This is a genomic window from Brevibacillus sp. AY1 (assembly GCF_029870785.1).
GTDB classification, from domain to species: Bacteria; Bacillota; Bacilli; order Brevibacillales; family Brevibacillaceae; genus Brevibacillus; species Brevibacillus invocatus.
The window spans coordinates 55,827-113,497 of record NZ_JAFLPN010000012.1; the positions used below are offsets into that span (position 1 = coordinate 55,827).

Genomic DNA, 57,671 nt, shown 5'->3' on the forward strand with positions numbered 1-57,671 from the left:
AAGAGGAACACCTGAAATGAAGGAGATTACGGCGGTCCTGTGGGAAGGCAAATTTGAGTCGCAGGAGCAACTGAGCCGTTTCTATGAAATCATGGCCCCTCTGTACGCGGTCACGCACAATGCACAGGCGTCTGAAATCGAGAAGCAGCAATCCCGAGATGCAAAAGCGCGTTCCAATCGTTCGTTCCAGGCATTGAATGAAGGCTTTGGCGGCTTTTTGCAAAACTTTGATGTGCGCGATCAGTTGAAGAACATCAACGCGCCTACCCTGGTGATGGGAGCTCGCCATGACTGGATTACAGCCGTCGATGAATCCCTGGAGATTGCAAAGCGGATTCCTGGCAGCGAGCTGGTCATCTTTGAAAACAGCAGTCACAGCGTGATCAAGGACGAATACGAGTATTACCTGTCTACGGTTATCAGCTTCATCAAACGAAGAGTCTTGCCTACATTCTAAATATAGAGGGGGAGGGGATCAAAGGTGGGGAATCTACTAGAGATCCCCTCTTCTTTGGATTGACACTGCATTCCAAGTAAATCTAAACTAAACAAATGATCGAAACTTGACTGATGCGAACAAGAAATTGAATTTTTCAATTATAGATGGCGCCAGCTGGTAGGGATGTGGAGGTGTACGAACAGATGCTGAGAGGAGAAACGGCTGAATCGATGGATCAAGGCAAGCAGAAGCTGGTTCTGATTGCTGTCCTGCTGGGGATTTTCGTCTCTCATTTTACGGCGGGTGTCATGAATGTCGCCTTGCCAGAGCTGATGAATGTTTTCCAAGTGAGCCTGGGCAGCGTCCAGTGGGTCACGGTCGGCTATCTGCTGGTGATTGCCACGTTTCTGCCGTTGATGGGCAAGCTGGGAGATCGGTTCGGGCTTCGCACCATTCACAATCTGGGATACCTCACCTTTTTGCTCAGCTCGTTCCTGCTAGCCCTGTCACCGGATTTTGCTGTCTTACTCCTGCTGCGCGTGGTACAAGCGATCGGTGCTGCGATGTATCAGGCCACCAATGTCGCCTTGATCGCGGTGCATTTTCCTAAAAATCGAATAGGACGAGCGCTGGGGACTGTCAGTACGGCGGTGGCGGTGGGCGCGATGTCGGGGCCAGTCATCGGGGGGATGGTAGCCGAATGGTTGGGCTGGCGCTGGCTGTTTTTAATTCATGTACCGGTTTCGATTGTGGCGACGGTATTGGCATATGTGACCATACCAAAGGAAAAAACCGTGAAAACCAAAGAACATTTTCCACTAGTCAGCATTATGCTGTTCATGCTGATGATCGGCTCCCTGATCTACGGCATGTCCAACGGCAACCAGTACGGCTGGCTCTCAGCACCGACCACTGCGGTTTTGGCCATGAGTATCGCAAGTCTGCTGATGCTGATGCTGTGGGAAAGACGTCAAAAGACTCCGTTTTTACCCCTGCATACCTGTAAAAATCCGATGGTGGCGAGCGGCATGGTGGTGACCTTCGCCTCTTATGCAGCAGCAAACACGACACTTGCAGTGACGCCCTTTTACCTGACTGGTTTTCTGGAAATGCCAACGGCTCTGGCTGGTTATCTGATGATTGCCTACCCGATGGTGCTGGCGCTGGCAGGGCCGATTGCAGGCCGGCTATCGGATCGATACGGCCCCAAGCGCTTGACGATAATCGGCTTGGGATTGATGGGGATCGGCACACTGCTGTTCGCACTGTTCTATGAGCACACTTCCGTTCTATTCATTGCCATCATGATTGGCATGGTCGGAGCGGGTATGGGACTCACGGCTACTCCCAACCTGAGTCTGATCATGAAGGACGTACCTGCCCACGAGTCGGCGAGTATTAGCGGAATGGTTGGAATGATCCGCAATGTCGGCATGGTATTCGGAGCAGCGATGGGACTGGGCATGCTGAATGGAGCCGGGGCTGGGCAGCGGATCTCCGATTACAGCGGGGGCTTTGGACTGAGTGCCTTGGTTTGTCTGATCAGCGTCATGATTTTTCTGTACGGTGAGCGCCTCGCAAGACGGGAGAAGCCGATTTCGATCGAGCGAGAGTCGGCCTAGCGAAAAAGGCGAAAAAATGATGCAAGTATACCAAACTGTTGTCCAAGCATCCCTCGTGCTCTTGCATACTGTGAAAGTATCAAGAGATAAAGGAGGGGGTTCATTTGAGAAAAGGAAGATCCCGTGTAAGAATCCGTCATGGAAATGGCAACGGCAATGGCAACAGAAATAGAAATGGAAATGGAAATAATAGAACGCTTCGCATTACGCTTAACCCTGGCGATACGTTGATTGTTAGAGTCCGTAATAACTAACGTATAACAGCATACAGCGATGTCTCGAATGAAGGAGCCATGATCCCCTCGGATTGTGGCTCCTCTCTTTTGTATCTCACATGGATGTAGCATTTCTTTTATTTTCTCCTATCCTGGCAAGTACGACGATTTGTCCTGTTGTTCTGCCAGCGTTACCTGCTATACTAAAAACAAGAGAATGATAATCGTTATCAAGAGGAGAAGGGCGATGAAAATAGATCGAATCGACCAAGGGCGGAATGGGCGCCGGCTAGAAAATTTGCTTGATCCCGGAAGCTGCTTCGTACGGCTGCGGGATGCGGGGATCTCTGAGGGGGCCAGCAGACTGAAGCTGGAGCAGCAGCTCAGCCTCTCTTACACAGTCATTGTTCCGCTCGGTGGCAGTGGAACACTGGAGCTGGGCGATCAGAGCATGGTGATGAAGAAGGATCATGCGTATTTCTGCCCGCCTGAGTGCACCTTTGGCTGGAGCGGAGATGGGAGCGGCGAGCTGTCTGCGATGATCCTTCGTTTGGACATCTATGAGGAGAGAGACGGACAGGTGGAGGCCATTAGTCCAGAGCGAATGAGTTCGGCCATCCCGATGGGCAAGGGAATACCTGTCACGCCTGCGGGTCGACTGGAAAAGCTGTGCCGTGCGATTCAGGTCAATGTCAACAGCCGGGACAGACTGAAAGTATGGCGCGCTCACCTGGATTGCTATGAACTCCTCTTCGCGGCAGCAGCGGCAACGTCCGAACGGACCACTGATACGCGAGAGGCCCTCGAACGCTCCAAAGCGTATATGGAAGAGCGATTTGTCGAGGAGATTACAATCAACCAGCTGGCAGCTATGGCAGAGCTGAGCCCGAAATACTATGTCGATCTGTTCAAGAAGACCTACGGGGTAAGCGCACTGGATCATTTGACGAAGCTGAGAATGGATAAGGCCAAGCACCTCATGACTCACTCCGAACGCCTCTTGAAGGATATAGCCTGCGAGGTCGGCTACACGGACCCCTTCTATTTCAGCCGCAAATTCAAGCAAACGTTCGGATTGTCTCCTTCCCAGTACATGAAGCAACGCAGCAGGCGGCTGGCGGTGTACGGCAGGTCAGCAATCGTGGGCTATCTGCTCGCCATGAAGGTGATTCCACATGCTGCTCCCTTGCACCCGATGTGGTCCAAGCTCTATTACACGCAATACGGGAGTGACATCCCCTTTCACCTCAACGCCGTTCGGCAAAACTATCACCGGAGCCAGAACCTGGAGCTGATTGCTCAGTCCAAGCCCGAGCTGATTATTACTCACCAGGATTTGGAGCAGTGGGAAAGGGAGAGGCTGACTGCGATAGCACCCATCGTAGAGCTCCAGGATGAGGAGAGGGGATGGAAGGAGGGCTTGCTCGCTCTTGCAGAAGTTTTGGGAGAGAGATCCGAAGCACATCGCTGGATCGAGGGATTTGAACGCAAGTTGGAGCACAGCAGGCAAAAGCTTTCCCCAGTCGGAGATCGACCGCGTGTGTTGACGCTCAAGCGATTGCGGAACCAGTTTTTCTTGTTTAGCAATCGAGGTATGCATGATGTTCTCTATGACGGATTGGGCGTGAGGGCTGCTTATGAGCATCCAGACCCGAATTACAGTATACCGATCAGTCTGGAGGAAATCGATCAAATAGAGGCAGATACGGTCCTGCTACTGATCTGCCGGGATTCAGAGACCTTGGAGGAATGGAAGGCATTGCAGCAATCAACTGCCTGGTTGACGATGCGCATGGTTCGCGACAACAAGCTTCACCAGATCCCCTCCCAGCCATGGAGAGAATATTCGCCACTCGCCTTGGAGCAGATGATCGATGAGGCGATGCAGATTTTCTATGGAAATTGTCCATGATTATTCTGGATATTGTACATGGTCGGGAAAGGGAGCAGGGACTATAATCGCTAATGAGACTCATTATCATTTGTAGCGGAGATAGGAAAGGAGCAGTTGAACGAGGATGAAGAGGACCTTTATCTTGGCACTGACACTGACACTGACGCTGAGTGCTTGCGGAGGTGGTAATAGCCAAACGACGAGCAGCCAGCCAGCGGGAGAAAGCGGATCAACACAAGCGACGGTGGCCAATGCCACTGAGCAAAAAACGAGTGAAGCATCGCCAGCATCGAAGTCCATTACTTATTTGGATAAGGAATATACATTACCTGCTGCGACGGAGCGAATCGTCATCGCAGGTGCTGTGGAAGCGATGGAGGATGCGATCGTACTGGGAGTGAATCCAGTCGGGGCGATTTCCTTCGCTGGTAAATTCCCACCCATGTTCGAGTCCATTACAAAAAATGCCGTATCGATTGGCGAAAAAACAGAGCCTAACTTCGAGGCCATTCTGGGGCTAAAGCCGGATGTTATCTTGGGTACCACGAAGTTCAAGCCTGAAGTATCCGAAAAGTTAGAATCGATTGCTCCGACGATTCTGTACTCTCACGTATCCACTAATTGGGAGTCCAACCTCCTGCTGCTCGGAGAATTGAGCGGCAAGAAAAAAGAGGCTGAGGACGTCATTGCGAAGTATAAAACGGATCTGGAAGAAGCCAAAGTGAAGCTGGCTGACAAGCTGAAAGACAAAAAAGTTGTTGTGATTCGCGTGCGTGCAGGAGAAATGAATATTTATCCGGAGACCGTATTTTTCAATCCGATTCTTTATCAGGAAATTGGACTACAGGTTCCGGCCGAAGTCCAGGCAGCCAAAGCGCAAGAGATGCTGCCAATCGAGAAGTTTGCGGAAATGAACCCGGACTACGTGTTCTTCCAATTTTCAGTTGAAGAAAATGCAGAAGCTCCGAAAGCGATGGAGGAGCTGCAGAACAACCCGATACTCAAGAGTACCAACGCATTTAAGAATGGCCATGCGTACTTCAATATTGTCGATCCGTTGGCACAGGGCGGAACGGCCTACAGCAAGGTGGCGTTCCTGAAGGCTGCTGTGGAGCAATTGTCCAAGTAGCGGACACTTCTTCGCAGAATAGATATCGATAAGGCGTGTTGCATGTATGCGATTCCAACGTATCCTGCCGGCTGTCATCTTGCTGATGGCGCCGGTAGCAGCTGTTTGTCTCCTTTTTTTATCAGTCATGTACGGTTCCAAGAGTATTTCTCAGGAGACGGTATGGCAAGCCTTCTTTTCCTTTGATGCGGAGAATGTAGATCATCAAATTGTGATGGTATCTCGATTGCCCAGAGCAGTCGGGGCATTGCTCATCGGGGCTTTTCTGGCGATATCCGGAGCATTGATGCAGGGTATGACCCGCAATTATCTCGCTTCCCCGTCGATCATGGGTGTTTCAGACGGCTCGATCTTTCTCGTGACGCTTGCCATGATCTTCTTGCCCAGTTCGAATTCCATCAGCCTCATCGTCGTCTCAATGATCGGTTCTGCGATCGGGGCAGCTATTGTATTCGGTCTCGGCTGGTTGATCCCAGGCGGGTTAATACCCGTGAGGCTGGCGATACTCGGCACCATCATCGGCACTTTTCTGAGTGGGCTTTCCGCTGCGGCAGCTAGTTATTTTCAACTGTCGCAAGGAGTCAGCTTCTGGTACAACGCCAAGCTGCATGCGATGGACCCGACATTGATCAAGCTGTCGATACCATTTGCGATCGCAGGCTTGGGATTGGCGCTTCTTTTATCGAGATCGGTCACCGTGATGTCGCTCGGAGACGATGTGGCGGCAGGTCTTGGTCAACGAACTGCGCTGGTGCGCGTCTTGATCCTACTGACCGTCGTCATCTTGACTGGTGTTTCGGTAGCGCTTGCGGGCAAGATTGCCTTCATTGGCCTGATCGTGCCGCACATCGCCCGGTTTTTCTGCGGTGAGGACTACCAGCGCATCATTCCCGTCTCGGGTGTGCTCGGGGGACTGTTTCTTGCCTTTTGCGACATTCTGGCCCGTTTTATCAACTATCCGTTTGAGACTCCGATCGGTGTGGTAACGGCGATGTTTGGTGTCCCGTTTTTCCTCTATCTGATCAAGACGAGAGGAGGGGGCAAGCATGCCTGATCCTTTAGCGTCCAGAGGATGGTCGGTATCGGCTGTCATCCTCGCCGTACTGGCAGGAGGCGCCTATCTGAGCTTGACTAGTGGAATGTTTGATTTGACCTTTGCCGAGATGGTGAAGACGCTGCTGCGCATCGATCCTGTAAAAGAGCATGATCTCGTCGTATTCGACTTTCGGCTGCCTCGTATCGTCTTGAGTGCTTTGGTAGGAGCGGCGCTTGGTATGGCAGGCACCGTCATTCAGGGAGTGACGCGCAATGGACTGGCTGATCCCGGCATATTGGGCATCAATGCAGGCGCTGGTTTGGCAGTTGTCTTGTTCATGTTCTTTTTCCAAGGAAGCATGCAGATCAAAGGCTGGATGGCTGTCATGATAATGCCGATGTTTGGGCTGGTCGGCGGCTTCATGGCTGTATTGCTGATCTACCTGTTTTCCCAGCAAAATGGCAGACTGGACCCGCAAAGATTGATCCTGGTCGGTATCGCGATTGCTTCCGGGTTCGGAGCAGCGACTCTTTATGTATCCTTGAAAATGAATCCAAACGACTTCGAGATGGCAGCGGTGTGGCTAGCCGGGAGCATTTACAACGCCAATTGGAAATATGTGCTGACTATGCTTCCGTGGCTGATCATCTTGCCGCCGATTCTCTGGTGGAAGTCACGAAGCCTGGATTTGATCCAGCTGGGAGAGGATAGCGCTATCAGCCTGGGTGTGAAGGTGGAAAGAGACAAGCATATCTTGCTTTTATGCAGCATCGGGCTCGTAGCCGCCAGCGTGGCTGTGTCCGGCAGCATCGGCTTTGTTGGCTTGATCGCCCCGCATATGGCAAGAAGGCTGGTCGGGCTCAATCACACCAATATCCTGCCTGTCAGTGGGCTGATCGGAGCAGCGATGGTGGTATGGGGGGATTATGTCGGCAAGACGATCTTCGCGCCCGCCGAGCTTGCTGCAGGAATTGTCATCTCCATCATTGGTGTCCCATACTTTGTTTTTTTACTGTTGAAAATGAAGCGCTAGCCGACCAGCCGTGGGCGGCAGATAGGAGAAATAATGAAGCGTATCCACAGTGTCCAGGTATCAGGCAGAGAGCTGATCGTGTTTCTTCCGCAATCCTATCTGACATCTGATCAACACTATCCAGTGGCTTATGTACAGGATGACGGTGATTTGTTTTCGAGCTGCTACAATTATCTCGATCATCTGGTTGCGACGGGCCAGCTGAAGGAAATCATCCTGGTAGGGATTTCTTCGCATGAGCGCAATCACGAATATACGCCTTGGCCAGCAGAATCATTGGCCCCAGGGATGCCGACGTTTGACGGGAGAGGTCGGGAGTATGTCTATGAGTTGGCTGACGTGATCAAGCCTGCTATCGACAGCCAGTATCGTACCCTGCCTGAAGCGGCGCATACAGCGATTATGGGAGGTTCATTTGGTGGACTCATTTCCCTGTTTGCTGGCTATTGGCGTCCGGAGGTCTTCGGCAGACTTGGGCTTTTGTCTACCTCATTCTGGTATGAAGGGGTCATGTCTTTTCTTCGTGAACAGCCCGCACCATCCAGTGCTCAGCGGATTTACATGTCCGTCGGTGATTGTGAAGGGATCTACAAGACAAACATTCAGAAGAACATGGTGGCAAGTACGAAGGAAGTGTATGCACTCTGGCTGGAAAAAGGGTTTCCAGAGCAGCAGCAGCGATTTTCGCTGACCGAGGGCGGAACCCATGATTTGCTGTTTATGGCGCAGCAGTTTCCGCAGGCCCTGCAATGGTTGTTCGGGAAAGTAGAGAAGTCGAGCAATGGCCAGCATGAGGAGGAAGCAATGGTTCCGTACAGTCGCATCACGAGCGGCTTCGAAATACCGAACACCTATCATCACAGCATGCGGGCCAAACGCTCAGGACGCGAATATCGGATCTCTATTTCTGTCCCTCCAGATCCGCCTCCTGCAAATGGATATCCTGTGCTGTACGTGCTGGATGGAAATGCCGTATTTGGCTCGATGGCGGAAGCGATGCGTCTGCAAGGTCGAAAGCCGCATGGGATCGAGCCGCAGGTGATCGTGGGGATTGGCTATGACGCGGATGTGCCGATGGTGACGGATGCGCGCTTCTACGATTATACCGAGGAGGCTGACGCGTCTGAATTGCCAGAGCGCCGCGACCACTCGGCATGGCCGAAAACGGGCGGTATCGAGGAATTCATCGCCTTCATCGAGGAGGATCTGAAGCCTACAGTAGAGAGATTTTGCTCGATCGATCAAAAAAGGCAGGGCCTGTTTGGGCACTCGCTCGGAGGCTACTTCGCCCTGTACGTGCTCTTTACGCGCCCGGAAGCCTTTCAGACCTACATAGTAGGAAGTCCCTCCATCTGGTGGAAAGGGCATAGCCTGCTCCAAAAATGGCCGGCAGTCGAACAGCGTTTGCAAAAGGGAGAACTGCATGCTGCATTACTTATCACCATCGGGGAGGAAGAGAGAGTGGACATGGTTGCGGATGCAGAGGAATTGTACACGAGAATGCTGCCGTACCAGGGAGATCACTTTCACGTCTCATTTCGAAAAATGGAGAGAGAAGGGCACATCTCCGTACTCCATCCGATGATCAGCGAGATCATGCGATTTATCGGATAAACGCTCTATTTCTTTGGGGAATCGACCTTGCTTTGGTGGAGGCGAGAAAAAAGTAGAAAACGCTCCAAGTTCTTGGGATTCCCGCTGGGGGTCATCCCTGCCAGCTCCGTGAAAAAAGGGAAACCCGCGTCCAAAGCAGCCGGTTCAAGATGTATGGCATGGGTGGACGCTAAAGGCAGGTTTCTCTTTTTTCACTCCGCTTCGGACGGACTCCCAAAGACTTTCGCCTTTTCTTCTTTTTTCTCACACCTGCTTGGGTTCTTTGTCCAAGCAAAATAATGGTTTCTCGTTCGGATGTATAACTGGCTTCAATGATTAAACATTTACATGATCATGAAATAGATGGCGATTAAACAAAGCTGTCCACAGGAAACAGGAGAAAGAAGCGAAGATCTTTGGGTTACCTACCGAGACGGAGTGAAAAAAACGAAACATGCCTTTAAGCGTCCACCCCTGAGAGACTTCTTGGAGACGGCTGCTTTGGACGCGGTTTCGTTTTTTTTTACGGAGTCGGGCAGTGAATCTCCTGTGCTGGTAGCCCAAGAAGCTGGAGCGTTTTCTCCTGTTTCCTGCCCACCACTGAGGCTGGATTGACATGCCCTTTATTTATTACCAATAGACTTCCTTTTCTCATACGATTCGCTCCCTATCGAAGTTTTCTTCAGGTACACTGATCTCAACAACAGGTAAAAGAAGGAAATGGGGGAGCTATACGTTGCATCCAATCTTGTTTGCGAGTCTCGTTGTGATTACGACTTCCCTGATGGGGTCGTCGTTTGCCGTTGGAAAAATCGGATTGACCTACTTCTCCCCGCTGCTTTTAGTGGGCTTGCGCTTTACGCTTGCGGGCATCCTGATGGCGTTGATGACGTGGAGGAAGCCTCTTCCTTCATCCATTCGTGATTGGGGCAAGGTACTGGTGATCGGCTTTTTCCAGACCGCCAGCGTAATGGGATGTATTTTTCTGAGCCTGCGTACGATTACGGCGGGCGAATCCTCGATCCTGACCTTCATGAATCCGCTTTTGGTGGTGATCTGGGGCACCCTCTTTCTCGGAATGAAGTACCGATTTGCCCAATGGCTGGGTGTCGTGATCGGCATGGTCGGCGTTTTCATCACACTCGGTTTTCATTTGCAATGGGAAACGGGGACCTTGTTTGGCATTGGCTCAGCCGTGGCTTGGTCGATTGCCACCATTTTGGTGAAAAAGTGGGGAGTGGCATTCAATGTCTGGGTGATGACGGCTTATCAAATGCTTTTCGGGGGCGCACTGCTCATCCTCATGGGAGTCACACTGGAAACCCCCTACATGGTCATCACTCCTGAATCGCTGCTGATCGTAGGCTGGCTCGCCGTAATGGCGTCGATCGTGCAATTCGCCACCTGGTTTTATCTGCTGCAAAAGGGAGACCCGGGAAGAACGAGCGCTTTTCTATTTTTGGCACCGTTTTTTGGCGTCCTGTCCGGGTGGTTGTTGCTGGATGAGAGAATCCAATGGCATGTGTATGTCGGGGGACTTTTCATTTTTGCGGGAATCTTTCTTGTGAACTGGACGTTTGCCAAAAAGAAAGCACTCAGCCGCCAGCCTGCCGAGACGAAGCGTGAGGGTGCTTGATAGTCAGTCCGAATCCATCGAAAAATCCTTTCACCCCGGCTTCCGTGATCCGTACTCCACGATGATCGGCATAGCGCTCGACCCAGCCCAGCTCAAACAACCGTTGGGTCAGGGCTGCTCCTAGACTGCCAGCCAGATGATGACGGCGCTCGCTCCAATCCAGGCATGGTCTGGCGTAGCTGCGGCGGCTTTTGCTGCGGGGTTCGAGCTCCACGCCCAGGCTGCACAGTTTTTTCTTGCCTTCTTCGTTCAATACGTAATCCTGTCCGGATTCCTCCAGCAACCCCATGGCAAGCAGGCGATCGGTCAAAGCCACGCCGACCTCGCCAGCGAGGTGATCGTAACAGGTACGGGCAAAACGAATCGCTTTTACCTGTTCGGACTCACGCAAGGAGCGGACTGGTTTTGGCAGTGCAATCGCGTTTAATGCTTCGAGGGCATGGGCAACGTCCGCATTTGCCAAACGATAGTAGCGATGCCGTCCGTAGGATTCGTGAACGAGCAGGCCGCCCTCTACCAGCTTGGACAGGTGGGAGCTGGCGGTTTGGGGCGTGATGCGGGCAGCGCGTGCCAGTTCACTTGCGGGCAATGATTTTCCTCCCAAGAGACCAAGCAGCATGGCGATCCGTGAAGAGTCGCCAATCAAGCTGGCAACTGCGGCAATATCAGGACTGGTATTCATTGAGCTTCACCTCCAGCATCAGTATGACATGTTGATTCGATGACATCAATCAGGTATGCCCTACATAACATGGTGAGGTAATGGGCTGGAGGAAGTATGTAAAAGTAGGTCGAAAAAACTAGAAAACTCATCTCGGTTCGACACTTTTCATATATTGTAAATGTTTGTAAAAATCAAGTACGATTATGATGTCTATTTTTTCCGTTTTGTTTTTCCAATGGGAAGTGGAGTCTTGTCGAATGGACCAATTGCTAAAAGAAATTCGCCTCGTTCTGTATCTGTTTCAATGGGTGCTTTTGTTGGCTTTCTTCTTCTTCCTCATGGACGCTCCCAGTCCAAACTACCGATTTTCCGCAATCACCCTAGGTATCTGTGGTGTCTACGTCATTATTCTCGGGTACGCACTTCCGCGACGATCCTGGTTTTTGCTCGGAATGGTCGATTTGGGGATTGCTCTCTTTTTCATCGCACAGACCGGTACGTGGAACAGCCCGTTTATGCTCTATGCGTACACGTCGATGTTATGGCTGACGGCTGTCTTGCGGCTGAAACAGGTTCTATTCGTATTCACCCTGTTTATTCTTGCCGTTTTCGTTCTTACCTTATGGTTTCCCACCGAAGTCATGCTTCCAAAGACCCAGCATGACAACCTGAGTATACTACTCGATATGATGATTTGGGCCAGTCTGACGTTCTGGGTCGTTGCCTTGCTGAAAATGGGAAAAAAACTCTACGCCAGATGTTTTCAAGTGTACCTTTTTTTAAGGAAAGTCTCGTCAGCTCCATCCATCAACATCTGCGAGGTTACCGAGCAGATGTTGCGACGCGTATTTCGCACAGAGCAGGCATATTTGTGTTTGTACCAAGAACGGGAGACGGAAGGTGACTGGAAAAGAGATTACTTTCTGCAATGTTTGCTGGACGCAGGTGCAGAAGATTGGAACCGACTTGCGATCTTGAAGCTGGATGATTACACCGGCAGGGAAGATACATATGCTTGTTCGCCACTCAGGTTAGATGATGAGGCGTGGGGATGCCTGATTTTTGCAATCCCTCCAAAGCAGGAGATAAGCAAAGCAGAGCGGTTGATGCTTCGCGTTATTTCGACCGTTATTTGTCAGCAGGGTAAACAAAACCGTCTCCATTATGAAATGGCCCAATCTCTCCACGAGGAAATGCGGAAAAAACTGGCTCAGGACATGCACGATGGATTAGCCCAGCAGTTGTTTTTTTTGTCCGCCCAACTATTCCAGCTCAAGCAGTCCCTGCCTTCAGAGGTAAAAGAAACCGCAGCAGAGCGGCTTGGTCAGATTGAAGAGCGAATCCAGTGGTGCCACAAAGAAGTGCGGAGTACCATTACGCATTTGCGAGAGTTCCGGGAGTCGCAGCAGATCTCCGAAGCCATCGAGCAACTGTTGCGGCGAATGACGGCTGGAACCGATCTGCAGGTGCGATTTACATCAAAAGTACGAGTGCTGGAGGAAGATCTGCCGATTTTGGATGCCATCTATCGGATGGTGGAGGAAGCGACGGCGAATGCGCTGAAACACGCGTATGCCCATTTTCTTGACGTAAGTGTGGAGGCTTCTTCGGTACAGGTAAAAGTACGGGTCAAGGATGACGGAATCGGCTTTTGTCCCGAAGAAAAAAGGAAGAAAAACCAGTATGGAGTCATGGGAATGAAAGAGCGTATCTCACAGGTGGGAGGGACGTTTCAGATCCGCTCCAAACCGGAAGAGGGAACTGAAATCGTGGCTATCATACCGCGAAAAGGAGTGGACATGTGGATAGGGTGAGATTGCTGCTGGCTGATGATCATCGGATTGTGCGGGAGGGGCTGAAGATGATTCTGGAAAGCTGCCCACGCTATACGGTGGTGGATGAAGCAAGCACCGGAGACGAGTTGCAAACCAAGGCTTTGGCGTTGAAACCTGATTTGATTATCTCTGACTTGAAAATGCCCGGTATCTCCATTATCGACAGCTGCAGAACAATGAAGGAGCAGCTGCCTGAAATCAAAGTGCTGATCCTGACAGCATTCGACGAAAGTGAGGATGTATTTCGGGCATTGGAGTCCAATGTGGACGGATACATCATGAAAGACACGGTCCCTGAACAGATTCTGAACACCATGGATATGGTCATGATGGGGTACTCCTGCTTTCAATCCAAATTGCAACAGAAAAAGAAAGAAAACTCAGGTATTTCCCTCACCGAGCGCGAACAGGAAATTTTTCAGCTGATTGTGGAAAATCTAGGAAATCAGGAAATCGCTCAGCGCCTCTTCATCTCCGAGGCAACGGTGAAAACACATGTAAGCAGCATTCTGCGCAAGACAGGTCAACCGAATCGCTCACAGGCAGTCTTGTACGCGTTGAAAAAAGGACTGGTCAAGGTTCCGCGTTGACGATAGTGGTCGATGGAATAATCGTAAAGAGGGTTGTCCATGAAATCGCGAAAGAGAAACGGTAATCACACTGGTTATTTGGCAGATAGCATGTTTTACGGGATATCACTGCTCGTCAGTGTCGATGCGTTCCTGTCTTTGCTGTTGCACACGTTGGGAGTCGTCTTGTCACCGTGGATGGCGATCTTCGGATTGGCGATATGTGCTGCAGTCAGTTGGACCGTCTATGTCTTGCACAAGCTTTACGTAATGCCTGGGACCAATTCGCTGCATATTTCCGCTTTCCTCGGGACCTGCTTGCTGCTGTTTTTCTGCTTGTACAATCCTCATCAGTTTACTGGCGTATGGATGATTTTCCTGTTGTTTCCCATCTTTCTCAGCTTTTTTCACGACCGTGCTCTCCTGCTCATCTGGGGATCGGCAGCCTATCTCATCTACGTACTCACACTGGGTTTGGAACAAAACATGTCGGTGACAATAGATGCTTTGTTTGATCTGAGTTTGGCGGGAATCAGTGCTGCGTGTGCCTGGATCGGCTATGTCACCATAAAAAAAGTGTTAGGCGATTCGCGAAAGGCGGCAGAGGAGCACAATCGGGAGTATGCCATGACATTGCTGAATACATTGGTTCCCATCGTTGAACGCAAGACGCAGAGCAGCAGCAAAGAGATTGAACAGATGGGCCGCCTGATCAAGCGGATTTTGCGAGAGTTTCCGCTGGAGAAGGTAAATGACTGGGAGATCAACATGCTTTCACTGTTGCATTATGTCAGTCGAATCAAATGGCCGGACTACGTTTTTGAGTCGGATGAAAGACTTACCACCTACGAATATCAAATCATTCAGGAACATTGTCACATCGGTAGCGAGATGTTTCATGATAAACCCGCCTTTGCGCGTGTGGTAAAAGCGCTTTACTCTCATCATGAGCGGTATGACGGAAGCGGATATCCTCAGCAGTTGAAAGGGGAGGAGATCCCGCTATTGGCACAGATTTTGGGTATTGTTGAATGTTTTCTGGCAATGACGACGCCACGAGCCTATCGGGAAGCGGTTACGCTTGCAGAAGCGTACGAAGAGATTTGCAGCATGGCTGGAAATGCCTATGACGAGAAAGTAGTGCAGGCGTTTGCCAGCGCCGTACAGATTCATTCCCCGACAAAGGTGTCCCACGTCCCCCGATGGTTGGATCATTCTCAGCCTCGTGGCTAAAAAAAATGAGACTGTTCCCCGATTCCTTTCCTCGTGTCCATTTTGATAGAGTGGGGGAAAGCAGGGGGAGGGGACGTCGCTTGTTGCAAAAACGGTGTAAGCACTGTAAAAAGCATTCCTATAGTAGTGGTGACTTGTGCCGTTGGATCTGTCCTTACTGTGGAAAGGATATCACCTTGATAAAGGCTGGGCCGGCTGGTAAAAGGTATGTGCCGGTACGGCCTCTGGTCACCTATCGTCTGAAACTTCATATTACTGACGAGGATACTGTCTGATGAGGACAGTTTTTTTATTTGGTTTCGCTCTCTCATCCTTCAGTATGAGAAGGATTCATCCTGTTCGCGAAAAATCTTCCGCCTTTCAAGGGAAGTGAGTCGTACCGGTGATGGAAGATAGCGGAAATGCTTTGGCGTAGAATAAGTGAAAGAGGTGATCGGCGTGAGATTCCGATGGGTAAAACAAGCTGGACTGGTATTTTTGGCTCTGTTTACATTTACTAATTTATTTCTGTATACCACAAGTCGTTGGAATCCCGACCAAATTCCGGGGTACGGCGATTGGCGGGTGCTCTCCGTTCTTACGGGCAGCATGTCTCCCGCCATCGCTGCAGGAGACATGGTGATCGTTGTGCGTTACGGGCAGGACCAACCCCGGGTGGGCGACATCGTGACCTATTATCAGAACGATAAAACCCGTTCTCTGATGACACATCGCGTCATGCAACGTCTGGAAAACGGTTATCTCCAGACCAAGGGAGACGCCAATAAGGAAACGGACGGGGGGTGGACCGATCCGTCACGTCTGCTTGGTAAGGTGGTTTTTACCATCCCGTACGCCGCATCGTTCCAGCAAATGCTGAGAGAGCCGTTGACCTTGGGTTTTCTCCTTGCAGGGTTCGCAGCTTTCTTGATCTATACACAACGAAAGAAAAACAGCAAGCAGGATTTGACTCAAACCGAGTGCATTGAGGGGGAAGTATCATGAAATGGGAGCAGGTTAAAAACTGGCCATGGAAGCGTATCTTGATTGGAACGGCTGTCCTCTCATCGATCACGGCCAGCACCAGTTTTGGTACATACGCATACTTTACCAGCCAAGTGGATGATTCCACCACTTTTGCTGCCGGCACACTGGAGATTAGTCTGGGGCAGAGCAACTTGAAGTTTCAGGCGGATAGCGATCAGCCGTTTTTGCCTGGAGTGCGCTTCGAGAAAGGGCTTACCGTAAGCAATGAAAGTGATGTGCCTGTCAAGTATGCGCTGCTGGCGGAGAAGGCGAGCGGGGATGATATCGTGTACGACCAACTGGTGGTAGAGATTCAAAGCGACAGCAGCGTGTTGTATCATGGACGGGTCAGCACCTTGTCGCAGGCGAATGTAATTATCCCAGAGCTGGGCAAAGGCGAGAGTGACCAGCTTCAATTTTCTGTATACCTCCCGGAGAGCACGGGTAACGAAGTGCAGCAGAAGTCGGCAGAGGTTAATTTCGGCTTCCTCGCCACCCAACAGGAAAATGGCGAGTATTTTGCCCAAGGCGGGCCGGTCATGACCTTTAGACCAGAGGATTTGAGCGGCAAGCAGCTGATGGAAACCATGAAGCTCGCTGACAAGGTATCGGAGGAAGATGCCTCCATGACCTTTATTCTAGCGGAAGGCACTTACGATCTGGGCGGCTTGGAGCTGCCTGAAAATATTACCTGGAAGGCTGCTCCCGGCCAGGAAGGCAAAGTCGTCATCGAAGCCGATGAACTTCAGGTCAGCAACGCATCGTTTGAGGGAATCCGTTTTGAGGGCAATGGGACAGGTTTGGTCATCGGCTCCAATATCAGCTTTCGGGCTTGCACGTTTGGCAGCGGCTTCGAAACCGCGATCCAGACGGCGGCCGTTGATGGAGAGAGTGAGACTATTGAAGGCTTGACCATCAAAGGAAGCACATTTGAAGGAGCGCAAACTGCCATCCTCCTGGAGCAAACGATCAAGGCGGTGCTTATCGCTGACAACACATTTGGTGGAGGAGAGCATGCTGTTGTGATCGCCAATGACAAAGAGACTCAAGTACAGATTGTCGGCAATGATTTCACCAAAGTAAACAAACACGCAGTGGAAAGCGGCGGTGTGCGGGTAGGTGATGGCATTGACGGATTTAAGGAGATCGCAACGGAAGAGAGCGAAACGAAAAAACTGGCTCTTCATCTGCACAAGGCAGATTTGTACCTCGAAAACAACAAATATGAGTAACAGACGGCGGGTCAAGAGATCAAAGGGGCGGTGGCTCCTTTTCCGCGACCAGGTAGTCGGAAGCTTTTTTTTGATAGGTGTAGCAGTCTCCTTGTTGGGGCAGCCCGCCACTACCTACAGCTGGATGTGGCAGGAAGCCAAGGACACCGGACATGAGTTTGTCATCGGATTGCTCGACATTACCGAGAGCAGCTTTGGCAGTGAGTGGAAGGTCGTGAAGGGCGGCAACCAATCCATTGATCTGTCCAAAATGATACCGGGGGATGAGCGGCTGTTAGAGGCAACCTTATCAAAGGGCGCGAGTGATCTCGACTTTGTGTACAAAATCGTGGCTCAGATGAAGAATACGAATGCTCCGGAAGTGGCGCAAAAGCTGGAGGAAGTTCTGCACATCCGCATCGCGAGCGGCAAGAATATTTTGTATGAGGGGCTTGTTCGCGATCTGCATCCGCAAGAGCCTGGAGTGGTTCGTTCGAATGATACGGAGAACATGTTTCATGCCGGGGATCCGAATAAGAAGTTTCTCATTACGGCATATCTGCCGCAGGAAGGCGTCGACCATACCTTTCAAGCTTTACAAGGGGAACTAGAGCTGCGTTTTTTGGCAAAGCAGGTGACACAGGACGCTATTTATGCTGAGTAAAGGAGGGGAGGGAATTGAAAAAAATCGCAGTAGGGCTGTTCGCGGCCAGTCTGGTGTTGAACATCGTGCCACTGGACGGTACGGTCGCCTTCTTGACCAGTGAGAAAAAACAGACGTCCTCCATCTCCCTCGGTACCAATGAAGATGTATTTGTGACACAGACCAAGGAAATGACGATCGAGACCAAGATAACCAAGCGGACCGTAATCAGACGGACGATGAATGCTGACGGAACTTCTTCCGAGACGGCGGAAGATAAAGTGTCGATCGACCAAGGAGCACAGACGATTGTGTTTATTCCGCAGCGTCCTCACCTGGATCTGGAGTTGGAGAACTTACGTGTAACCGGAGCAGTGGAAGGTATTGTCAAGGTTGAAAAGATAGAGTCGGAGGAGGGCATTGAGTTTCTCATTTCCCATGCCCGTGGTGAAATGGAATGGAAAAACGGGACAGTAAAAGGGGAACTGCATGTCACTGCGTTGGGCGGTTTTTACGATGTCGTGATTCCAGTTGCGGTCACAACGATTTACAAAAAGAAGACGGACGTGCAGGAGACGAATGCCCCGGGAAATCCCCAGCAGCCTGGAAATCCGAGCACGCCTGGCACACCCGGCACGCCAGAAACACCTGCAACGCCAGAAACACCACCGCCGGACGGATCAACGACGGAGCCGACTACACCTCCGCCGTCCGATTCTGCAGATTCGCCTTCTCCGCCATCGGATGAAGCTACTGCACCACCGACGCCTTCGACCGACCCTGCTCCATCCGTGCCTTCCGGTGAAAATCAAGGGTCACCCTCTCCTGAGAGCTCTCCTGAATCTGGGGAACCGGCCCAAGCATCGTAGCGGTATCTGACGAAGGAGATGTATTTTTGGGAAGTTGTATCATCCATACTGGGAGCGGTGAACGACAGAACCGCTCGAAAAAAGCGAGGGATTACACAAAGTGGTTATTCTCAAAAAATCAATATCGGTCCTGACAACTCTGTTTCTCGTAGTTGTCATCGCCCTTTGCGTATTTCTTTTCATCGGTAAATTGAACGGCGGGAAAACAACATTATTTGGAAGTGAGATCATGGTGGTGCTCAGCGGCTCGATGGCTCCCACCTTTGACACAGGCAGCGTGGTGGCAGTGAAGCCCGTTACGTTTGAGCAAATAAAACAAGGCGACATCATCACCTTTAAAGAGCTGGACGGCCGGACGGTTACCCACCGTGTAGTGGAGATCAATGAAGGAAAGCTGATCACAAAAGGGGACGCCAATGGTGGAATGGATTCCACCCCGGTAACAAAAGACCGGGTGATCGGCCAAGTCGACTACTGGGTCCCGCTGGTTGGCTACCTGGTTGAGTTCATCAAGTCCAAGGCAGGCATGCTGATCTTTTTGGGAGTTCCCGGTTTGTATCTGATTGTCAGCCAGATCTGGAAGCTGATAAAGATGATGAAGGAAGAAGAAGCAGCAGCAAACTGAACAGCCCCCTGCAAGAAGCCCGGTCTGCGTGATCGGGTTTTTTGGTTTTACCCAGGGATGATTACTCCTCATCCTTGAGTATGAAAGGTTGTAGCCGATTAGTGTTAGAAACGGTTCATCCATGCTCTCCTACTTAATTCACCCCGATGCAGGAAGTTGAAAAGATTGGAAACCAGTAAGATTAGAACTGTAAGGCACACCGCCTCGGGTGCCAACGAACAAAATACAAGATATGTGGGAGGAATTGGGAAATGAGCTTGAAAAAACAATTCGCATTTACTTTGGCATCAGTGGGGATCGGTGCTGCACTGATCGGCGGCGGAACCTTCGCGTACTTCAATGACACCGAAACGTCGAACAACAACACGTTCGCAGCCGGTACGATTGACCTAAGACCAGACCTCAATGGCGCTGCCGTGTTCAACATTGAAAACGCAAAACCAGGTGACGATTGGGATGTAAACTACAACCTGAGCAACGCTGGATCTTTGGCTGCTAACGTAAATGTTACTGCCGACTACACTGCAGACGGCAATGGCGATGGAAGCGACATCGGTACTCAGTTGATCGTTACCGATGTGCAATTCGGTGGGCAAGCAGTAACTGTTAACGATCCAAACGGTGGCGATCTGACACTGACCGATCTGGATAATGCGAATATCGAACTGGGTGCACTCGGTGCTGACGGTGCAGCAGATGATGAGAAAGCAATTACCTTCAAACTGACATTTAAAGAAGCCAACGCTCCGCAAAACGAATACCAAGGCGACAGCGCATCTGTCAACCTCGTATTCGAAGCACGCCAACAATAATAAACATCCTGTAGCGCAAGCCCATTTCAACCAAGCGGGAGAGGATGCCTCTCCCGCATTTCAATAGGAGGAATCATTCGATGAAAAAGCGCTTGGCTTTGTCTATGCTCGCTTCGACGGTGGCTTTCGCTGGCCTGGTGGGCGCTGGAACTTATGCTTATTTTAATGATACTGAAACATCGACCGGGAACACTGTTCAAGCAGGTACACTGGAAATGACCGGTTTCCGCAATGACATTCCGATAGAAGGACCGATGTTCTACACGAGCGACGGCTTCGGTCCGGATGACGCCGGCGTCCTGGGCACTGGCCTCTGGCAGCCTGGCGATACGCATACACGCGGCATGTTTATCCGCAACGACGGTACTTTGAACGCGAAGCTGAACAAACTTTTCGCGGAGGCGCAAGATGATGATGCGATGGCCTTTGCCGAGCAAGCACATGCGACGATCGCCGTTTTTGAACCGGATTCCAACGTGTTCCTGAACATCGACAGCAGCGAGTATGCGGACTTGGTGGATGCGATTGACCAGTTCTACCAAACGACCTTCGATGACTTGATGGAAGCGATGTTCCCAGGGCATGACACCATGGAGCTGGAAGAACTGAAACAGGCGATCAAGCAGGTCCACGGAGAAGTGAAAAGACTGCTCATGGAAGAATCGTTCCGCGTACATGTAAACGGCGACCCGGTCAACGTAAACGTCCAGCATGTATTCCAGGACCAATTGAGCAATCTGGTCGGCAATGACAACATCGTGGATCCTGGTCTGCAATACGTGGTTGAGCCAGGCGAATCCCTCTTCTTCGGCTATACTGTTTCCTTTGACGATCTAACTCCAGAAGAAAACAACCCACTCCAAGGTAAGGAAGTCAAATTCAACTTCGGAACCGAATTCGTACAAGACTAAGCCGTTATTGCCACCTTTTGGGGATGTCCCGCTCTGGGCATCCCTTTGTATGTGAAAGGGGTGATGGCGCAATGATAGCAGACGGTATTTGCAACGAATCGCAAAAAATCTGTAAGGAAAAGAGGGTTGTTATGAAAAAAGTTTTGCGGACAATGGTTGCTTTGTCCACGGTTTTCTCACTGGCCGTTCCCACCCTGTATGCACAGGCTGAATCCGCGGATTCCGTAACGCCGCCGGATGGCTACACGCCAAAGAAGCTGAGCAAGCAACAAAGCTTGAACATCGCATCGGAGATTGGGGGGGAGGAAGGCAAGGCGCTTCTCGTCATGAACGTGTATCCTTGGGGGAGTAGTGCCGCGCAACGTACATTGGCTAATCTGGGTATCGCCTACGATGCCGCAACCATGGATCGGGTGGATGATCTGGATTTGTCCAACTACCGCATGATCATGTTTGCCAACGACCAGAACTCTACCTTCTATAACGACTACAACGCTGCTAAAGATGAACTCGAAGATTACGTGGAATCGGGCGGCGTCCTTCTCGCGGGGATTTCGGATCAGGGTCACAACGGTGGATCCTTTAATGCAGCGCTCCCCGGCGGAGTAACGAGTACATCATCCTATGAGATAAACAATTACGTCGTAGATACGGATCATCCGGTTGTCAGGGGTGGTGGTTTATCAGGCGAGTTTCCAGGAAGCTTTGCCAGCCACCGAGTTGTGAACGAATCTTCCTTGCCCAGCAACAGCAATGTCATTATAAGAGGTTCTGTCTCTGACCAGGCTACATTGGTAGAATACGAATTGGGCGACGGTATGGTCATTGCGTCCGGCCTTACATGGGAAATCGCAGTAGATTATGGATGGAACTTCAGCCAAGCGTATGATGATCTGGTCAGATACGCGTATGAAAATTCCAACATCGAAGAACAACCGGACTATCTGGGTATTGCCACCCAACTGGTAGAGCAGGCTGAACAGGAGCAAACGCAGGAAAGCGTGGATGCCGCCCAAGACGCCATTGACAACGTGCCGGAAGGGGAAGCCAAGACTGAGCTGCAGGCAAGACTGGATGCAGTGAAGCAACTGCTTGAGGACATGGATGCGGTGCGTGACATTCTCGATGATATCCTGGATGACAAACTGACCAGCAAAACCGGTATCGATGCAGCCATCGACAAGCTGAACAACGCGAAGAAGCTGTACAAGGAATTGCCTGAGGGTGAGGGGAAATCCGCGGTCGGTAATGACATGGACGAAGCGCAGGACGTGATTGAAGAGGCCTTGCTCGCCATTCTGGAGACCACCATCAACGGCAAACCGTATATCTTGACCGGTAAGCAAATGACCATCATGATCTATCACGCAATCGATCAGGTTGAGGCGTCCAGCCAAGAAGACATCGACAGGGTGATGGAATACCTGATGCCGATTGTTCAAGATCACACTACTCTGTCCGAGTCAAGAATTCGCGGATTGGTTCAACTGTATTTGCTTTAATCACAATCGGAGTAAGACCTAACTGGCTGTTGAGAAAACCATTCTCAGCAGTCTATTTATTTCATACTCGCGCATGGCTCTCTATTACCGGATGGACATGGTATGATAAGGGGAGACTAGCATTGCCAACGGGAGGAAAACCAATGAAATTCATCGACAATCAAGGAATTACAGATCCAAGAATCAATCTGGCGATAGAAGAATACGCGTTGAAGCAATTGCCTGCTACAGATGATTATCTGCTGTTCTATGTGAATGAGCCGTCCATTATTATAGGGAAAAACCAGAATACGATCGAGGAAATCAACGCTGAATATGTGGAGCAGCATGGCATCCACATCGTTCGCAGGCTGTCGGGTGGCGGTGCGGTCTACCATGACCTGGGGAACCTGAATTTTAGCTTTATTACAAATGATGACGGGCAGTCGTTTCATAATTTCAGTAAGTTTACCAAGCCTGTCGTACAAGCCTTGAAGCATTTAGGGGTAGACGCAGAGCTGACCGGTCGCAATGACATTCAAGTAGGAGAGCGTAAAATCTCAGGCAATGCCCAGTATTCGACCAAAGGACGGATGTTCAGCCACGGTACGCTCCTGTTCAACTCGGAGATGGAGAATGTCGTTTCCGCACTAAAAGTAAATGCAGAGAAGATCAAATCCAAGGGCATTAAGTCCATCCGTAGCAGAGTTGCCAACATCACAGAGTTTTTGGATCAAGAGATGAGCATTGAGGATTTCCGACTAGCCATCCTGAAGTCAATCTTTGAAGGAAAAGAAATTATCGAGTATAAACTGACGGATGAGGATTGGGAAAAAATCCACGAGCTGTCCCGAGAACGTTATCAAAACTGGGATTGGAATTACGGGAAGTCTCCCAAGAGCAATTTCCGCCAGTCCAAGCGTTTTGACATCGGCACCATCGAGGTGCAGCTCGATATTGAAAAAGGCAGAATCAAGGAAGCGCATATCTACGGTGACTTCTTTGGGGTCAGGGACGTGTCAGAGCTGGAAGCATTGCTTCTCGACCAGCCTTACGACCGCTCTACACTGACACAGCTGTTGTCTGACGTAAATATCCAGGAGTTTTTCGGCAATCTGGATCGTGAATCGTTCATCTCCTTGCTGTTTTAAAGTGGGATGAAGATAACCAGATAAGAAAAGAAGGCAGGGAAACAAACATGTCCGTACCGTATAAAAAAGTGTTTTGGGCAGCAGGCTTTGGCTGGATGTTTGATGCGATGGATGTTGCCTTATTGTCCTTTATCATGGTTGCGTTGCGCCAGGAATGGGGACTGAGCGGAGAAGAAGCGGGACTTTTGGGAACCGGTAATCTCGTCGGCATGGCGATTGGTGCAGCGGTCGGGGGCTATCTGGCGGACCGGATTGGACGTAAGCCCATTTTTCTGCTCACACTGCTTCTGTTTGGTGCTGCCAGTCTGGCTAGCGCTTTTGCAACAGGCTTCATCTCCATGCTGTTCTTCCGTTTCCTCATGGGTCTTGGGCTGGGAGCAGAGCTTCCAGTAGCCTCGACCTTGGTCAACGAGTTCGCGCCACCCGAAAAAAGGGGCAGAACGGTTGTACTGCTGGAGAGCTTTTGGGCGGTAGGCTGGCTGATCGCGGCTGTCATAGCGTATTTCATTATCCCCGACTACGGCTGGCGTTTGGCTGTCATTCTCGGGGCTGCACCGATCGTATACGCCTGGTTCGCGCGTAAAAACATCCCGGAATCGCCGCAATTCAGCCTGAAAGCTGAGCGTATTCCAGTAAGCCAATTGCTGACGGCTCATAAAAAAGAGACGATCACCCTCTGGGTTGTCTGGTTTGCCATCGCCTTTTCCTACTACGGCATGTTTCTCTGGATGCCTTCCGTGCTGGTAGACAAGGGCTTTACGATGATTAAAAGCTTCCAGTATGTGCTGATCATGACCTTGGCACAGCTTCCAGGCTATTTCGTTGCTGCGTATCTGGTAGAAAAATGGGGCCGAAAGCAGACACTCGCAAGCTTTTTATTCATGACAGGCGTTATGGCCTACGCGTTTGGTGAAAGCAACGGTACGACGAGCCTGCTCGTCACGGGAGCCCTGCTGTCTTTCTTTAATCTGGGGGCATGGGGCGCACTCTACGCCTATACGCCAGAGAATTACCCGACACCACTGCGAGCGACAGGCTCTGGCTTTGCATCCAGTGTCGGACGTATAGGCAGCATCATCGCGCCCTATCTGGTCGGTTACTACTCCGGTCTTCAATACGGCTATTCCTTTATCTTTGGCATGTTCACGGTCGTCCTGATTCTGGGCACCATCGTCCTGCTCATTCTAGGCAGAGAGACGAGAGAACGAGAATCCGTAGCTTTGGGTTAAGAGTAGAGCGAGAGGATGGCTCGCGCTTCAGCGATGACCTGGTCCCGCAGCTCTTGGGGTTCCACTGCTTTCAGGAGAGCCCCATACCGGAGTACGATTTCGACAGCAGATTCCAACGTTTCAAATTGCACATCTGTTACCACCCAGCCGTTGCATGCGGACTGGGTGTTTTTTATTTGGACAAAACGCTCCTCTGCGAAGCGGTCTCGAATGTCTTCCCTGATCTGGAGCTTTGCCGGATAGCGGGGGAGGGCTGCCAGAAAATGAGCAGTCGATTCTTCCCAGTAGCCCGCCAAATCAAAATAGGCTGGCCGAATAAAGCCCATATCCAAGGGAAGGACGCTCAAGAAGCGGGAGATCCGGTAGGTGCGCATTTCGCCATCTACCTCGGCAACCAGATACCAGGTGCTTCGCTTGGCTACTAAACCCAAGGGCGAAATTGTCCGTTCGACGATCTCATTGGTGCGCCGATATTGAATCAATAGCTGTTTTTCCTGCCAGACGGCATCCTGGATCACAGGGAAAAAGGGAATGGACTCGTTCAATTGATGCCAGCCTGCTCCGTCGATATGGATACGCTGACGGACGTATTCGGCATTTTGTCGTAGGGCTGCAGGAGAGGCAGCCAGCAGTTTTTGCAGGGCGGCTTCAAAATGCTCGCGCAAGCCCAAATCACCTAGCAGCGTCGAGGGTGAACCGAGCAAAAGCGATGTCATTTCGGATGCCTTTAGACCCGTCAGATCAGTCTGATACCCATCAGTCAGCTGCCAGCCGCCATAGGTTCCCCTTTCTGCAAAAATTGGCACGCCAGCAGCACTCAACGCCTCCATATCCCGATGGATGGTCCGCTCCGAGACCTCCAGCTTTTCTGCAAGCTGTCTGGTGGTCATCTTTCCCTGGTTTTGAAGCAAAAGTAATATGGATAGCAAACGATCTGCTCGCAAAGAAACGCACCTCCTTTTCTCATCCTATCATTTCATTATGACAATGGATGTCATCTTTTAATGGTTAAAATTGAAGATGAATAAAAGAGCAATTTATAAGAAAAGAAATCCTGCGTATCTATGGTAGTATGGATTCGATTAGAAAATCCGAGGTGGTGATTCAAGAATCATGGACCAATCCTGGAAAAAGAACATCATCCTTTTTTTGTCCAGCCAGACCATATCGCTGTTTGGCACGGCACTCGTTCAGTATGCAATCATGTGGCATATTACACTGACAACCCAATCCGGCGTGATGATGACGATTTCCATCATATGCGGCTTCCTGCCTACCTTTTTTCTTTCGCCATTTGCTGGCGTATGGGCTGATCGGTACAATCGCAAAAAACTCATTATCCTGTCAGACTCCTTCATCGCCCTGGCTACTCTCGTATTGGCCATCCTCTTTATGAATGGCTACAATTCGCTTTGGCTGCTTTTTGTCATTTCGGCGATTCGGGCGCTTGGCACAGCGGTACAGACACCTGCTGTAGGGGCGATCCTGCCCCTGCTTGTCCCAGAGGATCAGCTTACAAAGGTAAACGGAGTCAATGGCAGCATCCAGGCGCTTGTTATGCTGTCCGCACCGATGCTTAGTGCAGCGTTGCTTACGATGGCTACGATCGAGGTTATTTTCCTGATTGATGTCGTTACAGCTGCGATTGCTGTTGCGATCCTGCTTCTGTTTCTGCGAGTCAAGACACATGCTAAAGCTGCCGAAGAGCAGACGACAAGCTATTTTGCAGATATGCGCAAGGGCTTCGACTACGTAAAAGAGCACAATTATGTAAAAAAGTTCTTTATTTTCATGACGTTTTTTATGCTTTTGGTCGCACCCGCTGCATTCCTGACACCCCTTCAGGTTACCCGGTCATTCGGAGACGATGTGTGGCGCTTGACTGCGATTGAGGTGGCCTTCTCCATAGGAATGATGCTTGGTGGCGCTCTGATCGCTTCCTGGGGTGGATTTCGCAACAAAATCCATACGATGGCTCTATCCTGTCTAATGTTTGGGGTGTGCACGGTCGCTTTGGGGATCGTGCCGAACTTTTGGATTTACATTGCGATTATGGGCTTGGCTGGCGTCTCTATGCCCATTTTTAATACACCGTCGACCGTGATGCTACAAGAGAAGGTAGAAGTGGATTATTTGGGCCGGGTATTCGGCGTGATGGGGATGATCTCCAGTGTGACAATGCCGATGGGGATGCTTGTTTTCGGACCGCTTGCGGATGTCGTGGCTATCGAATGGCTGCTGATCGTGACAGGAACATTATTGTTTATCCAAGGATTTTTCCTGCTGGGCAACAAATCGTTAGTCGAAGCGGGCAAACCGGCTGACAAGCCTGAGACAGGGAATGCAGGATAAAGAACGAATACGGCTTATCCGAAGCTAGTCATCGAGATCGTGATGCGATTAAGCATGGCTTGTGAGGAAGTGGAGGAGCAGCAAACAGCAAAAGCTGTTGTCAGTTCGGTGAACGTAGCCGGGCGGCAACGGTTTTTTTCTTTTTAGATCAAGGCATGACCCTGGGCGCAGAAAGCTGCCTCAATAGAGGTTTTCTTATACTAGCGGAAAGTTTAAGTGCGCTAAAGCGCTAAAAAGATTAGCGGAAGATAGTATAAGTGCAACTAAGGCTCCGCCAAAAGCTTGGCCGTAGCCAAGTTTTCTAATCACAAAATGGGCTATTGTGCCATAGGCTGATGATAGCTTTCAGGGAGGAGTGATGGTGTGATACGGCCAGGAAACCTTTTCGATTTTATCGGAGCGCTGTTGTTTACGCTGCTCGGTGTAGTCGTCAGTATAGAGGCGTATCGCCTGCAAAGCTACGCTTCTTCTCCCTATGTAGGGGACCATACCCTGCCAAGTATACTAGGGGGTGTGTTCCTCGTACTGGGAGTTGTCCTCTTGCTTCAGTCCTTCCGATTACAGGCTGCCACCTCAGCGAAAAGCAGCATTCCTGCCGAGCTGCGCATGCGCATCATCCTATGTCTGTCTGTATTGTTCCTCTATATTTGGCTGCTGGGAATGGTGGGGTACATCGTGGCTACATGGCTCATCAGTGTAGCGCTGTTTCGGTTGATTGGATGGTATCGATGGACCACCTCTATGCTGTACGCCGCGATCCTGACTGTCAGCCAGTACCTGATCTTTGTCTACTGGCTGCAGATTGCATTTTCGTAACGGAGTTTTGTAGGGAAGGAGTCTGTTCATGGATACGATTCAATTCCTGATGGACGGCTTTGCATCGGCCTTGACACTGCAAAATGTGCTGATGGCAGCGATTGGGGCGCTGATCGGAACCTTTGTCGGTGTCCTGCCGGGATTGGGGCCAACTTCTGCCATTGCCATTCTGCTTCCACTGACGGCCGTGCTGGAACCGACACAAGGCATTATCATGCTTGCTGGAATCTACTACGGGGCCATGTATGGAGGCTCGACGACCGCCATCCTGCTGAATATTCCGGGTGAGCTGTCTTCGGTACCGACGTGTCTGGACGGATATCCGTTGGCGAAGCAAGGAAAAGGCGGACCTGCTTTGGGGATTTCGGCGATCGCTTCCTTCACGGCTGGTTTGATGGGGGTAGTAGGTTTAGTCTTTTTTGCGCCCATATTGGCAGACCAGGCGTTGAAATTCGGCCCTCCGGAATACTTTGCCTTGATGATTCTCGCGCTTACCCTGATGGTCAGTCTCTCAGGAGGCTCCTTGATCAAATCGTTTTTGATGGGGGCATTCGGTTACACGCTCGCTTTGGTGGGGCTAGGTCCCTCCTCCGGTATGCCCCGATTTGATTATGGCGTCTCTTCACTGGTGGGCGGATTCGACATGATCAGTATCATTATCGGTCTGTTTGCCGTCACAGAAGTGTTGAAAGGGATAGAGGAAAAACGTTTGTCTACCGTGATTGGAAAGCCGGGAAGCGTCTATCCGGGGAAGGCGGACCTGAAAAAAAGCGCAGCACCCATGCTGAGGGGCGGGCTGGTCGGATTTTTTCTGGGGCTCCTCCCTGGTTGTTCTGCCGCGATTACGTCCTTTCTGGCCTACGATCTGGAGAAGAAGATAGCCAAGCGCCCGGAGCGATTTGGGAAAGGTGCCATCGAAGGTGTCGCATCACCGGAAGCAGCCAACAATGCCACCAGCAGTGCTGGTTTTATCCCTTTATTTTCATTGGGGATTCCCTCTTCCCCTCCTCTGGCTATCCTGCTAGCAGGGTTCATGATCTATGGTTTGACTCCAGGTCCAGTCCTGTTTGAGCAACACGCTTCCTTCGTCTGGACGGTCATCGCCTCGATGTTTATTGGCAATGCGATGCTTCTGGTGCTCAATCTGCCGATGGTCTGGATCTGGGTGAAGCTCACGCAAGTGCCCTATGGGATCATGGCTCCGATCATTTTGATGCTGTGCACAATAGGCGCGTACAGTGTGCGCAACAGCATGTTTGACGTTTTGATCGCCTTTATTTTTGGAGGATTGGGCTACTTGTTCTACAAAGGAAAGTGGCCGGTCGTTCCGCTCATCTTGTGCTTTATTCTGGGGCCCTTGCTGGAAGAGTCGTTTATTCAGACGATGGCCATGGGCTCAGGGGATTTGTCGATTGTGCTGGGAAGACCGATTTCGCTGACTATTTTGCTTGCCGCGGCCGCGCTGCTGATCGTTTCGATCCTGCTCAATAAGCGGACCCAAATCCGGGTCAGGGAGGAACGGCGTGGCGAGGAAGATGTCGCCTAGTTTTTGAATCCACAGGAGGAGGAAGCAAACGTGAAAGGGTATCAACGCTTTGGAACCGCATTACTCTCCTTCATTCTTGCCTTGACGGTCAGCGCGTGTGGGGCAGCAGGGGAAAAAGAGAGGCAGACTGTACCGGACTATCCGACCAGGCAGATCGAATACGTCGTGCCTTACTCAGCGGGTGGCGGCGTAGATTTGGTCGCTCGCGCTACGGCGGATTATTTGAGTAAAGAATGGGGACAGCCGATCCTCGTCGTCAACAAGCCGGGTGGAGGCGGAGCGATTGGTGCGGAGTACGCGCTGAAGCAGGTCAAACCGGATGGCTATACAGCCCTTGCTGTCAATGTCTCCAATACAACGATGCTGACAGCAGGGATGACCAATCCTCCCATTACCAATGAAGATCAGGTATATACATCCCGGATCGGCCAGGGAACGCTGGCCTTTGCGGTCAAGGCAGATGCACCTTGGAACGATTTTGCCGAGTTTTCGGCTTGGGTGAAGGAGCATCCGGAAGAATTGACCTGGACTTCGGTAGGGCCTGCAGGTTTTTCCGCATTTGGTGTGGCGGAATGGCTGGATGTGATCGGAGCCGATTTTTCCAAGACGCGGATGATCGTGACCAAGGGAGGATCGGATTCCTTGCCCAAAGTAGCCGGAGGTCATGCTGTCCTGGCGGTTCATATGATCGGAGAGGTCATGCCGATGCTGCAGGCCGGCAAGATCAAGATTCTGGCCGTATCCGGGACACAGCGTAGTACGTTTCTTCCGGATGTCCCTACTGCCGAAGAGCAGGGCATCAAGGGACTGTCCGTTTCCTGGTGGACCGGTGTGTCTTTTGCCAAAGACACTCCTCAGCATGTGATCGAGAAGTGGGATGGGGCTATCGCCAAAATGGTGCAGGACCCTGTCTTCTTGAAGCACCAGGAGACCATCCAGGTAGAGCCTGCCTATGCGGATCGGACCGTCTTCTTGCAAGAGGTTACACGAGAGACGGAGTACTACACGGACTTGGCGACGAAGAACCAAATGCGAAAATAGTCAAACGAGGGAAAACCTGTTGTTCGGGAAAAGACAACAGGTTTTTTACGTATTCTAGCTTTTTCAACAAAATCCATCACCGAGAAAAGAGGATTTTGTATAGGAGACACGAAGTCCATAGTGGAAAGTGTGATAGAACTTTTTTATGGAATCGGAAAGTAAAAATGTGCCCTCCCCAGAGGAGACTTCGATATTGGTTTTCTTACTACTTTGCACAAGTTGGAGGAAACAATGGCTCTATTCGATACATTGGGCAAATACGAAGCCGTTTTTTTAGAGCAGATGAACGACGCTTTTATTTCGATTAATTCCAATTGGATTATCACACAGGTGAATACACGAGCCAGCCGCCTGCTGAATCGGACACGTGAAGAACTGCTCCATCAGTGTATTTGTGATCTGAATCCCGATGGATTTGCAGACGATTTTTGCGACCAATTAAGAAAGGTTTTTGTAGAACAGGTCAACGTACAATTCCGCACCTTTGATCGGATGCTGGAAATCTGGTTTGAGGTGCATGCCTATCCTGTTGAAATGGGCATCTATATGCTATTCCAGGAGGTAGAGAATCAGAAGAGCCTGGAGCCTGAAGAGGAGTTTTATTACCGTTCGCTTTTTCTGCAAAATCCAGACGCTGTCTACCTGATGGATTTGGATGGGAATTTTTTGGAGGTCAATCCTTCTGCCGAAAAGATGTTGGGCTGCACGCGTACAGCATTGCTAAAAAGCAATTTCAGATTGTTCTGTACCCCATCCGAAATAGACAAGACAAATCGACATTTTCAACTGGCTTGTGCGGGAATCCCCCAACGCTATGAGTTAAACATCGTCACGAGAGACGGCTCGATGAGAGTCATCGATGTATCCAATGTTCCGATCAGCATCGATGGAAGAGTCGTTGGTGTCTATGGAATATCAAAGGACATCACGGAGCGTAAACAAATCGAAGGGGCTTTGCGATTAAGTGAAAGAGGACTCGCACAATCCCAGCAAATCGCACAGGTCGGCCACTGGGAGCTGGATTTAAAGACTGATGCGCTTACCTGCTCCAAAGAAACGCTTCGTATCTTTGGTGGAGAAGCGATGGAGGAAGCCATTCCGTCTGAGGTACCTTTCTCGATGATTCATCCGGATGACCGGAGGACGGTGAAGGAAGCCTTCGAGCAAGCCATAAAAGGTGAACCACTTCGATTGGAACACAGGATCATCCGCCCTGATGGAATGGAGCGTGTGCTCCTCATGCAAGGGCATGCAGTCGGCGATGATCGTTCACATGTGTTTGGCATCGTCCAGGATATCACGGAACAAAAACGTACGGAGCAGCTGATCATGGAAAATCAGATGCGCTACCGGTCTCTTCTGGCTTACAATTCGGTGTGGTTGCATTGGACTTGCACGGTCACTACATCGAGGTCAATCCAGCTTTTGAGCGGATGACAGGCTATACAAAGGAAGAGCTGCTCCAGATGTCCCATAAGCAGCTGATTCCATTTGATCAAACGGAGCTGGAGCAAGTCAAAGCGAGCTGGGAGTCCATGATCCAAGAGGGTGTCCCTTATTCACTGGAACATCCAATCAAGCATAAGGATGGATATTTTTTTGAAGTAAATAGCCATAATATTCCGATCATTATTAATGGAAATATAACCGGATATTTTACCATTTGCCGAGATATTTCCGAAAGAAAGCGAACAGAAGAGATTTTGCGAAAATCCGATAAGCTCGCTGCAGTGGGGCAGCTGGCTGCAGCTGTTGCTCATGAGATTCGAAACCCGCTGACTTCACTCAAGGGTTTTACCAAGCTTCTTCAGGATCATTTTCCGCAAGAGAAAAAGCAGTACTTTGATATTATGCTGAGCGAACTGGCGAGGATTGAGATGATTTCCGGAGAGCTGCTCGTTTTGGCCAAGCCTCAGGTCAAACATTACGATCAGAGGAACGTGAACGAGATTTTGCTCAGTGTCGTTGCTTTGCTCGAGTCACAAGCCAACATGAATAACGTAGAAGTGGAATTGAAGCTTGATCTTGATCTGCCATTTCTACAATGCGAAGAAAACCAGTTAAAGCAGGTTTTCGTCAATATCATCAAAAATGGCATCGAGGCAATGAAGCAAGGGGGAAAGCTGCTCATTAGCTCGGAGCGTCATGGCCTTGAAGCTAGGCTGTGCTTTGTTGATCACGGATGCGGAATCCCACCCGACATCATCCACAAGATCGGAGAGCCGTTCTATTCGACCAAGGAAAAGGGAACCGGTCTCGGAATGATGATTACGAACAAGATTATTAATCATCACAAGGGAAGATTGGAGATTGAAAGCGAACCTGACAAGGGTACAACGATTCGCGTCTTCTTGCCCATCTTCCATGATGAATAATCATCCTGAAGGGCTGGGACTGACCATTAATTTAGGATCGAAAGTAGGAACAGATGATGCTGATACGAATAGCCGTCATTTCACCTGAGGAATTTTCTTCTCGAATAACGGCCTATGCAGATGCATTTCCCAACAATCAATTTACCACCCAAATCTATCAAAATCCGATGGAATGCTCCTCGCTGCCTGAAGAGCTGAACGAATGCGACATATGGCTGTTTGCCGGACCTCTCCCCTCGTTCTTTGCACGCGAACGAATGAAGCAAAGCAAAGTGCCGTCGGTGTACATCCCGTCAGACGAGTATACCCTTACCCTGACGCTGGGCTACGTCATGCTAAACAGGCAGGAGGGCTTGAAATACCTGTCTGTCGATATTCCCAAAAAGGAGTACATCACACAGGCAGTAACGGAATTGAATCTGGATGCCTCACATTGGCTGGTAAAGGATTTCAGCCAGATCGTCGATGGAGTGGGAACCTCTTTTGATGCAGAGGAGTTGATCCAGTTTCATCGGAGCAACATCGAAAGCGGGCGGAGCAAGCTGGCGCTGACGAGTGTCGACTACGTCCACGACCAGCTCGTTTCGGCAGGAATCCCGTGTGTCAGTATGCTTGTGCCTGAAAAAAGCATTCGCGAGACTGTAGCGAGAGCAACCTCGCTCGGGCATATGCTGATCAGTGAAAACGCGCAGATTGCTGTCGGCTTGGCCGCAATCGATCAGTGGGAGGGTGAGCTCCCAAAGACACAGCCAGATGCCGGAATGATGCTGCAACAGATGCTGCTGGAGCTAGGCAAAGAAACAGACGCCTCCATCCAGCAGCTGGGTCTGGATCAATTTATTCTCTACGGCACGCGAGGAAGCATCGAGAAGATGACCAATAATTTTCAACACATGCCGATCATGGGAAACATGGAGCAATTGTTTGGCGTGACGATCAGCATGGGTTTTGGCTTTGGCATGACAGCGAAAGAGGCGGAATCGAATGCGCGGATCGGACTGTTTCATGCGCGCAAGCAGCAGGGTGTAAGCAGTGCTTTCCTCGTGACTTCAGACAAAGAGGTCATCGGTCCCTTGAACGAAGAAGTCAAGACCTTTCATCTCAAAAGTGAAGACCGCAGCGTACTCCACGTGGCGGAGCAAACCGGAATCAGCGTAGTCACGATCAACAAGCTGATTTCCTTTATTCGTTTGCGTCGCGACAATCGGTTTACGGCGACAGATCTCGCTGTGTATTTGCAAGTGAGCAGAAGAAGTGCAGAGCGAATACTGAAAAAATTGGCAGACAAGGCGTTTGTAGAGGCCGTAGGCGAAGAACAGCCCTACCAGCAGGGGCGTCCGAGAGCGTTGTATCGTATCAATTTTTAGAAAATTCCCTTGACGATCGGTTCAATATTCCGTATATTTATCCGTAAATTAGCGACGATATAACGACATGTGTCGTCGATAATGGACAAGGGAGGGTTGTTCGATGGCTTCAAGAGTGCCACACGTTTTTGTCATTTTATTTTCTGTTATTTTGCTTGCGGCAATCTCCACGTACATCGTTTCACCAGGGGAATATGACCGGGTGGAAGATGCAAACGGCCGGATGATTGCTGTGGATGGCAGCTACCATACGGTTGAAGCCGACAGAATCGGTTTTATGGACGTGTTTGAATCCGTTTATACCGGTATGAACGCTGCTTCTGACATCATTTTTTACATTTTCATCGTTGGCGGCTCCTTCGGTATTTTGCTGTCTACCAATGTCGTACAGGGCGCAGTAGGGAGTATTTCCAGGCAGATGGCAGGACGGGAAAAGCTGATCATTCCTGTACTGATGATCTTTTTTGCCTTGGCTGGAGCGATGCTCGGCCTGGCGGAAGAAACGATCGCTTATATCACGATCCTGATTCCGCTCATGCTTCGATTGGGCTTTGACTCCATGACAGGTGCTGCAGTGGTGCTAGTGGGTACATCGGTTGGTTTCACGACTGCATTCATGAATCCATTTACCGTAGGGGTAGCACAGGGAATTGCGCAAATCCCTCTCTTTTCCGGGATGACCTTCCGGATTGTGATGTGGGTAGTGTTCCTCGCAATCAGCATCTGGTACGTCATGCGCTATGCCAGCAAAGTCAAAAAAGACTCCAAACATAGCGTGACACTCGAAAATGATCTGGAACTGAAAAATAAACAAGAGCCGGAACAACAGGAACAAGCCGGTTTGACCGGAAGACAAAAACTGGTTTTGTTGATTCTGGCGGGTGCCATCGTCATGCTTGCCATCGGTGTAACCCAGTGGGGCTGGTACTTGACGGAGATCGCTGGTCTGTTCCTCTTGATGGGAATCCTGACGGGGATCGTATCCAACATGTCCTTCAACAAGATTGCGGAATCGTTCATTGAAGGGTGCCGCACACTGGTGATGGGAGCACTGGTAGTCGGGGTTGCGCGGGCTATTCTGGTCATTCTCCAGGACGGAAAAATCCTGGATACGATCTTGTACGGCTTGGCTAATGCCGTAGGTTCCCTGCCAACCGCGCTGACAGCGATCGGGATGTACATCGTACAATGTCTCTTGAACTACATTATTCCTTCGGGAAGCGGGCAAGCTGCTGTGACGATGCCGATCATGGCGCCGCTGGGTGATCTGGTTGGCGTGACGCGTCAAACCGCTGTTCTTGCCTTCCAGTTGGGTGACGGGATCTCTAACATCTTCACTCCAACATCGGGTTATTTCATGGCTGGTCTGGCTTTGGCAGGTATCTCCTGGATCAAGTGGGTCAAATGGATTTGGCCGTTGATCCTCATCCATTATGCATTGGGAGCAGTCTTCGTGACGATTGCCCACCTCATCGCTTACCAATAACAGGGGCTCGCATGGCTTGACCACGAGGAGGAACAACATGCAGATCACTTCGATAACCGTCATGGGGATCAGGCTTCCACTGATTCGTCCGTTCATCGTGGCCTATGAAACCTACTACGATATGCCTACCTTGCTGGTCAAGGTGGAGACGGATGTGGGGATTACCGGTTACGGCGAAGCGACACCGGATCAGCACGTGACGGGGGAGACCTGGGAGAGTACCTACAGTCTCTTGGTTCATCAACTGGCTCCTTTGGCCATCGGCAAAAATCCTTTTCAGATCGAACGGATTCACGAAAAAATGGCGGATATGGTATACGGATGTCCGGCCGCCAAGGCTGCGATCGATATCGCGTGCTACGACATCATGGGAAAAGCGACGAACCAGCCGGTCTACAATCTGCTCGGTGGCCGCTATTACGAGAGCCTGCCCGTCCCGTACGTGGTCAGTATCCTCGATCCGGAAGCCATGGCGAAGGAAGCGGCTGATGCCATCAGACAAGGCTATCAAAGCATCAAGATCAAGGTAGGAACCAATCCAGTCATGGATGTCAAACGGATTCAAGCGGTGCGCAAAGCGATTGGAGAATCCATGCAGCTTCGCGTGGACGCCAATCAGGGATGGCGCAATCGAGCCACAACCATGTGGGTGCTGGAGCAGGTACGCGAGGCCAACATCGATTGGATCGAACAGCCTGTCATCGCTGATGATATTACGGCACTGGCTGAAATTCGCCGCCAGACCCACATTCCGGTCATGATCGATGAAGGCGTGCATGGTGATCGGGAGATGCGCGAGACGATTACCAAGCAAGCTGCCGACAAGCTGAATATCAAGCTGATGAAATGCGGTGGCATCTACCCGGCACTCAGACTCGTCGCTCAGGCAGAGATGGCGGGTATGGAGTGTCAGGTGGGATCCATGGTAGAGTCGGCTGTGGCATCGGCGGCAGGTGCGCATCTGTGTGCAGCCAAGAAAAACATTCGCTCCAATGAGCTGGTGGGACCATTGATGTTCTCTCGCGATGTTGCCGCATTTCCTTATGAAGGGCTATCGATTGTCCTGCCAAACCGGCCGGGTCTGGGGTTGGACGTGAATGAACAGTCTTTGGCTGAGCTGACAGAGATGTCGACAGTCATTGAGAAACCGTAACAGGCATATACCAAGAAGAGCAGGAGGGTCCCGAATGGGCATCTTGCTCTTTTTCTATAGAAAAACATCTCAAGCATGTGTCCGGTGTATTGGGGAAATGCGCGCAAACTGTCCAGGTGCGAACCTTTCCCGGACATATACACAAAGAGGAAAGCGGCGGTTTGGCGTGCTTTTACGCACTGGTATCCAACTTGCATCGACTGACCTAGGACCGTAGAGGAAGGGAGAGGATGGCTTGAATATTCAGGACGTGGTTGTCATTGTGACAGGAGGAGCATCCGGGCTTGGCGAAGCGACCGTGAGAAAAGTGGTAGAGCGTGGTGGGAAAGCAGCCATTCTTGATCTTTCCAGAGAAAAAGGAATATCCCTTGCCCAAGAGTTGGGGAGAGAGCGCGTCACTTACGTTCATACCGATGTAACCAGTGAAGAAAGCGTACAGGAAGCGGTCGAGCAAGTCGCGGGGACATTCGGGACCGTGCATGCGGCAGTCAACTGTGCAGGTATCGGAGTGGCCCAAAAAACCTTGTCTCGCAACGGCCCTCATCGTTTGGACTCTTTTTCCAAAGTCATTCAAGTCAATCTGATCGGTTCATTCAACGTCATCCGTCTGGTAGCAGAGCAGATGGCTGGCAATGAACCCAATGAATTGGGAGAGCGTGGTGTGATTATCAATACCGCATCCGTGGCAGCCTTTGAAGGGCAGGTGGGTCAGGCAGCCTACAGTGCCTCCAAAGGGGGAATCGTCGGCATGACGCTACCGATCGCGAGAGATCTTGCTCCTTATGGCATCCGTGTCATGACGATTGCGCCAGGTTTATTTGATACACCGTTATTTGATTCCCTTCCCCGTGCAGCAAAGGATGCGCTTGGGGCAATGGTTCCTTTTCCACCACGGCTTGGTGTGCCGCATGAGTTTGCCATGCTGGCGACTCATATCATCGAGAACCCGATGCTGAACGGCGAGACGATCCGCCTGGACGGGGCGATTCGCATGCAGCCCAAGTGATCCAATTAAAAAAAATTCGCTTACTCAAGCAACCGCACCCCCTGCCAGACCGGCATGGGGTTTTCCAGTTCTATCAGTATGCAGCCAATGGTGCTATTTTCATAGATATGATAGAGGACGAATTCACGAGGGCAGATCTATTTCCATTATTCTCGTCTGCTACTCCTGCGAAAGCTCCTGCTCCGGCAGGAGGAATTCCTGCGCCTTTAGCATAGCTTGTGTGCGATTGGTGACCCCGAGCTTTCCATAGATGCGATGCAGGTATACTTTGACGGTGCCAACCGTATTTCCCAGCTCGTGCGCGATTTCTTTGTTGGATGCGCCTTGACGAAGCCTGGAAAGGATCGATAATTCTTTTGCTGTCAAAGCCTCCAGCATAAAAGAAGCTTGATCCGGTGCATTCCGGGCATGCCTCTTGGGAAACAGGGAGAGCAGCATCTGGACGTAGTCCAAAGAGACCTGTTGCTCCTCGTGCCGGGCTTCTCTTTTCATGATGGACATGTACTCCAAGAGCAAGCGCTCCATAGGGGTACCTTCATCCAAAAAACTGCGAATATAGCCGTTTTTCTGGCAGATCTGCAAGGCTTCCTGCAAATGTGAGATGGCTTCTTTTGCGTTCCCTTGCTGCCATTGGGCCAAAGCATCCAGCAAAGTCGCCAGTCGCGAAAACGAGATTGGCGCGAACAAAGAAGAGGCCGCTCAAAAATGGCTCCTGATCTTCAGGGGCAAGGATCGACGGGTAGCTGGCTTCCAGCAGCGACAATAATAGGGCAGCCCGCTCTGTACGACCACTGGAGGTCAGGATAAAAGCGTACAGTAAAGCAAGTCTAGGGGAGAGCGTCTCCTCAGGCTTTGGAAACTGGTCCAGCCAGCGAACCAATATCCCGAATTCTCCACGCTGGACAAAGCACTCGCATGCCTGTTGATACAAGACATGCCATTTCTCCTGTCCTTGCTGCCTGAGCTTTGTTTGCAGGAATTCCGCAAACAAATGATGATAGCGATACCAGTCTGTTCCTTGATCCAGGGCTGTGACAAACAGGTTTTGCTCCTGCAGGCTGGCTAAAATCTCGTGGCAGATTGGATAGCCCGCGAGAGTCTGGCAAACCTGACTGTCCATGCGACTGAGCATGCAGGTGTGTGTCAGAAAGTGCTGGATTTCTGCAGGAAGGCTTGTCCATACCTCTTGAAACATAAATTGGTCCACATTCTGGTGGGAACCGCCAAATTCTAAAAAGAACGAGTCTACGTTTGAGGAATGGGACAGGGAGATCGCCGCCAGCTGCAAACCTGCTGCCCAGCCCTCCGTCTTCGTGGCAAGCTGCTGAATTTGCAGTGGAGTGAGCTCGCGTTTGATGATGTTCCGACAGAAGCTTTCTGTCTCCTGGTAGTCGAACGAAAACTGATTGGCTGGGATGAGGAGGGCTTCACTGTGCAGCGTCCATTTGGCAGTAGCAAAGGGAAGCGGATGGCGACTGGCGATATAGAGATGGACATGTGCAGGTAAATATTCGATGAAATACGACAAGCTTTTGTGTATGGAATCATCTTGGATCAAATGGTAATCATCCAGGATCAAGATCAAGGTATCGGGGAAGGACTCCAGTTCATTCAATAGGACTTCTATAAACGTAGAAGGCTTGTTCACTTTTAGAGGATAAGTTTAAACAGATTTTATCAGGTAGGATATGGAAGTATTTTTTTGTATAGGTCTGGTAATTACGGTTAACCGCGGCTGAACCGATCTGAAGCCGGAATATCAGGAGATATCAGGGATGAGCCAGCCAAAGTAGTGTGATAACATAAAGCCCGTGTTAACCATAATGCAAGGTGAGAGGAGAACAGATCCACCCTCAAATCAAATATGGGCCTAGTTCCGTCCAGGACGGAAGCGGGGGAACCACCTTAGGGGTTAATTCTGCGATTCGCAGAAGGGATGCTCGACTGCCATCCTACCCGTCAGCTAACCTCGTCGGCTAAAGCAGATCATTCCTAACTTTATTTTTCTATGTGATCGCAATACTTGTTTGTCTGGAGATGTCTTCCTGATGAGAGGTTTATTTGCGATACCTACTAGCGCAGCAACACGCGGTGCATTTGCTTTGGCGACCAGGAAATCTTCCTGGAATGAAAAGCAATGCGCCGCTTTTTATGTTATTTCGTTCACGTTGGAGGGGGAAAAGAAGTGAAAAAGAGCATGATGAGAATGGTTTGGACAGTATTGCTGTCTAGCTCCCTGTTGTTTGCGGGCTGCAGCACGACTTCACAGACAAATGCGGGAGGCGAGCAGGCTGGGGCTGCCGGCTCCACTCTGGAAAAGGCGAAACAACAAGGCTTCGTCACGATCGGCTTTGCCAATGAGGTGCCCTATGCCTATGCCACACCTGACGGCAAGCTAACTGGAGAGGCCGTAGAAGTGGCACGAGTGGTGCTGGAACGCATGGGCATCCCAGAGATGAACGGCGTTTTGACCGAATTCGGCTCCTTGATTCCGGGGCTGAAGGCAAAGCGGTTTGACATTATCACAGCAGGCATGTACATTACGCCGAAACGTGCGCAGGAGGTTGCTTTTGCGAATCCCGAGTACAGTATTGGAGAGGCGATTGCCGTGAAAAAGGGAAATCCGCTGAACCTGCGCAGCTATCAGGATATAGCAGCCAACCCTGCTGCCAAAATTGCAGTGATGAGCGGAGCAATTGAAATGGAATACCTGGAGAAAAGTGGTGTGAGAAAAGAACAGATGGTTCTCGTACCCGATCAGCCGTCTGCTGTATCTGCCCTGCAATCAGGACGTGCGGATGCGATCACGATGACGGGACCATCCTTGCAGGCGGTTCTGGATAGTGCCAAGGATGACAGTCTGGAGCGAGTGATGGACTTTATCCAGCCTGAGATTGACGGCAAGAGTATCCGGGGCTACGGTGCAGCTGCGTTCCGCAAAGAAGACGAGGATTTCGTCAAAGCGTACAATGAAGAGCTGCAAAAGCTGAAGGATTCGGGTGAGCTTTTGAAAATTCTGGAACCATTCGGCTTTACAGAGCAAGAGCTTCCAGGCGACATGACAGCGGAGGAACTGTCCAAAGAGTAGGCAGTCCACGAGAGAGGAATGGTGGATGATGGTGTCAGTTGATTTGCTGCCGCTGCTTTTCCAGGGGGCCGCAGTGACGCTTCAGGTGACGGCTCTGTCGATGGTTGTGGCGTTTGTACTCTCGTTTGCGGCTGGATTTGCACGGCTGTCACGGATCAAAAGCATTCGTATAGCGAGCTCCGTCTATGTGGAAGTATTCCGAGGCACCTCCTTGCTGGTACAGCTGTTCTGGCTGTTCTTTGCCCTTCCCTTGCTGGGGATCGAGCTGACAGCGCTGGTAGCCGGAGTGATGGCGTTGGGACTTAATTACGGAGCGTATGGATCTGAAGTGGTGAGAAGCGCGATTTTGGCCATACCCAAAGGGCAGACAGAAGCCAGCATCGCTTTGAATATGAGTCCTTGGCTTCGGATGAGACGAGTGATATTGCCTCAAGCCCTGGCGATCATGCTGCCCTCATTTGGAAATTTGGCGATCGAGCTGTTGAAGGGAACATCGCTGATCTCGTTGATTACGATGGCGGATTTGACGTATCAGGGAATGATCCTACGCACATTTGACTCGTCCAGAACATTTGAAATATTCGGTCTCATACTGGTGATGTTCTTCGTGATGGCCTACCCATTGACGCTCTTCATGCGTTGGTTGGAACGACGTTTCTCAGCGGGGAGGGTGTAGCCGATGTGGAGCTGGAGTTTTACATGGAGTATCCTGCCACAGATTCTGGAAGCAATGAAGACGACGATTCTGGCGACAATCGTTGGCTTTGCCTTCGCTCTGGTAGGTGGACTCGTGCTCGCGCTTGGGCGACGCGCTAAGAACAGGGCAATCTCGCTTGGTACGGCAGGCATCGTGGAATTCGTGCGTAGCACGCCGCTCTTGGTCCAATTGTACTTTCTCTTTTACGGATTCCCGGCGATTGGGATCTCGCTTTCACCGTTTTCCGCCGGAGTACTGGGGCTCGGCATTCACTACAGCGCGTATCTGTCGGAGGTCTACCGCTCCGGAATTGATGCGGTTCCACGCGGTCAATGGGAGGCGTCCAAAGCCCTCAATTTTTCCAAAGGAACGATGTGGAGACGCATTATTCTCCCCCAGGCGATTCGCCCTGTGATACCCGTATTGGGTAATTATTTGATCGTCATGTTTAAAGAAACGCCAGTCCTGTCAGCCATCACACTGGTAGAGATGCTGCTGACAGCCAAGATGATCGGAGCTGAATCGTTCCGCTATCTGGAGGCTTTCACACTCGTAGGTATCCTGTTCCTGATCCTCAGCTACGGATCATCTTTGCTGATCAGAAGGCTGGAGCTCAAATGGAGTCGGTCATAAAAGGAGGAGAACCATTATGGAGTTCGTAAAGGATGCGCCAATTGTGCGCTATCGGAAGGTGAGCAAGAGTTTTGGGGATCGCCCGATTTTAAAAGAGATCAATCTGGATATTGCCCCAGGGGAAAAAATAGCGGTCATTGGCCCGAGTGGCTCGGGAAAGACCACTTTGGCACGTTTGCTCATGACGCTGGAGGAGCCTACCTCGGGAACGATTGAGGTGGATGGAAATCAACTCTGGCACAAGACCGTGCAGGGGAAGCTGGTGCGGGCGGACGAAAAGCACCTGCACAGCATCAGAGGGAAAATCGGGATGGTGTTTCAGCATTTCAATCTGTTTCCACATATGAGCATTCTGCGGAATGTGACGGAAGCGCCGATCCACGTGCTGGGACTCGACAAGGAGGAGGCGGTGGAGCGAGCAGTCTCCATGCTGAAAAAAGTCGGGCTGGCCGACAAGCTGGACCAGTATCCGGCACAGCTCTCCGGTGGACAAAAGCAGCGGGTAGCCATCGCACGAGCCCTCGTCATGCGCCCCAAGGTCATGCTGTTCGACGAGGTGACATCTGCCCTCGATCCGGAGCTGGTAGGGGAAGTGCTGACGGTCATCCGGGAGATTGCCGAAGAGGGCGAGATGGCGATGCTTCTGATCACGCATGAGATGGAATTTGCCCGGGATGTGGCGGATCGCATCATTTTTACCGATGGCGGCAGAATTGTGGAGCAAGGTACGCCTGAGCAAATTTTCTATCGGCCGCAGAGTCCGCGTCTGAAAACATTCTTGAGTCGGTTTCGAGCGGGCTAAGGAACGACGCGAATCACCGTGAAAGGAGGTGAGAAAAGTGAATCGAAACGAGATCCGAGAAGATCAAATCAGCTTGCGTTCTCCGACAGAGGCAGATGGCGCCCAGGTGGAGCTCATGAAGCGGAGTGGACGTATCGCATCGGACCAATCCCAGCTCATGGTTAAGAAGGAGGTTATGCATGAAAGTTGTTACCGAGGTACAGAACCCATTACAGGTGTTTGCGCAAATGGAGTCGGAGGTTAGGAGCTACTGCCGTCATTTTCCGGTCGTTTTTGCCAAGGAGAGCGGGCATACGATCTGGGATACCGCTGGAAGAGACTATATTGACTTTTTTGCAGGCGCAGGTGCGCTGAACTATGGGCACAACAACCCGGTGATCAAGGAAAAATTGATCGAGTATCTCACAAAGGATGGACTGACACACAGTCTGGATATGGCGACAGAAGCCAAGGAAGCCTTGCTGCAACGGTTTGACGAAGTGATTTTGGCACCGCGTGGCCTGCGCTACAAGGTCATGTTCCCTGGACCGACGGGCACCAACAGTGTAGAGGCAGCGTTGAAGCTGGCACGCAAGGTGACCGGAAGACATACGATTCTGAGCTTTACCAATGGATTCCACGGCATGACGATCGGTTCCTTGTCGGTGACGGGCAACCGCACCAAGCGCGAGGGGGCGGGAATGCCGGACGCGATGGATACCGCCGCGTACATCGAACGGCTACTCGAAGACGGTGGCAGCGGACTTTCTCTCCCCGCAGCTATGATCCTCGAAACCGTTCAGGGAGAAGGGGGCATCAATGTAGCCAGCGACGCGTGGCTGCAGAGCATCGAGAAAATGTGCCGCAAGCATGGGATACTCCTCATCGTGGATGACGTTCAGGCTGGCTGCGGTCGGACGGGAACCTTCTTCAGCTTTGAGCGGGCAGGGATTGTGCCCGACTTCGTCTGCCTCTCCAAATCAATCGGCGGCTACGGTTTGCCGCTTGCACTCACCCTGATCAAGCCCGAGCTGGATATCTGGAAGCCCGGAGAGCACAATGGGACGTTCCGCGGCAACAATCTGGCCTTCGTGGCAGGCCAAGAGGCGCTGAACTATTGGCAGGATGATTCGTTTGGCAAAAGCATCGAACAAAAAGGGCAGATGGTTCACTCCAGGCTGGAGCAGTTGGTCACTGCGTATCCCTACTTGCATGGAGAAGTGCGCGGAAAGGGACTGATGCAGGGTATCGCGGTCAAACCAGAAGGCCTTGCAGAAGCAATATGCACACGCGCCTTCGAACGCGGCCTTGTAATGGAAACTTCTGGTCCGAATGGTGAAGTTATGAAATTTTTACCGCCTTTAACCATAACGGATGAAGCACTCAAAACAGGTCTGGCTATTCTTGAGGAAAGTATCAAGGATTGCCAGCGAAAGGAGAGAGGGTAAATGATCGTCAAATACTTAGAGGACATCGTAGGAACCGTAGACGATATAGATACGCCGACTTGGAGCAGCAGAAGATTTCTTTTGCAGCACGATCAAATGGGGTTCTCCCTGCACGATACGATTATCAAGGAGGGGACTGAAACCTATATCTGGTACAAAAACCATCTGGAAGCCGTGTATTGCATCGAAGGAGAAGGAGAAATCGAAGTGGTGGGAGGAGAAACCTATCAGATTCGGCCTGGAAAGATGTACGCCTTGTCTGGACACGAAAAGCACTTCTTACGGGCGAGAAGCCAGATGCGGATGGTCTGCGTCTTCAATCCACCGTTGACCGGGCGCGAGGTGCATGACGAAGAAGGCGTGTATCCGATTATGGAGGTGCGGCCATGATGCCATCTGGATCCACAGTCCGCGACGTCTATCCGTCCCGTGTCCGTGCGCAGGCAGAAATAGTGCCGCGCGTAGATCCGGTCGTGTATCGAAATGAAAGCACGAGCAGCGGTCCTCTGTCTGCCGAGCAGCTTTCCTTCTATGAGAAAAACGGCTATTTGAATCTGGCAGGTTTTTTCGCTCCCGTAGAGGTTCAGTATTTTCGCGACGAGATGAAGCGGCTGTGGGAGGAGAATTCCCGTTCCGATCGCAAGGAAGTGATTCAGGAGCCGGAATCGAAAGAGGTGCGTTCCATATTCGCTGTTCATCGGGACAACGAGGTTTTCCGACAGCTGTCGCGTGATCCTCGCCTGATCACGATGCTCGAGCAAATTCTGGGCAGCGCGGTCTACCTCCATCAGTCGCGGATCAATTACAAAAAGGGCTTTACCGGCAAAGAGTTTTACTGGCATTCCGATTTTGAGACCTGGCATGTGGAGGATGGTATGCCGAGGATGCGTGCGCTCAGTTGCTCGATCTCACTGGAAGATAATGTTCATTACAATGGCCCACTGCTGCTCCTGCCTGGATCGCATTTGCCACGCAGCAACGTGTTTATGGTGTACAACAGTGTGGAAAACAGGCTGGTAGCTCCATTCTCGGGTCAACAGCCGCGACCTGACTATATTGCGACGAGAGAATAGGGAGGCGACACATGGCACTTGTGGTACAAAAATATGGAGGCACGTCTGTGGCATCTGTAGACCGAATACGCAAGGTGGCCGCTCAAATCTTGCTTACCGAGGAAAAGCACCAACACATGGTGGTCGTCTTGTCAGCAATGGGAAATACGACAGATACGTTGAAAAAGATGGCAGCCCAGCTCGACGAAGAGCCTACTGGTCGGGAATGGGATATGCTGGCCAGCACAGGCGAGCAGGTGTCGATCGCCTTGCTAGCCATGGCTTTGCGCCAAAAAGGCTGCGACGCGATTTCGCTGACAGGCTGGCAGGCGGGCATTCGCACCGAGTCGACACACTCGGATGCACGCATCGAGCACATCGACCCGATGCCGATCAGAAAGCATCTGGATGAAGGCAAGGTCGTCGTTGTCGCAGGGCATGCTCCCTGTGTGTCAAGATGCAGGGGGCTTACTTTGTAAGAAATAATCTAAATTTTTAGTATTGACACGATAGTTATGAAAAATTTAAAATAAAATCATAATAAAAAAATAAACTTTGTTTTGTATATGAAACATTGTACGATATGAATGGATGCGAAAGAATGGGCAAAGCCGCGAAAAATGGCCTTTGGTATTGGCGCTTCTTTTTTTTTAGTCAATTTCGGAAACATTGTTTTATATTTAAAACACAAAAAATGCACCGTTGTCTCATCCGTTCCAAACACACTATTACTTACGAGGTGATTTCCTATGCTGGGCATTACCCATTTGCGCCACATCAGCTTGTTTACACCAGTGCTGAAAGAACAGGCTGACTTCTATGAAAAGGTATGGGGACTGGATAAGCTGCAAGAAGACGAGAACAACGTCTATTTCCGCGGAGCAGGTTCTGAGAACCACATCTTGCATTTGCAAGCAGGAGAAAAACGCGGTCTGCACCACATGGCTTTTGGTGTCGTTGACAAGCATGCTGTTGATTCTGCTGCGAAAAAATTGAAAGAACTGAATGTTCCAGTGATTCAGGAGCCTGGCTATTTGGATGAAGCAGGTGCTGGCTACGGTCTTCGTTTTCTCGATCCAGAAGGAAGATGCATCGAGCTGTCCTGTTGGGTAGAGATTCACACGAAGGACTGGAGCAAGAAGAACGTAGATCCTATCAAATTGAACCATGTCGTGATGAATACAAAAGACATCGACATGATCACTGAATTTTATACAACCGTTCTCGGCTTCAAAGTGACCGACTGGAGCGAGCATCAGATGGTATTCCTGCGTTGCAACAAAAACCATCACTCCCTCGCATTCAATCAGGACGTTCACGCTTCTGTAAACCACATCGCATACGAGGTAGAGAGCGTAGACGAAGTCATGCGCGGTATCGGCAATGTGCGCAAAGCGGATGTTGAACCGATGTGGGGACCAGGACGTCACGGCCCAGGAAACAACGTATTCTGTTACTTCCGCGATCCAGCGGGATACGTGATGGAGTACACCTGCTACTTGACTACTGTAGAAGACGATGACAAGTGGCAAGCATTGGTATGGAAACGCGTTCCGCATCTGATGGACCAATGGGGAATTGCGGGACCACCACCTCCAGGAGCACGTGCTTCCATGCAGGGCGATCCAGACGAGGGCTGGGCGACCAAACTGGTGAAAAAAGACTAGGAATGACAACCAGCCAGTGCTGAATAAGGAGTGTTGAACAAGATGGATCTGGGTCTGAAAAATAAAGTGGCGATTGTCATGGGCGGAACTTCAGGCGTCGGCTTGAAAACGGCTGAGATGTTTCTGAAGGAAGGTGCTCGTGTAGCGATTTGCGGTCGTGACCAGCAAAGAATGGAAAGCGCACGCGAGCATCTACTGCAGTTCGCTCCTGCTGAACAAGTATTCGCTACTACCTGTGATGTAACCAGTAAAGAAGATGTACAATCATTTGTCGACGGTGCAGCTGCCAGCTTCGGTCAGGTAGACATTCTTGTCAATGCTGCGGGTCAAAGCGTGATGGGCCACTTCTTCGACATCACCGATGAGCAATGGAGACAGCAAATTGATTTGAAATATTTCGCCATCATTTACGCTGTGCACGCTGTTTATCCGCATCTGGTGAAGCAAGGTGGAGGCCGCATCATCAATATCAACGCTACGCTGGCAAAAGAGCCGGAGCGTCACATGGTAGCGACAGCTGCTACACGTGCAGGTCTGTTGAACCTCAGCAAAACGCTGTCTCAGGAATTGGCGCCGGACAACATTACCGTCAACTCGGTAGCGCTTGGTCTGATCGCGACGGATCAATGGGAGCGCAGACGTTTGAAAAACGCTCCGGACATGGCTCCAGAAGAGTACTACAACGACTTGGCGAAAAAACGGAACATTCCGATGGGCCGCGTAGGTCAACCGGAAGAGGTAGCGGGTGCTATTCTTTACCTCGCTTCCGCTCAAGCCAGCTATACTTCAGGATCTACCATCGAGGTAGCGGGTGCTATCAGTAAAGCGCTCTAATAAAGAAAGGGTCTGAAAGGGGTACATCATGACTACAAATGCGCAAATGGAATATACGGCAGCGGATGCGGTCGTAGCTGAACTTGTACGCGCCGGGGTTGAAGTGGTTTTCGGTGTCGTCAGTATTCACAACATGCCAATCTACGACGCACTCTTGCGCGAAGGAAGCATCCGGATTGTCTGCTCTCGCGGTGAGAGCGGTGCTGCCAACATGGCAGATGGCTATGCGAGATCCACAGGTAAATTGGGTGTTGTCATCACAAGTACAGGTAGCGGTGCAGGAAATGCTGCAGGTTCCCTGGTGGAAGCTTGGGCAGCAGGTACGCCTGTCTTGCACCTGACTGGTGAAGTAGGCTCCAAATACTTGGGTACAGGCCGAGGCTACATCCACGAGTGTAAAGATCAGCTTTCCATGATGAAAGGCTGCTGTAAGGAAGCGTATCGCCTCCGCAAGCCAGAGCAAGCGGCTTCTGTCGTGCGCAACGCGATCCAGACAGCGCTTGCTGCTCCTGCAGGTCCAGTATCACTGGAAATCCCGATTGATTTCCAATCTGCAATCGTTCCACAAAGCAAAATCGAAAACGTGCAAACGTTGACCCATACTCCAGTAGCTCCAGTGATCCCGGCTGAAGTGATCGAAGCCCTGGCGAATTCCCGTCGTCCTGTGATCTGGGCGGGTGGCGGTGTCATTTCTGCGAACGCTTCCAAAGAACTGACTAAGCTGGCTGAATTGACTGGCGCGGCTGTCATCACTAGCCAATCCGGCAAAGGCTCCATTTCGGAAGATCATCCGCAATGCATCGGTCACTTTGCGGCCTATGAAGCAGTGAAAGAGCTGTTGAAAAATTCCGACTTGCTCGTAAGCGTAGGCGTTCGCTTCCGCGGCAACGAGACAGCGAACTGGAAAGTAACGGCACCAGAAAACCACATCAGCATCGATGCGGATCTGAATGCGTTCAACCGCAACTACGAAGTAACACACGGCTTGCTGGGTGAAGCGAAGCCCATCCTGGCAGCCTTGAACGAAGCGCTGCAACAAAAAGGCTCTGCACCTGATGTTGGTTATGTAGAAGAAGTAAAAGCGGTTCGCGAAAAAATTCGCGGAATCCTGCGTGACACATTGGGTCCATATGAAGCGATTGTCGATGGCATGCGCCGCGTATTGCCAAAAGACGCTATTCTGGTTCGTGACGTTACCGTTCCAGCGAACGTATGGGGCAGCCGTTTGTTCGAAATTTACGAGCCACGTACTTCGATCCATGCTTCCGGCGGCGGAATCGGACAAGGCTTGCCGACAGCGCTGGGTGCTCAAATGGGACAACTGGATCGCGTGGTTGTTCTGATGGCTGGTGACGGCGGCTACATGTTGAATGTAGGTGAAATGCCGGTAGCGGTTCAGGAAAACCTGCCATTGATCGTTCTGTTGTTTGACGATGCTGGTTATGGTGTACTGCGCAACATCCAAGATGCTGCATACGGTCGCCAAGTTGCCGTAGATCTGGTAAGTCCTGATTTCGTCATGCTGGCGAAGTCGATGGGGTATGAATCAAACCGCGTAGGTTCTCCAGATGAACTGGTGAACGAGCTGGAAGCAGCGGTAGCGCGTAGAAAGCCAACAATGATCGTCGTAGACATGAATGCGGTAGGTCCTATGGCTAAACCATTTGGTGGACCTCCAGGAGCGGCAGACGCGTTCAAGCCGAAAAAACTGTAAGGAGGCCGAACAACCATGACTAACGCATATCCGAGCATTTCCGGCCAATTTCTGATTAATGGTGAGTGGATCAAGGGGGGGAAGGTCACAGACGTGACCAACCCCGCCAACATTTCAGAAGTGGTTGGTCAGGTAGCTCTCTGTACAAAAGAAGATGTAAAACAAGCGATCGATGCAGCTGAGCAAGCGTTTGCCGTTTGGGCTGGCACACCGGTTGAAAAAAGAGCGGAAATGGTCAAAGCAGCCTCTGAAAAATTGGCTGAAATCATCGAATCTACCGTGCCTCTCTTTGTTCGTGAAAACGGAAAGCCGCTGGTAGAAGCGAAAAAAGACATCATGCGCTGTGTAGAGATCATGAGCAAGGGCGCAGATGCGCTGCTTGAATTCTGGAAGACCGAAACGCTGCCAGGCGGACAAATGGTGCAAATCCGTCGTCGTCCGCGCGGTGTTACAGCCGTCATCTCGCCTTGGAACTCGCCGATGATTCTCACCTTCAAACGCGTAATTCCAGCTGTATTGGCGGGGAACAGTGTCGTGGTCAAACCGGCAACAGACTGTCCGTTGACTGTTCTGGAAACGCTGAAGGTCGTAGCTGCCGTGTTGCCGCCAGGCGTGATCAATATCGTGACTGGTTCCGGAGCTATGGTGGGCGAGGTAGTATGTACCGATCCTCGCGTTCGTACGATTGCTTTCACAGGAAGTACGGAGACAGGCAAGCAAATCATGAGCATGTCTGCAGGGACTGTGAAAAAGTTGTACATGGAATTGGGCGGAAATGACCCAGCTATCATTCTCCAGGATGCTGTATTGGACGAAACCGCGATGCAACGCATTCGCATGGGAATCCTCCGTGCAGCTGGTCAAGTGTGCTCCGCTATCAAGCGGGTATACGTCCACGAATCTCGCTACGACGAATTCATGGAGAAGCTGAAGAAAGAATTTTCCCGCATGATTGTTGGAAACGGCATTCAGCCAGACTCTATGATGGGACCCATCAACAACAAAGCGCAGTACGACTACGTAAAAGGCTTGATCGAGCGCACCAAAGCAGAAGGTGCTCAAGTAGAAACCCTCGGAAACAAGCTGGATGAAGAAACCTGGGACAAAGGCTACTTCATGCTTCCTTCGATCGCAACCGGCGTGACTCAATCGAGTGAACTGGTTCGAGCTGAGCAGTTTGGCCCGGTCATTCCGGTATTGAAGTTCTCCGATCTGGACGAAGTAATCGCGATGGCGAACGATACGGAATTCGGCTTGCGTGCTTCTGTCTGGACTAGAGACCAGCAAAAAGCTGAAGAGCTTGCAGACCGCCTCGAAGCGGGTGCTGTATTCTTCAACAACCATACGATCTTCCAAGACCTTCACTATGATTTCCCAGGATTAAAAGAGAGTGGACTGAGTCGCGAAACCGAGTGGTGCAGCATTGATTTGTTTGCAGACAAGTACGGCTTTGCCAATTAAATAGCTTTACGCCCACACTCAACTAGAGTCCATTACACCAGGAGGCGCAGATTATGCTAAGCAAAAACATGCGATGGGTATACATTTCAATCCCTATTTTCTTCTTTTGGTTTTTTGGCCAGATAGATAAGCTTGGCATCTCTGTGATTCAGACCGATCCAGGGTTCCTGCAAGACATGGGGCTTACAGGCCCTGACAAAAACGCGAAGATCGGTTTCATGACCTTTATATTTACGGTCTCCTATGCGTTGTCCAACCTGTTTTGGGGTGTGGTCATCGACAAGCTCGGTGCCCGAAAAACAGCCATTCTAGGGTTGGTTGTGTGGGGAATCACGATGATCATGGCCGGTATGGCTACTTCTTATGAAATGTTCCTGGTATCCAGAATCATCCTGGGTATTGGTGAAGGGATCATGATTCCGGTTTCAGGTAAGTTTATTGCGAACTGGTTTAACCGTAGAGAACTGGGGAGAGCGCAGGCATCCTGGTTGACTGGTAACTATCTCGGACCTGCGCTTGGTGCACTTGCCTTGTCCATGTTGATTGCCAACTTCAACTGGCATTACTCCTTCTTCTTGCTGGCAGCGTGTAACCTGTTGATCAACATTCCGATGTTCCTCTATCTCACACGTGAGACACCGGAAGAGCATCCACGCTTGAGCAAGGAAGAGCTGGCTTACATCCGCGAAGTCGATGTGACAGCCAAAAAAGAAGAAGGTCAAAAGTTTACACAAGATTTTCGTTACTGGATGGTATGGGTGGGAATGCTGGCGTCGTCGTTCCTCTTCTTCGGTATCAGTATTTGGCTGCCGACCTATTTGACGCAAGGTAAGGGCTTCGCTACAGAAGAAATGGCTGGAATCACTTCTCTGTCATGGGTGTTTGCTTTGGTTTTCGTTTTGCTTTGCGGTTTTCTGGCAGACAAAACAAAACGTCCTGCGATGCTTGCCACGATTCTGTTTGCTCTGTGCGCAGTCTGTCTGACTATTGCATTCAATTCGACAACTCCCATTGTTGCAGGTTTTGCACTGGGGCTTGCCATGGGTACACAAGGTGGGGTTTTCCAACTCAGCAACCTGTTTATCGTGAAGTTCTCTACCCCTGAAACAGCGGGTCGAGCAGCAGGTCTGATGGGCTTTACCAACATCCTTGGTGGTTTTTCCAGCTACATCATGGGCTTCATGCGCGATTCAGCGGGTGGCGACTTCGGTCCTTCGATTATCATGCTGATTGTTGTGGCCCTCATCGGATTCCTGGCGTATATCACGACTTTGAAAAAGGAAGGCGCTGAGGTTCGCCTTTATGCGCAAGCCAATCTGTAATAAGGAAATGAAGAAAGACCAAAAGTTCGGAAATGGAGTGATCACGTATGAACAAGCCAGAAGTGCTTCTTGACGAAATGACCCGTGAAGAGACCCTTCAATATTTGAACGAAACCGTTCGGCCAGAAGAAGGAGTCATTCCAGCCTACATTTTGGCGGATCCAACCATCTATAAGCTGGAACATGAAAAGATCTTCATGAAAACGTGGGTTCTCCTCGGACATGAATCCGAGTTGTCCGAAAAAAATGACTATCTGACTCGTGATTTGGCCGGTTACTCCGTCATTATTGCACGTGGACAGGATGACGAGATTCGCGCTTTCTACAACATGTGTACGCACCGCGGAATGAAGCTTTGCCGTGCTGACAAAGGCAACAAGGCGAACTTTACTTGTCCGTACCACGGTTTTAACTTCCGCAACAACGGTGAATTGATCGGTGTACCGCTGCAAAACGACATCTATGGCGGTCAATTCGACAAGTCCACCATGAGCCTGAAAAAGGTAACCATTGCGACCTACAAAGGGTTGATCTTCGGTACCTGGAACGACAATCCGCAGCCATTGGAAGAATTCCTGGGCGATTATAAATGGTACATTGACATCGTATTTGGTCGTACCGAGATGGAAGTCGTTGGACCACCACAAAAATTCATCGTGCACTCCAACTGGAAGATCGGTTCTGACAACTTCGTCAGCGATTCCTACCACACCATGGTAACGCATGGTTCGATCGCGGCTCTCGGCATGGTTCCGAGCGCGACTTACTCCAAACGCGGCTACCAGGTGCACACAGAGAATGGTCACGGCTGCAACATCGGAATGCCGAACCCAGACTTCGCATTCCCGCCAAACCTGATGGACGAGTACAAAGCCAATCTATCGGAAGCACAGTTCGAGATGATGTCCAATCTGAAAAACCTGATCGGAACCATCTTCCCGAATCTGTCGCTTCTGGTATCCCATACGAAAATCAAGGATCAGCTGATCTCCAATACGACTATGCGTCTGTGGAAGCCGGTTGGACCTGACAAGATGGAAGTCATGACCTGGTTCATGGTAGAGAAAAACGCAACAGAAGACTGGAAAGAGCGTTCTCGTGAAGCGTATATCCTGACTTTCAGTCCATCCGGAATCTTCGAGCAGGATGACACAGAAGTATTTACGGATATTACAGCAGCTGCGAGCGGTACGATGCCATTCACGAAACAATTGACGTACAACTACACAATGGGAATGCATCGTGAACCATTGACAGACTTCCCGGGTCCTGGTGTGGCCTACACTGACAAGTTCTCTGAAGCTGGCTCCCGTAACTTTTACCGGTACTGGCTCGACCTGATGAACTCGTAATCTGTAGAGGAGGAAGAACACGATGAGCATGGAAATGATGCTGGCAACACATGAGTTTCAGCAATGGCTGTACCGCGAGGCAAGCCTGCTGGATGAGATTGATTTTGACGGCTGGTTTGCGATGTTCCATCCGGACATTAAATACGTCATGCCTGTTCGCATAAACAAGGAAGGCATGGAGCGACCTGACTATGCGACAGACATGTTTGCATTCAACGACGATTACGAGCTGATGAAGCTGCGTATCGAACGTCTGAAAACCGAGTATGCGTGGGCGGAAATGCCGCCTTCGCGTACTCGCCGCTCGGTGAACAATGTGCGTGTCATGGAGTATGTTGCGAACGAAAAAGCGGTAGTGAAGAGCTACCTGCTCCTGTACCGCAGCCGTTCCACTGACATCTTCCACGATCTGGTATCCGGTGAAAGAACGGATGAATTCACTTATGTAGATGGAGAGTGGAAGCTGTCCAAACGTTTCTTCCTGATCGATCAAACTACGATCAACACGCGTAACCTGGCCATTTTCGTATAAGTAGAGGAGGAAGTCAGCAATGGCAGAGCTTTCGGGAAAATCAGTGTATATTACGGGCGGTGCCTCCGGGATCGGTAGAGCGGTCGTAGAAGGCCTCGTAAATGAAGGAGCTTTCGTTACCGTACTGGATCGCTCAGCAGAAGGACTACAAGAGCTGGAACAGCAGTTTGGCGACAAGATTCGCACGATCACAGGGGATGTGACGATCTATGAAGATCATCAGCGAGCTGTGGAGACGGCAGTCGATGCATTCGGAAAGCTGGATGTTCTGATCTCCAACGCTGGTGTCTTCGATGCTTTTGCCAAGTTCGTCAATGTCACCCCGGAAGCATTGTCTGAGGCGTACGACGTCCTTTTCTCTATCAATGTAAAAGGCAGCTTCTTCGCTGCCAAGGCTGCTGTAGACGAGCTGAAACGGACGCGGGGGAACATCATTTTCACCGTGTCCGGGGCAGGCTTCTACCCGGATGGTGGCGGTGTCTGGTACACAGCGAGCAAGCACGCTCAGATCGGCTTGATGAGACAGCTTGCCTTTGAGCTGGCACCAGATATCCGTGTCAATGCAGTAGCTCCTGGGGGAACGCTGACAGCGCTCTCCGTCATTCCTCCGTTGCGCCCATTTGTAAACGTGGTCGACAACGAGACCAAGGCAAAAAGCATCAAGACGCGCAATCCCCTGAAAATCGTAATGGCATCGGAGGATCACGTCGGTGCTTATCTGCTGCTTGCATCGGATAAAGCGCGTGCGATTACTGGCGAAGTGATTTCAAGTGACGGTGGACTTGCAGTGCGTGGCTTGAGCTAGAAGGAGTGGACTGCAACCATGAGTAAAGCACTATTGGGAACGAGCAAGATCAACCAGATTTGTTTTGTCGTACACGATATAGAGAAAGCCGCAGAATCTTTTGGAAGGCTGTTGGGCGTACCAAAGCCAAGCTGGTTTTTAACTGGTGACAGCTCCATCTCCAAAATCGTTTTTAACGGTGAGCCTACTGGTGCAAGAAACAAATTGATCTTTATGGACACGCCGTCCGTTCAGATTGAGCTGATTGAGCCTGACCAAGAGCCAAGCACCATGCGTGAATTCCTGAACAAACAGGAAGGGATTCATCACGTGGCAGTCGACGTAGACGACATGAAGCAGCAGTTGGCCATCTTGGGCGAAGCCGGATATCCAGTCGTTCAGACTGGTGAGTTTACATCCAGCCAAGGCCGCTATGCCTATGTCGATACAGTTTCTGCTTGCAAGACGATGTTCGAACTGCTGGAGCGCGATGAGCCACAAGCGATTCCACCTGTAAAACCAAAAACAGAGGAGCATCAGCCTCTGCTGGGCTCTGATACCGTTGTTCAAATCGCGGTTGTCGTTCGCGATCTGGATGCAGCAGCGGAAGCATACTGCTCCCTGCTCGGTGTGGAGAAACCAACTGTGCTCAAAGAAGGCAAGCCGGAAGTGACGCAGGTTGTGTATCGCGGTGAATCGACAGAAGCAAAGTGCCGCTTTATGTTCATCAAAACGCCGTTGATTGAGATCGAACTGATCGAGCCAGGTGATTCACCAAGCACTTGGAAAGAGCATCTCGATACCAAAGGCGAGAGCGTACACCACATTGCGTTCCTGGCGAAAAACCTGGATGAAAAAGTGGCTGAGCTGGAAGCGATGGGTTATCCGTTGATTCAAAAAGGCTATTTCTTCACAGGAAATGGAAAATACGCCTACATGGATACTGTTTCAGACTATCATGTCATCATCGAGCTTTTGGAAAGATTTTAGAAGGAATCAAGAGCGTACGACCGGCATGCTCCCCCCATTCTATGAGAGAGAGGGCAAAGCGGTGGCAAAAACAAAAGAGGATAAAGATCGTTACAATTCCAGTTCCCTGGTGAGGGGACTGGAAATTTTGCGGCTATTCCGACCGGAACAGCCCACACTGTCGCTAGTAGAAATCGCCAATCAGCTGGGAGTCAGCAGAACAACCCCCTTTCGCTTGTTGTTCACCCTTCAGCAGCTGGGTTATCTCAGACAAAGTGAAAGCACGAAGAGGTATGAGCTAACTCCAAAGGTATTGGAATTGGGCTTTGCCTACCTGAACACCTTGCAAATTACGGATGTAGCAAGACCGTATCTGGAGCGGCTGCGAAATGAAACAGGCGGTTCCGCTCACGTGGGGATTCTCGATGAGACCTCAGTCGTGTATGTCGCTTGCGAATCAGCTCGCGGTGTCACACGGCTTTCGGTAGCTGTCGGTTCACGATTGCCGGCACATGCTACAGCGATTGGAAAAACCTTGCTCGCGTTCCAGCCGAAAGACCAGTGGCAGGAGCTGCTTCTCATCTCTGATCTTCATTCCTACACCAAGGATACGAAGACGATGATCACGGCTCTGCTGAAAGAGCTGGAAGTGGTTCGCAACCAAGGCTTTTCCATCAGCAGCGGGGAATTTGAGGCAGGTGTCCGCTCAGTGGCGGCACCGATCTTTAACGAGAGTGGAGAACTGGTTGCTGCGATCAGCGTTGCGGCACCCGAGTCTGTCCTGCCAGAAGATTATGTAGCCCGCTCCGTATTGCCAGCTATCCTGGAAGCAGCCGATGAGTTGTCTACTTTTTATGGATATAAGCTAGCCAGAAGGAGGGGATAAGATGTCCATGCACACGGAATGGATTTCATTTGAACAAAATGGAACCAAACATCGTCTCTACGCCGCTCGACCCGAGCGAGCCAAAGCTCCTCTCCCGGTTGTACTGGTCATCCAGGAATTATGGGGGACAGACGATCACATCCTTGACCTGACCGAAAGATTTGCCAGAGCCGGTTATCTGGCGGTTGCTCCGGATTTGTACGCTGTAGGTGGCCAGCGTCCGGAGAGCTTGACTGAGGAACGGATTGAACAGATCAAGCGATTCCTGGACACGTTGGCGCCGCCTGCCTGGCATGACCCGGTAGCACGTGAAGAGGCATTGGAGAAACAGCCAGAGGAGCTTCGGGAAATTCTGCGTGTCACCTTTACGGATTTGTTCGCTTACCTGGGCAAATTGCCGGAATTGTTGGAGCGTATCCAGGCAGCGACAGCTTTTCTTGCTGATCATGAATGGAGCCGTGACCAAAAGATCGC

At 50.8% G+C, this 57,671-nt stretch carries 55 protein-coding genes and 1 riboswitch (2 of these 56 cut by a window edge); of the genes, 51 read left to right on the forward strand and 4 right to left on the reverse strand.

The window, feature by feature from the left end; all coding sequences use genetic code 11:
* The 8 genes from JZI27_RS12120 to JZI27_RS12155 all read left to right on the forward strand — a co-directional run.
* Nucleotides 1-457: the 3' portion of an alpha/beta fold hydrolase gene (locus JZI27_RS12120; protein WP_122909689.1), read on the forward strand. 437 nt of this gene lie to the left of the window's left edge; the window shows 457 of its 894 coding nt (coding positions 438-894); its start codon lies beyond the left edge, outside the window; the stop codon is at nucleotides 455-457.
* Between the two features lie 185 nt (nucleotides 458-642).
* The gene (locus JZI27_RS12125; RefSeq protein WP_280207649.1) at nucleotides 643-2,061 is read left to right on the forward strand and encodes an MFS transporter; all 1,419 of its coding nucleotides are present in this window, start codon (nucleotides 643-645) and stop codon (nucleotides 2,059-2,061) included.
* Nucleotides 2,062-2,523: 462 nt separating this feature from the next.
* Nucleotides 2,524-4,188, forward strand: coding sequence for an ABC transporter substrate-binding protein (locus tag JZI27_RS12130; protein ID WP_183185103.1), 1,665 nt, complete (start codon nucleotides 2,524-2,526; stop codon nucleotides 4,186-4,188).
* Between the two features lie 106 nt (nucleotides 4,189-4,294).
* On the forward strand, nucleotides 4,295-5,299 hold the full coding sequence (locus tag JZI27_RS12135) for an ABC transporter substrate-binding protein (protein ID WP_122909685.1): 1,005 nt from the start codon (nucleotides 4,295-4,297) through the stop codon (nucleotides 5,297-5,299).
* A 46-nt stretch (nucleotides 5,300-5,345) separates the two neighbouring features.
* Nucleotides 5,346-6,353, forward strand: a complete 1,008-nt coding sequence (locus JZI27_RS12140; RefSeq protein ID WP_122909684.1) for a FecCD family ABC transporter permease — start codon at nucleotides 5,346-5,348, stop codon at nucleotides 6,351-6,353.
* Nucleotides 6,346-7,368, forward strand: a complete 1,023-nt coding sequence (locus tag JZI27_RS12145) for a FecCD family ABC transporter permease (RefSeq protein ID WP_122909683.1) — start codon at nucleotides 6,346-6,348, stop codon at nucleotides 7,366-7,368. Before JZI27_RS12140 ends, JZI27_RS12145 begins: the two co-directional genes overlap by 8 nt.
* 33 nt (nucleotides 7,369-7,401) lie before the next feature.
* Entirely contained in the window at nucleotides 7,402-8,982 is a 1,581-nt protein-coding gene (locus JZI27_RS12150) for an alpha/beta hydrolase (RefSeq protein WP_280207650.1), read from the forward strand.
* A 715-nt stretch (nucleotides 8,983-9,697) separates the two neighbouring features.
* The gene (locus JZI27_RS12155) at nucleotides 9,698-10,597 is read left to right on the forward strand and encodes a DMT family transporter (RefSeq protein ID WP_280207651.1); all 900 of its coding nucleotides are present in this window, start codon (nucleotides 9,698-9,700) and stop codon (nucleotides 10,595-10,597) included.
* Here the strand turns inward: JZI27_RS12155 and JZI27_RS12160 are convergent.
* Nucleotides 10,557-11,279, reverse strand: a complete 723-nt coding sequence (locus JZI27_RS12160) for an ArsR/SmtB family transcription factor (RefSeq protein ID WP_280207652.1) — start codon at nucleotides 11,277-11,279, stop codon at nucleotides 10,557-10,559. The two genes, JZI27_RS12155 and JZI27_RS12160, sit on opposite strands and share 41 nt — an antisense overlap.
* A gap of 239 nt (nucleotides 11,280-11,518) precedes the next feature.
* Here JZI27_RS12160 and JZI27_RS12165 point away from each other — a divergent pair, with 239 nt between their 5' ends.
* From JZI27_RS12165 to JZI27_RS12225, 13 genes are all read left to right on the forward strand, one after another.
* Nucleotides 11,519-13,075, forward strand: a complete 1,557-nt coding sequence (locus JZI27_RS12165; RefSeq protein ID WP_280207653.1) for a sensor histidine kinase — start codon at nucleotides 11,519-11,521, stop codon at nucleotides 13,073-13,075.
* Nucleotides 13,063-13,686: a response regulator transcription factor gene (locus JZI27_RS12170; protein ID WP_122909677.1), complete on the forward strand. Its 624-nt coding sequence runs from the start codon at nucleotides 13,063-13,065 to the stop codon at nucleotides 13,684-13,686. The genes JZI27_RS12165 and JZI27_RS12170 overlap by 13 nt, the downstream gene beginning before the upstream one ends.
* A gap of 39 nt (nucleotides 13,687-13,725) precedes the next feature.
* A complete protein-coding gene (locus JZI27_RS12175; protein WP_122909676.1) occupies nucleotides 13,726-14,898 on the forward strand; it encodes an HD-GYP domain-containing protein in 1,173 nt (390 codons plus the stop codon).
* Nucleotides 14,899-15,336: 438 nt separating this feature from the next.
* Nucleotides 15,337-15,882, forward strand: coding sequence for a signal peptidase I (locus tag JZI27_RS12180; RefSeq protein WP_183185099.1), 546 nt, complete (start codon nucleotides 15,337-15,339; stop codon nucleotides 15,880-15,882).
* On the forward strand, nucleotides 15,879-17,135 hold the full coding sequence (locus JZI27_RS12185; protein ID WP_122909673.1) for a M73 family metallopeptidase: 1,257 nt from the start codon (nucleotides 15,879-15,881) through the stop codon (nucleotides 17,133-17,135). The genes JZI27_RS12180 and JZI27_RS12185 overlap by 4 nt, the downstream gene beginning before the upstream one ends.
* 70 nt (nucleotides 17,136-17,205) lie before the next feature.
* Nucleotides 17,206-17,778 (forward strand): hypothetical protein, encoded by a 573-nt coding sequence (locus JZI27_RS12190; protein ID WP_122909672.1) that lies wholly within the window; start codon nucleotides 17,206-17,208, stop codon nucleotides 17,776-17,778.
* A 14-nt stretch (nucleotides 17,779-17,792) separates the two neighbouring features.
* Nucleotides 17,793-18,626: a hypothetical protein gene (locus JZI27_RS12195; protein ID WP_122909671.1), complete on the forward strand. Its 834-nt coding sequence runs from the start codon at nucleotides 17,793-17,795 to the stop codon at nucleotides 18,624-18,626.
* A gap of 100 nt (nucleotides 18,627-18,726) precedes the next feature.
* Entirely contained in the window at nucleotides 18,727-19,251 is a 525-nt protein-coding gene (locus tag JZI27_RS12200) for a signal peptidase I (protein WP_122909670.1), read from the forward strand.
* A 251-nt stretch (nucleotides 19,252-19,502) separates the two neighbouring features.
* The gene (locus tag JZI27_RS12205) at nucleotides 19,503-20,063 is read left to right on the forward strand and encodes a TasA family protein (RefSeq protein ID WP_122909669.1); all 561 of its coding nucleotides are present in this window, start codon (nucleotides 19,503-19,505) and stop codon (nucleotides 20,061-20,063) included.
* A gap of 80 nt (nucleotides 20,064-20,143) precedes the next feature.
* The gene (locus tag JZI27_RS12210) at nucleotides 20,144-20,974 is read left to right on the forward strand and encodes a TasA family protein (RefSeq protein ID WP_122909668.1); all 831 of its coding nucleotides are present in this window, start codon (nucleotides 20,144-20,146) and stop codon (nucleotides 20,972-20,974) included.
* 131 nt (nucleotides 20,975-21,105) lie between these two features.
* Nucleotides 21,106-22,476, forward strand: coding sequence for a type 1 glutamine amidotransferase family protein (locus tag JZI27_RS12215; RefSeq protein ID WP_122909667.1), 1,371 nt, complete (start codon nucleotides 21,106-21,108; stop codon nucleotides 22,474-22,476).
* Nucleotides 22,477-22,619: 143 nt separating this feature from the next.
* Complete coding sequence (lplA, locus tag JZI27_RS12220) at nucleotides 22,620-23,606, forward strand: lipoate--protein ligase (RefSeq protein WP_280207654.1); 987 nt, start codon at nucleotides 22,620-22,622, stop codon at nucleotides 23,604-23,606.
* A 47-nt stretch (nucleotides 23,607-23,653) separates the two neighbouring features.
* Nucleotides 23,654-24,835, forward strand: coding sequence for an MFS transporter (locus JZI27_RS12225; RefSeq protein WP_122909730.1), 1,182 nt, complete (start codon nucleotides 23,654-23,656; stop codon nucleotides 24,833-24,835).
* Here the strand turns inward: JZI27_RS12225 and JZI27_RS12230 are convergent.
* Complete coding sequence (locus JZI27_RS12230; protein ID WP_280207655.1) at nucleotides 24,832-25,779, reverse strand: helix-turn-helix transcriptional regulator; 948 nt, start codon at nucleotides 25,777-25,779, stop codon at nucleotides 24,832-24,834. The two genes, JZI27_RS12225 and JZI27_RS12230, sit on opposite strands and share 4 nt — an antisense overlap.
* Nucleotides 25,780-25,948: 169 nt before the next feature.
* Here JZI27_RS12230 and JZI27_RS12235 point away from each other — a divergent pair, with 169 nt between their 5' ends.
* From JZI27_RS12235 to JZI27_RS12280, 10 genes are all read left to right on the forward strand, one after another.
* Nucleotides 25,949-27,187: an MFS transporter gene (locus JZI27_RS12235; RefSeq protein ID WP_280207656.1), complete on the forward strand. Its 1,239-nt coding sequence runs from the start codon at nucleotides 25,949-25,951 to the stop codon at nucleotides 27,185-27,187.
* A gap of 363 nt (nucleotides 27,188-27,550) precedes the next feature.
* The gene (locus JZI27_RS12240) at nucleotides 27,551-28,003 is read left to right on the forward strand and encodes a tripartite tricarboxylate transporter TctB family protein (RefSeq protein ID WP_251244458.1); all 453 of its coding nucleotides are present in this window, start codon (nucleotides 27,551-27,553) and stop codon (nucleotides 28,001-28,003) included.
* A 28-nt stretch (nucleotides 28,004-28,031) separates the two neighbouring features.
* Nucleotides 28,032-29,549 (forward strand): tripartite tricarboxylate transporter permease, encoded by a 1,518-nt coding sequence (locus JZI27_RS12245; protein ID WP_122910350.1) that lies wholly within the window; start codon nucleotides 28,032-28,034, stop codon nucleotides 29,547-29,549.
* 30 nt (nucleotides 29,550-29,579) lie between these two features.
* On the forward strand, nucleotides 29,580-30,590 hold the full coding sequence (locus JZI27_RS12250) for a tripartite tricarboxylate transporter substrate binding protein (protein WP_280207657.1): 1,011 nt from the start codon (nucleotides 29,580-29,582) through the stop codon (nucleotides 30,588-30,590).
* Between the two features lie 231 nt (nucleotides 30,591-30,821).
* Entirely contained in the window at nucleotides 30,822-32,027 is a 1,206-nt protein-coding gene (locus tag JZI27_RS12255) for a PAS domain S-box protein (RefSeq protein WP_280207658.1), read from the forward strand.
* Nucleotides 31,976-32,965: an ATP-binding protein gene (locus tag JZI27_RS12260; RefSeq protein WP_280207659.1), complete on the forward strand. Its 990-nt coding sequence runs from the start codon at nucleotides 31,976-31,978 to the stop codon at nucleotides 32,963-32,965. The genes JZI27_RS12255 and JZI27_RS12260 overlap by 52 nt, the downstream gene beginning before the upstream one ends.
* A 53-nt stretch (nucleotides 32,966-33,018) precedes the next feature.
* Nucleotides 33,019-34,332, forward strand: coding sequence for a transcriptional regulator (locus JZI27_RS12265; protein WP_280207660.1), 1,314 nt, complete (start codon nucleotides 33,019-33,021; stop codon nucleotides 34,330-34,332).
* Nucleotides 34,333-34,435: 103 nt separating this feature from the next.
* Complete coding sequence (locus JZI27_RS12270) at nucleotides 34,436-35,818, forward strand: YfcC family protein (RefSeq protein ID WP_122910354.1); 1,383 nt, start codon at nucleotides 34,436-34,438, stop codon at nucleotides 35,816-35,818.
* Nucleotides 35,819-35,855: 37 nt separating this feature from the next.
* Entirely contained in the window at nucleotides 35,856-36,971 is a 1,116-nt protein-coding gene (locus tag JZI27_RS12275) for a mandelate racemase/muconate lactonizing enzyme family protein (RefSeq protein ID WP_280207661.1), read from the forward strand.
* 235 nt (nucleotides 36,972-37,206) lie between these two features.
* A complete protein-coding gene (locus JZI27_RS12280; protein WP_122910356.1) occupies nucleotides 37,207-37,977 on the forward strand; it encodes a 3-hydroxyacyl-CoA dehydrogenase in 771 nt (256 codons plus the stop codon).
* Between the two features lie 159 nt (nucleotides 37,978-38,136).
* Here the strand turns inward: JZI27_RS12280 and JZI27_RS12285 are convergent, their stop codons facing one another.
* Nucleotides 38,137-38,628, reverse strand: a complete 492-nt coding sequence (locus JZI27_RS12285; RefSeq protein ID WP_348521363.1) for a helix-turn-helix transcriptional regulator — start codon at nucleotides 38,626-38,628, stop codon at nucleotides 38,137-38,139.
* Nucleotides 38,513-39,592 carry a winged helix-turn-helix domain-containing protein gene (locus JZI27_RS12290; protein WP_280207663.1) on the reverse strand — a complete coding sequence of 360 codons (1,080 nt, stop codon included), beginning with the start codon at nucleotides 39,590-39,592 and terminating at the stop codon, nucleotides 38,513-38,515. The genes JZI27_RS12285 and JZI27_RS12290 overlap by 116 nt, the downstream gene beginning before the upstream one ends.
* Nucleotides 39,593-39,834: 242 nt before the next feature.
* Nucleotides 39,835-39,969: riboswitch (cyclic di-AMP (ydaO/yuaA leader) on the forward strand.
* Between the two features lie 208 nt (nucleotides 39,970-40,177).
* On the opposite strand from JZI27_RS12290, the gene ehuB reads away from it, so the two are divergent.
* The 20 genes from ehuB to JZI27_RS12390 all read left to right on the forward strand — a co-directional run.
* Nucleotides 40,178-41,065 carry an ectoine/hydroxyectoine ABC transporter substrate-binding protein EhuB gene (gene ehuB / locus JZI27_RS12295; RefSeq protein WP_122910450.1) on the forward strand — a complete coding sequence of 296 codons (888 nt, stop codon included), beginning with the start codon at nucleotides 40,178-40,180 and terminating at the stop codon, nucleotides 41,063-41,065.
* 25 nt (nucleotides 41,066-41,090) lie between these two features.
* Nucleotides 41,091-41,741 carry an ectoine/hydroxyectoine ABC transporter permease subunit EhuC gene (ehuC, locus tag JZI27_RS12300; protein ID WP_280207664.1) on the forward strand — a complete coding sequence of 217 codons (651 nt, stop codon included), beginning with the start codon at nucleotides 41,091-41,093 and terminating at the stop codon, nucleotides 41,739-41,741.
* A gap of 3 nt (nucleotides 41,742-41,744) precedes the next feature.
* Nucleotides 41,745-42,395, forward strand: a complete 651-nt coding sequence (gene ehuD, locus JZI27_RS12305; RefSeq protein WP_122910357.1) for an ectoine/hydroxyectoine ABC transporter permease subunit EhuD — start codon at nucleotides 41,745-41,747, stop codon at nucleotides 42,393-42,395.
* Nucleotides 42,396-42,411: 16 nt separating this feature from the next.
* A complete protein-coding gene (ehuA, locus tag JZI27_RS12310) occupies nucleotides 42,412-43,197 on the forward strand; it encodes an ectoine/hydroxyectoine ABC transporter ATP-binding protein EhuA (protein WP_280207665.1) in 786 nt (261 codons plus the stop codon).
* A gap of 37 nt (nucleotides 43,198-43,234) precedes the next feature.
* Nucleotides 43,235-43,441, forward strand: coding sequence for a hypothetical protein (locus JZI27_RS12315; RefSeq protein WP_280207666.1), 207 nt, complete (start codon nucleotides 43,235-43,237; stop codon nucleotides 43,439-43,441).
* Nucleotides 43,377-44,624: a diaminobutyrate--2-oxoglutarate transaminase gene (ectB, locus tag JZI27_RS12320; protein ID WP_280207667.1), complete on the forward strand. Its 1,248-nt coding sequence runs from the start codon at nucleotides 43,377-43,379 to the stop codon at nucleotides 44,622-44,624. Before JZI27_RS12315 ends, ectB begins: the two co-directional genes overlap by 65 nt.
* Nucleotides 44,625-45,014 (forward strand): ectoine synthase, encoded by a 390-nt coding sequence (locus tag JZI27_RS12325; RefSeq protein ID WP_280207668.1) that lies wholly within the window; start codon nucleotides 44,625-44,627, stop codon nucleotides 45,012-45,014. It begins immediately after the preceding gene.
* Nucleotides 45,011-45,697 (forward strand): phytanoyl-CoA dioxygenase family protein, encoded by a 687-nt coding sequence (locus JZI27_RS12330; RefSeq protein ID WP_280207669.1) that lies wholly within the window; start codon nucleotides 45,011-45,013, stop codon nucleotides 45,695-45,697. The genes JZI27_RS12325 and JZI27_RS12330 overlap by 4 nt, the downstream gene beginning before the upstream one ends.
* Before the next feature lie 11 nt (nucleotides 45,698-45,708).
* Nucleotides 45,709-46,155, forward strand: coding sequence for an amino acid kinase family protein (locus JZI27_RS12335; RefSeq protein WP_280207670.1), 447 nt, complete (start codon nucleotides 45,709-45,711; stop codon nucleotides 46,153-46,155).
* A gap of 270 nt (nucleotides 46,156-46,425) precedes the next feature.
* The gene (locus JZI27_RS12340) at nucleotides 46,426-47,343 is read left to right on the forward strand and encodes a VOC family protein (protein WP_122910360.1); all 918 of its coding nucleotides are present in this window, start codon (nucleotides 46,426-46,428) and stop codon (nucleotides 47,341-47,343) included.
* A gap of 42 nt (nucleotides 47,344-47,385) precedes the next feature.
* Nucleotides 47,386-48,177: an SDR family oxidoreductase gene (locus JZI27_RS12345; protein WP_280207671.1), complete on the forward strand. Its 792-nt coding sequence runs from the start codon at nucleotides 47,386-47,388 to the stop codon at nucleotides 48,175-48,177.
* 28 nt (nucleotides 48,178-48,205) lie between these two features.
* Complete coding sequence (locus JZI27_RS12350; protein ID WP_280207672.1) at nucleotides 48,206-49,891, forward strand: thiamine pyrophosphate-binding protein; 1,686 nt, start codon at nucleotides 48,206-48,208, stop codon at nucleotides 49,889-49,891.
* A 15-nt stretch (nucleotides 49,892-49,906) separates the two neighbouring features.
* Nucleotides 49,907-51,352, forward strand: a complete 1,446-nt coding sequence (locus tag JZI27_RS12355; RefSeq protein WP_280207673.1) for an aldehyde dehydrogenase family protein — start codon at nucleotides 49,907-49,909, stop codon at nucleotides 51,350-51,352.
* Between the two features lie 53 nt (nucleotides 51,353-51,405).
* Nucleotides 51,406-52,674 carry an MFS transporter gene (locus JZI27_RS12360; RefSeq protein ID WP_280207674.1) on the forward strand — a complete coding sequence of 423 codons (1,269 nt, stop codon included), beginning with the start codon at nucleotides 51,406-51,408 and terminating at the stop codon, nucleotides 52,672-52,674.
* A 47-nt stretch (nucleotides 52,675-52,721) separates the two neighbouring features.
* Entirely contained in the window at nucleotides 52,722-54,026 is a 1,305-nt protein-coding gene (locus JZI27_RS12365; RefSeq protein ID WP_280207675.1) for an aromatic ring-hydroxylating dioxygenase subunit alpha, read from the forward strand.
* 22 nt (nucleotides 54,027-54,048) lie between these two features.
* Nucleotides 54,049-54,558: an aromatic-ring-hydroxylating dioxygenase subunit beta gene (locus JZI27_RS12370; RefSeq protein ID WP_251244471.1), complete on the forward strand. Its 510-nt coding sequence runs from the start codon at nucleotides 54,049-54,051 to the stop codon at nucleotides 54,556-54,558.
* A gap of 19 nt (nucleotides 54,559-54,577) precedes the next feature.
* A complete protein-coding gene (locus tag JZI27_RS12375) occupies nucleotides 54,578-55,363 on the forward strand; it encodes an SDR family NAD(P)-dependent oxidoreductase (RefSeq protein ID WP_122910367.1) in 786 nt (261 codons plus the stop codon).
* Nucleotides 55,364-55,381: 18 nt separating this feature from the next.
* Nucleotides 55,382-56,332: a VOC family protein gene (locus tag JZI27_RS12380; protein ID WP_280207676.1), complete on the forward strand. Its 951-nt coding sequence runs from the start codon at nucleotides 55,382-55,384 to the stop codon at nucleotides 56,330-56,332.
* Between the two features lie 61 nt (nucleotides 56,333-56,393).
* On the forward strand, nucleotides 56,394-57,197 hold the full coding sequence (locus JZI27_RS12385; RefSeq protein ID WP_245997095.1) for an IclR family transcriptional regulator: 804 nt from the start codon (nucleotides 56,394-56,396) through the stop codon (nucleotides 57,195-57,197).
* A 1-nt stretch (nucleotide 57,198) separates the two neighbouring features.
* Nucleotides 57,199-57,671, forward strand: the 5' portion of a protein-coding gene (locus JZI27_RS12390) for a dienelactone hydrolase family protein (protein ID WP_280207677.1). It continues 349 nt past the right edge of the window; the window shows 473 of its 822 coding nt (coding positions 1-473); its start codon is at nucleotides 57,199-57,201; its stop codon lies off the right edge, out of view.

What these genes read in the sequence shown, in the direction of transcription:
- JZI27_RS12225 (WP_122909730.1), top strand. Translation starts at nt 23,654, where the DNA reads ATGTCCGTACCGTATAAAAAAGTGTTTTGGGCAGCAGGCTTTGGCTGG.
- lplA (WP_280207654.1), top strand. Translation starts at nt 22,620, where the DNA reads ATGAAATTCATCGACAATCAAGGAATTACAGATCCAAGAATCAATCTG.
- JZI27_RS12145 (WP_122909683.1), top strand. Translation starts at nt 6,346, where the DNA reads ATGCCTGATCCTTTAGCGTCCAGAGGATGGTCGGTATCGGCTGTCATC.
- JZI27_RS12380 (WP_280207676.1), top strand. Translation starts at nt 55,382, where the DNA reads ATGAGTAAAGCACTATTGGGAACGAGCAAGATCAACCAGATTTGTTTT.
- JZI27_RS12330 (WP_280207669.1), top strand. Translation starts at nt 45,011, where the DNA reads ATGATGCCATCTGGATCCACAGTCCGCGACGTCTATCCGTCCCGTGTC.
- JZI27_RS12185 (WP_122909673.1), top strand. Translation starts at nt 15,879, where the DNA reads ATGAAATGGGAGCAGGTTAAAAACTGGCCATGGAAGCGTATCTTGATT.
- JZI27_RS12335 (WP_280207670.1), top strand. Translation starts at nt 45,709, where the DNA reads ATGGCACTTGTGGTACAAAAATATGGAGGCACGTCTGTGGCATCTGTA.
- ehuB (WP_122910450.1), top strand. Translation starts at nt 40,178, where the DNA reads ATGAGAATGGTTTGGACAGTATTGCTGTCTAGCTCCCTGTTGTTTGCG.
- JZI27_RS12245 (WP_122910350.1), top strand. Translation starts at nt 28,032, where the DNA reads ATGGATACGATTCAATTCCTGATGGACGGCTTTGCATCGGCCTTGACA.
- JZI27_RS12215 (WP_122909667.1), top strand. Translation starts at nt 21,106, where the DNA reads ATGAAAAAAGTTTTGCGGACAATGGTTGCTTTGTCCACGGTTTTCTCA.
- JZI27_RS12365 (WP_280207675.1), top strand. Translation starts at nt 52,722, where the DNA reads ATGAACAAGCCAGAAGTGCTTCTTGACGAAATGACCCGTGAAGAGACC.
- JZI27_RS12165 (WP_280207653.1), top strand. Translation starts at nt 11,519, where the DNA reads ATGGACCAATTGCTAAAAGAAATTCGCCTCGTTCTGTATCTGTTTCAA.
- JZI27_RS12270 (WP_122910354.1), top strand. Translation starts at nt 34,436, where the DNA reads ATGGCTTCAAGAGTGCCACACGTTTTTGTCATTTTATTTTCTGTTATT.
- JZI27_RS12370 (WP_251244471.1), top strand. Translation starts at nt 54,049, where the DNA reads ATGAGCATGGAAATGATGCTGGCAACACATGAGTTTCAGCAATGGCTG.
- JZI27_RS12360 (WP_280207674.1), top strand. Translation starts at nt 51,406, where the DNA reads ATGCTAAGCAAAAACATGCGATGGGTATACATTTCAATCCCTATTTTC.
- JZI27_RS12130 (WP_183185103.1), top strand. Translation starts at nt 2,524, where the DNA reads ATGAAAATAGATCGAATCGACCAAGGGCGGAATGGGCGCCGGCTAGAA.
- JZI27_RS12275 (WP_280207661.1), top strand. Translation starts at nt 35,856, where the DNA reads ATGCAGATCACTTCGATAACCGTCATGGGGATCAGGCTTCCACTGATT.
- JZI27_RS12350 (WP_280207672.1), top strand. Translation starts at nt 48,206, where the DNA reads ATGACTACAAATGCGCAAATGGAATATACGGCAGCGGATGCGGTCGTA.
- ectB (WP_280207667.1), top strand. Translation starts at nt 43,377, where the DNA reads ATGAAAGTTGTTACCGAGGTACAGAACCCATTACAGGTGTTTGCGCAA.
- JZI27_RS12345 (WP_280207671.1), top strand. Translation starts at nt 47,386, where the DNA reads ATGGATCTGGGTCTGAAAAATAAAGTGGCGATTGTCATGGGCGGAACT.
- JZI27_RS12205 (WP_122909669.1), top strand. Translation starts at nt 19,503, where the DNA reads ATGAGCTTGAAAAAACAATTCGCATTTACTTTGGCATCAGTGGGGATC.
- JZI27_RS12265 (WP_280207660.1), top strand. Translation starts at nt 33,019, where the DNA reads ATGATGCTGATACGAATAGCCGTCATTTCACCTGAGGAATTTTCTTCT.
- JZI27_RS12135 (WP_122909685.1), top strand. Translation starts at nt 4,295, where the DNA reads ATGAAGAGGACCTTTATCTTGGCACTGACACTGACACTGACGCTGAGT.
- ehuC (WP_280207664.1), top strand. Translation starts at nt 41,091, where the DNA reads ATGATGGTGTCAGTTGATTTGCTGCCGCTGCTTTTCCAGGGGGCCGCA.
- JZI27_RS12150 (WP_280207650.1), top strand. Translation starts at nt 7,402, where the DNA reads ATGAAGCGTATCCACAGTGTCCAGGTATCAGGCAGAGAGCTGATCGTG.
- JZI27_RS12355 (WP_280207673.1), top strand. Translation starts at nt 49,907, where the DNA reads ATGACTAACGCATATCCGAGCATTTCCGGCCAATTTCTGATTAATGGT.
- JZI27_RS12175 (WP_122909676.1), top strand. Translation starts at nt 13,726, where the DNA reads ATGAAATCGCGAAAGAGAAACGGTAATCACACTGGTTATTTGGCAGAT.
- JZI27_RS12160 (WP_280207652.1), bottom strand. Translation starts at nt 11,279, where the DNA reads ATGAATACCAGTCCTGATATTGCCGCAGTTGCCAGCTTGATTGGCGAC.
- JZI27_RS12340 (WP_122910360.1), top strand. Translation starts at nt 46,426, where the DNA reads ATGCTGGGCATTACCCATTTGCGCCACATCAGCTTGTTTACACCAGTG.
- JZI27_RS12125 (WP_280207649.1), top strand. Translation starts at nt 643, where the DNA reads ATGCTGAGAGGAGAAACGGCTGAATCGATGGATCAAGGCAAGCAGAAG.
- ehuA (WP_280207665.1), top strand. Translation starts at nt 42,412, where the DNA reads ATGGAGTTCGTAAAGGATGCGCCAATTGTGCGCTATCGGAAGGTGAGC.
- JZI27_RS12235 (WP_280207656.1), top strand. Translation starts at nt 25,949, where the DNA reads ATGGACCAATCCTGGAAAAAGAACATCATCCTTTTTTTGTCCAGCCAG.
- ehuD (WP_122910357.1), top strand. Translation starts at nt 41,745, where the DNA reads ATGTGGAGCTGGAGTTTTACATGGAGTATCCTGCCACAGATTCTGGAA.
- JZI27_RS12210 (WP_122909668.1), top strand. Translation starts at nt 20,144, where the DNA reads ATGAAAAAGCGCTTGGCTTTGTCTATGCTCGCTTCGACGGTGGCTTTC.
- JZI27_RS12325 (WP_280207668.1), top strand. Translation starts at nt 44,625, where the DNA reads ATGATCGTCAAATACTTAGAGGACATCGTAGGAACCGTAGACGATATA.
- JZI27_RS12140 (WP_122909684.1), top strand. Translation starts at nt 5,346, where the DNA reads ATGCGATTCCAACGTATCCTGCCGGCTGTCATCTTGCTGATGGCGCCG.
- JZI27_RS12255 (WP_280207658.1), top strand. Translation starts at nt 30,822, where the DNA reads ATGGCTCTATTCGATACATTGGGCAAATACGAAGCCGTTTTTTTAGAG.
- JZI27_RS12375 (WP_122910367.1), top strand. Translation starts at nt 54,578, where the DNA reads ATGGCAGAGCTTTCGGGAAAATCAGTGTATATTACGGGCGGTGCCTCC.